Origin of the sequence: Shewanella sp., assembly GCF_047975355.1 — a bacterium.
Taxonomy (GTDB): domain Bacteria; phylum Pseudomonadota; class Gammaproteobacteria; order Enterobacterales; family Shewanellaceae; genus Shewanella.
The window spans coordinates 1-52,564 of record NZ_JBKEDJ010000033.1; the positions used below are offsets into that span (position 1 = coordinate 1).

Annotated in this window: 56 protein-coding genes, 1 tRNA gene, 1 rRNA gene, 1 pseudogene and 1 riboswitch; of the genes and pseudogenes, 27 read left to right on the top strand and 32 right to left on the bottom strand. The window is 48.7% G+C overall.

Annotated features, from left to right (window positions below; translation table 11 throughout):
- Together ACK5NH_RS10860 and ACK5NH_RS10865 are read right to left on the bottom strand one after the other, a co-directional pair.
- The coding region (locus ACK5NH_RS10860) for a type I restriction-modification system subunit M N-terminal domain-containing protein (RefSeq protein WP_416920026.1) at positions 1-190 on the bottom strand (190 nt) is incomplete at its 3' end.
- Between the two features lie 132 nt (positions 191-322).
- Positions 323-841, bottom strand: a pseudogene (locus ACK5NH_RS10865) (monodechloroaminopyrrolnitrin synthase PrnB family protein); the annotation flags it as partial.
- A 288-nt stretch (positions 842-1,129) separates the two neighbouring features.
- On the opposite strand from ACK5NH_RS10865, the gene ACK5NH_RS10870 reads away from it, so the two are divergent.
- Positions 1,130-2,473: an anaerobic C4-dicarboxylate transporter gene (locus ACK5NH_RS10870; RefSeq protein WP_011621099.1), complete on the top strand. Its 1,344-nt coding sequence runs from the start codon at positions 1,130-1,132 to the stop codon at positions 2,471-2,473.
- 78 nt (positions 2,474-2,551) lie between these two features.
- On the opposite strand, the gene ACK5NH_RS10875 is transcribed toward ACK5NH_RS10870, so the two are convergent.
- Positions 2,552-3,163: a TetR/AcrR family transcriptional regulator gene (locus tag ACK5NH_RS10875; protein ID WP_249553111.1), complete on the bottom strand. Its 612-nt coding sequence runs from the start codon at positions 3,161-3,163 to the stop codon at positions 2,552-2,554.
- A gap of 153 nt (positions 3,164-3,316) precedes the next feature.
- Here ACK5NH_RS10875 and ACK5NH_RS10880 point away from each other — a divergent pair, with 153 nt between their 5' ends.
- The 4 genes from ACK5NH_RS10880 to ACK5NH_RS10895 all read left to right on the top strand — a co-directional run bounded on the left by ACK5NH_RS10880 (position 3,317) and on the right by ACK5NH_RS10895 (position 6,398).
- Positions 3,317-4,387: an MBL fold metallo-hydrolase gene (locus ACK5NH_RS10880; RefSeq protein ID WP_416920029.1), complete on the top strand. Its 1,071-nt coding sequence runs from the start codon at positions 3,317-3,319 to the stop codon at positions 4,385-4,387.
- Positions 4,388-4,576: 189 nt separating this feature from the next.
- Positions 4,577-5,266, top strand: a complete 690-nt coding sequence (locus ACK5NH_RS10885; RefSeq protein ID WP_416920031.1) for a CHAP domain-containing protein — start codon at positions 4,577-4,579, stop codon at positions 5,264-5,266.
- 16 nt (positions 5,267-5,282) lie between these two features.
- Positions 5,283-5,864, top strand: coding sequence for a hypothetical protein (locus tag ACK5NH_RS10890; RefSeq protein ID WP_416920033.1), 582 nt, complete (start codon positions 5,283-5,285; stop codon positions 5,862-5,864).
- 21 nt (positions 5,865-5,885) lie between these two features.
- Positions 5,886-6,398 (top strand): M23 family metallopeptidase, encoded by a 513-nt coding sequence (locus ACK5NH_RS10895; protein WP_416920035.1) that lies wholly within the window; start codon positions 5,886-5,888, stop codon positions 6,396-6,398.
- A gap of 12 nt (positions 6,399-6,410) precedes the next feature.
- Here the strand turns inward: ACK5NH_RS10895 and ACK5NH_RS10900 are convergent, their stop codons facing one another.
- Positions 6,411-6,602, bottom strand: a complete 192-nt coding sequence (locus ACK5NH_RS10900; RefSeq protein ID WP_416920120.1) for a DUF2986 domain-containing protein — start codon at positions 6,600-6,602, stop codon at positions 6,411-6,413.
- Between the two features lie 302 nt (positions 6,603-6,904).
- On the opposite strand from ACK5NH_RS10900, the gene ACK5NH_RS10905 reads away from it, so the two are divergent.
- Complete coding sequence (locus tag ACK5NH_RS10905; protein WP_416920037.1) at positions 6,905-9,076, top strand: TonB-dependent receptor; 2,172 nt, start codon at positions 6,905-6,907, stop codon at positions 9,074-9,076.
- Between the two features lie 71 nt (positions 9,077-9,147).
- On the opposite strand, the gene ACK5NH_RS10910 is transcribed toward ACK5NH_RS10905, so the two are convergent.
- The 5 genes from ACK5NH_RS10910 to ACK5NH_RS10930 form a co-directional block, all read right to left on the bottom strand.
- Positions 9,148-9,315, bottom strand: a complete 168-nt coding sequence (locus ACK5NH_RS10910; protein WP_011621091.1) for a YqaE/Pmp3 family membrane protein — start codon at positions 9,313-9,315, stop codon at positions 9,148-9,150.
- A 119-nt stretch (positions 9,316-9,434) separates the two neighbouring features.
- The gene (locus ACK5NH_RS10915; RefSeq protein ID WP_416920039.1) at positions 9,435-10,124 is read right to left on the bottom strand and encodes a TIGR01621 family pseudouridine synthase; all 690 of its coding nucleotides are present in this window, start codon (positions 10,122-10,124) and stop codon (positions 9,435-9,437) included.
- Between the two features lie 32 nt (positions 10,125-10,156).
- Complete coding sequence (locus tag ACK5NH_RS10920; RefSeq protein WP_086903949.1) at positions 10,157-11,413, bottom strand: sensor histidine kinase; 1,257 nt, start codon at positions 11,411-11,413, stop codon at positions 10,157-10,159.
- 49 nt (positions 11,414-11,462) lie between these two features.
- Positions 11,463-12,140, bottom strand: a complete 678-nt coding sequence (locus tag ACK5NH_RS10925; RefSeq protein ID WP_416920042.1) for a response regulator transcription factor — start codon at positions 12,138-12,140, stop codon at positions 11,463-11,465.
- A 48-nt stretch (positions 12,141-12,188) separates the two neighbouring features.
- Positions 12,189-12,710 carry a PepSY domain-containing protein gene (locus tag ACK5NH_RS10930; RefSeq protein ID WP_416920044.1) on the bottom strand — a complete coding sequence of 174 codons (522 nt, stop codon included), beginning with the start codon at positions 12,708-12,710 and terminating at the stop codon, positions 12,189-12,191.
- A 389-nt stretch (positions 12,711-13,099) separates the two neighbouring features.
- Here ACK5NH_RS10930 and ACK5NH_RS10935 point away from each other — a divergent pair, with 389 nt between their 5' ends.
- Positions 13,100-13,261, top strand: coding sequence for a hypothetical protein (locus tag ACK5NH_RS10935; protein WP_416920046.1), 162 nt, complete (start codon positions 13,100-13,102; stop codon positions 13,259-13,261).
- 1 nt (position 13,262) lies between these two features.
- On the opposite strand, the gene ACK5NH_RS10940 is transcribed toward ACK5NH_RS10935, so the two are convergent.
- The 7 genes from ACK5NH_RS10940 to moaA form a co-directional block, all read right to left on the bottom strand.
- Positions 13,263-14,366, bottom strand: coding sequence for an ABC transporter ATP-binding protein (locus tag ACK5NH_RS10940; RefSeq protein WP_416920048.1), 1,104 nt, complete (start codon positions 14,364-14,366; stop codon positions 13,263-13,265).
- The gene (modB, locus tag ACK5NH_RS10945; protein ID WP_011621084.1) at positions 14,347-15,027 is read right to left on the bottom strand and encodes a molybdate ABC transporter permease subunit; all 681 of its coding nucleotides are present in this window, start codon (positions 15,025-15,027) and stop codon (positions 14,347-14,349) included. Before modB ends, ACK5NH_RS10940 begins: the two co-directional genes overlap by 20 nt.
- Positions 15,028-15,035: 8 nt before the next feature.
- Entirely contained in the window at positions 15,036-15,827 is a 792-nt protein-coding gene (modA, locus tag ACK5NH_RS10950) for a molybdate ABC transporter substrate-binding protein (RefSeq protein WP_416920051.1), read from the bottom strand.
- A 31-nt stretch (positions 15,828-15,858) separates the two neighbouring features.
- The gene (moaE, locus tag ACK5NH_RS10955) at positions 15,859-16,326 is read right to left on the bottom strand and encodes a molybdopterin synthase catalytic subunit MoaE (protein ID WP_416920053.1); all 468 of its coding nucleotides are present in this window, start codon (positions 16,324-16,326) and stop codon (positions 15,859-15,861) included.
- 1 nt (position 16,327) lies between these two features.
- The gene (gene moaD, locus ACK5NH_RS10960; RefSeq protein ID WP_416920055.1) at positions 16,328-16,579 is read right to left on the bottom strand and encodes a molybdopterin synthase sulfur carrier subunit; all 252 of its coding nucleotides are present in this window, start codon (positions 16,577-16,579) and stop codon (positions 16,328-16,330) included.
- A 19-nt stretch (positions 16,580-16,598) separates the two neighbouring features.
- Positions 16,599-17,078 (bottom strand): cyclic pyranopterin monophosphate synthase MoaC, encoded by a 480-nt coding sequence (moaC, locus tag ACK5NH_RS10965; RefSeq protein WP_011074083.1) that lies wholly within the window; start codon positions 17,076-17,078, stop codon positions 16,599-16,601.
- Between the two features lie 111 nt (positions 17,079-17,189).
- A complete protein-coding gene (gene moaA, locus ACK5NH_RS10970; protein ID WP_416920058.1) occupies positions 17,190-18,170 on the bottom strand; it encodes a GTP 3',8-cyclase MoaA in 981 nt (326 codons plus the stop codon).
- Positions 18,158-18,291: riboswitch (molybdenum cofactor riboswitch) on the bottom strand. (Overlaps the previous gene by 13 nt.)
- Before the next feature lie 252 nt (positions 18,292-18,543).
- Between moaA and ACK5NH_RS10975 the strand changes: the two genes are divergently transcribed.
- The gene (locus ACK5NH_RS10975; RefSeq protein WP_416920060.1) at positions 18,544-20,193 is read left to right on the top strand and encodes an electron transfer flavoprotein-ubiquinone oxidoreductase; all 1,650 of its coding nucleotides are present in this window, start codon (positions 18,544-18,546) and stop codon (positions 20,191-20,193) included.
- A 302-nt stretch (positions 20,194-20,495) separates the two neighbouring features.
- Positions 20,496-22,412, top strand: coding sequence for a methyl-accepting chemotaxis protein (locus ACK5NH_RS10980; protein WP_416920062.1), 1,917 nt, complete (start codon positions 20,496-20,498; stop codon positions 22,410-22,412).
- 82 nt (positions 22,413-22,494) lie between these two features.
- Here the strand turns inward: ACK5NH_RS10980 and ACK5NH_RS10985 are convergent, their stop codons facing one another.
- From ACK5NH_RS10985 to ACK5NH_RS11000, 4 genes are all read right to left on the bottom strand, one after another.
- Positions 22,495-22,851, bottom strand: a complete 357-nt coding sequence (locus ACK5NH_RS10985; RefSeq protein ID WP_011621077.1) for a DUF4870 domain-containing protein — start codon at positions 22,849-22,851, stop codon at positions 22,495-22,497.
- Between the two features lie 36 nt (positions 22,852-22,887).
- On the bottom strand, positions 22,888-23,583 hold the full coding sequence (locus ACK5NH_RS10990) for an MOSC domain-containing protein (protein ID WP_416920064.1): 696 nt from the start codon (positions 23,581-23,583) through the stop codon (positions 22,888-22,890).
- A 122-nt stretch (positions 23,584-23,705) separates the two neighbouring features.
- On the bottom strand, positions 23,706-25,163 hold the full coding sequence (locus ACK5NH_RS10995; protein WP_416920066.1) for a diguanylate cyclase: 1,458 nt from the start codon (positions 25,161-25,163) through the stop codon (positions 23,706-23,708).
- Between the two features lie 292 nt (positions 25,164-25,455).
- Complete coding sequence (locus ACK5NH_RS11000; protein WP_416920068.1) at positions 25,456-26,295, bottom strand: PfkB family carbohydrate kinase; 840 nt, start codon at positions 26,293-26,295, stop codon at positions 25,456-25,458.
- 371 nt (positions 26,296-26,666) lie between these two features.
- On the opposite strand from ACK5NH_RS11000, the gene ACK5NH_RS11005 reads away from it, so the two are divergent.
- On the top strand, positions 26,667-26,858 hold the full coding sequence (locus ACK5NH_RS11005) for a hypothetical protein (protein WP_416920070.1): 192 nt from the start codon (positions 26,667-26,669) through the stop codon (positions 26,856-26,858).
- Positions 26,859-26,866: 8 nt separating this feature from the next.
- Here the strand turns inward: ACK5NH_RS11005 and ACK5NH_RS11010 are convergent, their stop codons facing one another.
- The gene (locus tag ACK5NH_RS11010) at positions 26,867-27,262 is read right to left on the bottom strand and encodes a hypothetical protein (RefSeq protein WP_041417035.1); all 396 of its coding nucleotides are present in this window, start codon (positions 27,260-27,262) and stop codon (positions 26,867-26,869) included.
- Positions 27,263-27,602: 340 nt separating this feature from the next.
- On the opposite strand from ACK5NH_RS11010, the gene ovoA reads away from it, so the two are divergent.
- The 7 genes from ovoA to glnG all read left to right on the top strand — a co-directional run bounded on the left by ovoA (position 27,603) and on the right by glnG (position 35,724).
- Complete coding sequence (gene ovoA / locus ACK5NH_RS11015; protein WP_416920072.1) at positions 27,603-29,702, top strand: 5-histidylcysteine sulfoxide synthase; 2,100 nt, start codon at positions 27,603-27,605, stop codon at positions 29,700-29,702.
- A 261-nt stretch (positions 29,703-29,963) separates the two neighbouring features.
- Positions 29,964-30,275 carry a pyrimidine/purine nucleoside phosphorylase gene (locus ACK5NH_RS11020; protein ID WP_416920122.1) on the top strand — a complete coding sequence of 104 codons (312 nt, stop codon included), beginning with the start codon at positions 29,964-29,966 and terminating at the stop codon, positions 30,273-30,275.
- Positions 30,276-30,392: 117 nt separating this feature from the next.
- On the top strand, positions 30,393-30,989 hold the full coding sequence (locus ACK5NH_RS11025; protein ID WP_416920074.1) for a TetR/AcrR family transcriptional regulator: 597 nt from the start codon (positions 30,393-30,395) through the stop codon (positions 30,987-30,989).
- 149 nt (positions 30,990-31,138) lie between these two features.
- A complete protein-coding gene (locus ACK5NH_RS11030) occupies positions 31,139-32,296 on the top strand; it encodes an iron-containing alcohol dehydrogenase (protein WP_416920076.1) in 1,158 nt (385 codons plus the stop codon).
- 273 nt (positions 32,297-32,569) lie between these two features.
- Positions 32,570-33,103 (top strand): DUF4124 domain-containing protein, encoded by a 534-nt coding sequence (locus tag ACK5NH_RS11035; RefSeq protein WP_416920078.1) that lies wholly within the window; start codon positions 32,570-32,572, stop codon positions 33,101-33,103.
- Positions 33,104-33,224: 121 nt separating this feature from the next.
- Positions 33,225-34,271, top strand: a complete 1,047-nt coding sequence (glnL, locus tag ACK5NH_RS11040; RefSeq protein ID WP_416920080.1) for a nitrogen regulation protein NR(II) — start codon at positions 33,225-33,227, stop codon at positions 34,269-34,271.
- Between the two features lie 37 nt (positions 34,272-34,308).
- The gene (glnG, locus tag ACK5NH_RS11045) at positions 34,309-35,724 is read left to right on the top strand and encodes a nitrogen regulation protein NR(I) (protein WP_416920082.1); all 1,416 of its coding nucleotides are present in this window, start codon (positions 34,309-34,311) and stop codon (positions 35,722-35,724) included.
- Positions 35,725-35,792: 68 nt separating this feature from the next.
- Here the strand turns inward: glnG and ACK5NH_RS11050 are convergent, their stop codons facing one another.
- The 4 genes from ACK5NH_RS11050 to ACK5NH_RS11065 form a co-directional block, all read right to left on the bottom strand.
- Positions 35,793-36,350 (bottom strand): porin family protein, encoded by a 558-nt coding sequence (locus tag ACK5NH_RS11050; protein WP_416920084.1) that lies wholly within the window; start codon positions 36,348-36,350, stop codon positions 35,793-35,795.
- A gap of 187 nt (positions 36,351-36,537) precedes the next feature.
- Entirely contained in the window at positions 36,538-36,948 is a 411-nt protein-coding gene (locus ACK5NH_RS11055) for a hypothetical protein (protein ID WP_416920086.1), read from the bottom strand.
- 45 nt (positions 36,949-36,993) lie between these two features.
- Complete coding sequence (locus tag ACK5NH_RS11060) at positions 36,994-37,887, bottom strand: cation diffusion facilitator family transporter (protein ID WP_416920088.1); 894 nt, start codon at positions 37,885-37,887, stop codon at positions 36,994-36,996.
- 50 nt (positions 37,888-37,937) lie between these two features.
- Positions 37,938-38,426, bottom strand: a complete 489-nt coding sequence (locus ACK5NH_RS11065) for a Spy/CpxP family protein refolding chaperone (protein ID WP_416920090.1) — start codon at positions 38,424-38,426, stop codon at positions 37,938-37,940.
- Between the two features lie 348 nt (positions 38,427-38,774).
- Between ACK5NH_RS11065 and ACK5NH_RS11070 the strand changes: the two genes are divergently transcribed.
- Both ACK5NH_RS11070 and ACK5NH_RS11075 read left to right on the top strand, forming a co-directional pair.
- Positions 38,775-39,461: a response regulator gene (locus ACK5NH_RS11070; RefSeq protein WP_416920092.1), complete on the top strand. Its 687-nt coding sequence runs from the start codon at positions 38,775-38,777 to the stop codon at positions 39,459-39,461.
- Positions 39,462-39,475: 14 nt separating this feature from the next.
- Positions 39,476-40,825: an ATP-binding protein gene (locus tag ACK5NH_RS11075; protein WP_416920094.1), complete on the top strand. Its 1,350-nt coding sequence runs from the start codon at positions 39,476-39,478 to the stop codon at positions 40,823-40,825.
- Between the two features lie 58 nt (positions 40,826-40,883).
- Here the strand turns inward: ACK5NH_RS11075 and ACK5NH_RS11080 are convergent, their stop codons facing one another.
- Positions 40,884-42,743, bottom strand: coding sequence for a sigma-54-dependent Fis family transcriptional regulator (locus ACK5NH_RS11080; protein ID WP_416920096.1), 1,860 nt, complete (start codon positions 42,741-42,743; stop codon positions 40,884-40,886).
- A gap of 369 nt (positions 42,744-43,112) precedes the next feature.
- On the opposite strand from ACK5NH_RS11080, the gene ACK5NH_RS11085 reads away from it, so the two are divergent.
- A complete protein-coding gene (locus tag ACK5NH_RS11085; RefSeq protein ID WP_011621057.1) occupies positions 43,113-44,633 on the top strand; it encodes an aldehyde dehydrogenase family protein in 1,521 nt (506 codons plus the stop codon).
- Between the two features lie 69 nt (positions 44,634-44,702).
- On the opposite strand, the gene ACK5NH_RS11090 is transcribed toward ACK5NH_RS11085, so the two are convergent.
- Positions 44,703-45,464, bottom strand: coding sequence for an SDR family NAD(P)-dependent oxidoreductase (locus ACK5NH_RS11090; RefSeq protein WP_011627507.1), 762 nt, complete (start codon positions 45,462-45,464; stop codon positions 44,703-44,705).
- Between the two features lie 137 nt (positions 45,465-45,601).
- Between ACK5NH_RS11090 and ACK5NH_RS11095 the strand changes: the two genes are divergently transcribed.
- On the top strand, positions 45,602-46,519 hold the full coding sequence (locus ACK5NH_RS11095) for a LysR family transcriptional regulator (RefSeq protein ID WP_416920099.1): 918 nt from the start codon (positions 45,602-45,604) through the stop codon (positions 46,517-46,519).
- On the opposite strand, the gene ACK5NH_RS11100 is transcribed toward ACK5NH_RS11095, so the two are convergent.
- Together ACK5NH_RS11100 and ACK5NH_RS11105 are read right to left on the bottom strand one after the other, a co-directional pair.
- Positions 46,516-47,004 (bottom strand): hypothetical protein, encoded by a 489-nt coding sequence (locus ACK5NH_RS11100; protein ID WP_416920101.1) that lies wholly within the window; start codon positions 47,002-47,004, stop codon positions 46,516-46,518. The genes ACK5NH_RS11095 and ACK5NH_RS11100 overlap by 4 nt on opposite strands.
- Before the next feature lie 28 nt (positions 47,005-47,032).
- On the bottom strand, positions 47,033-47,455 hold the full coding sequence (locus ACK5NH_RS11105) for a DUF2809 domain-containing protein (protein WP_416920103.1): 423 nt from the start codon (positions 47,453-47,455) through the stop codon (positions 47,033-47,035).
- A gap of 206 nt (positions 47,456-47,661) precedes the next feature.
- On the opposite strand from ACK5NH_RS11105, the gene ACK5NH_RS11110 reads away from it, so the two are divergent.
- Genes ACK5NH_RS11110 through ACK5NH_RS11135 form a run of 6 tightly spaced genes read left to right on the top strand, consistent with a single transcriptional unit; the run spans position 47,662 to position 51,577 of the window.
- Entirely contained in the window at positions 47,662-48,258 is a 597-nt protein-coding gene (locus ACK5NH_RS11110) for a cytochrome b/b6 domain-containing protein (protein WP_416920106.1), read from the top strand.
- A gap of 33 nt (positions 48,259-48,291) precedes the next feature.
- Complete coding sequence (locus ACK5NH_RS11115; RefSeq protein WP_416920108.1) at positions 48,292-48,726, top strand: DUF1924 domain-containing protein; 435 nt, start codon at positions 48,292-48,294, stop codon at positions 48,724-48,726.
- Positions 48,727-48,773: 47 nt separating this feature from the next.
- Positions 48,774-49,337: a diacylglycerol kinase gene (locus ACK5NH_RS11120; protein ID WP_416920110.1), complete on the top strand. Its 564-nt coding sequence runs from the start codon at positions 48,774-48,776 to the stop codon at positions 49,335-49,337.
- A complete protein-coding gene (locus tag ACK5NH_RS11125) occupies positions 49,330-49,596 on the top strand; it encodes a PepSY domain-containing protein (RefSeq protein ID WP_416920112.1) in 267 nt (88 codons plus the stop codon). Before ACK5NH_RS11120 ends, ACK5NH_RS11125 begins: the two co-directional genes overlap by 8 nt.
- Positions 49,596-50,258 carry a winged helix-turn-helix domain-containing protein gene (locus ACK5NH_RS11130; protein ID WP_416920114.1) on the top strand — a complete coding sequence of 221 codons (663 nt, stop codon included), beginning with the start codon at positions 49,596-49,598 and terminating at the stop codon, positions 50,256-50,258. Before ACK5NH_RS11125 ends, ACK5NH_RS11130 begins: the two co-directional genes overlap by 1 nt.
- Before the next feature lie 2 nt (positions 50,259-50,260).
- Positions 50,261-51,577, top strand: a complete 1,317-nt coding sequence (locus ACK5NH_RS11135) for a sensor histidine kinase (RefSeq protein ID WP_416920116.1) — start codon at positions 50,261-50,263, stop codon at positions 51,575-51,577.
- A 33-nt stretch (positions 51,578-51,610) separates the two neighbouring features.
- Here the strand turns inward: ACK5NH_RS11135 and ACK5NH_RS11140 are convergent, their stop codons facing one another.
- The 3 genes from ACK5NH_RS11140 to rrf form a co-directional block, all read right to left on the bottom strand.
- The gene (locus tag ACK5NH_RS11140) at positions 51,611-52,123 is read right to left on the bottom strand and encodes a DUF1993 domain-containing protein (protein ID WP_416920118.1); all 513 of its coding nucleotides are present in this window, start codon (positions 52,121-52,123) and stop codon (positions 51,611-51,613) included.
- A gap of 214 nt (positions 52,124-52,337) precedes the next feature.
- A tRNA-Asp gene (locus tag ACK5NH_RS11145) sits at positions 52,338-52,414 on the bottom strand.
- Between the two features lie 36 nt (positions 52,415-52,450).
- Positions 52,451-52,564: ribosomal RNA gene (gene rrf / locus ACK5NH_RS11150) — 5S ribosomal RNA — on the bottom strand; the annotation flags it as partial.

The following is a 52,564-nucleotide window of genomic DNA, read 5'->3' on the forward strand; positions in this document are numbered from 1 at the left end:
CCTTGAAAGCGTCATGCGCTTCTCTCACCGCCTCGCGGGTCGGCTCCAGCGCACACTCCAGGCGGCGCAGCAAGGTAAACGGCAAAATAATCTTGCCAAAGTCCGTATGCTTGAAGTCCCCCCACAGGTCTTCCGCGTTCTTCCAAATAAAGTCAGCCTGTGAAGCTGCCGATCCCTTAAATTCGTTCATTCTGGACTCCAACCATCTTTTGCACAGAACGGTACTGTAATCAATCTGCGAATGTCAACCAGATTTTGCACAAAAGGGGATGGATTTCAACTCTTGGCTAAATTTGCGATCCTACCTCAGAATGCAAATAGCCATTTTTAATAAGGCATCAGCGGCACGTTTATAGGCCAAAATACCTTTTGTGTTGTAATCCACAAACAGCTTCTCATCGGGCAGATCGGTAAAGCGTTTGTAGATACCATTATGGGCACGATTATGGGTGGTTAAGTGGGCAGTGGCAAAGCGTGGCGTCACACCGATGGAGGCACCGATATGCATAGCGAGCGCCGAAGCTTCGACCAATGGTGAAGTGGTTTCCCGCGTCGGCTCAGTTATTTCATGGCGACGGCAGGCAGCCATATACAGGCCCACATTCCCCAGCAGATCAAAGGCACTGTCGAACCCTTCATCGGTATTGCCTTCATCGAGCAGCGCCTTAATCAGTTCGCGCCCTTCACTTTCCAATGTTTGCTTAAGCTCGGTGCCGATATCCAGCACATTGGCACGGTCGCTCTGCTGGTAATAAAGCTGTTCGAGCTGGGAGTTGAGTTCCACAAAGCGACTGCGGATCCACTCATCGAAGGCTTCGGTGTTATAGGTGGCAGGTTTCACTTGGACATCCTTGGAGATTGTTATTGTTATGGTTATTTTTACCGGAGCAAGTACTGTTAGACGCACTTTTACTTGGCGATAGGCGTCTTTAGCGTATCCGAGTTAACAAGAATGCAACTTCTGCTCGCGCGTTTCTAGCGCTAGCTCAAATTTATGAAAAATCCAATGCCACTTTTTATTTACACCTTGCGCCAGCGCAAGTTCTCAAATCCATTCCCCTCGCACAATAGCGCCAAATACAGCTCGTTCTAATGCAATTGTGCGGCAGGTTCCGCAGGGGTGAATCAAATGATTTTAATGGAATTTATCGTCGTCCTCGGCTGCTTGCTGCTTGGTACCCGTTATGGTGGTATGGGACTCGGGTTGATAAGTGGTATTGGCTTATTTTTACTGACCTTTGTGTTTGGTCTCGCCCCTGGACAACCGCCAGTACAGGTGATGCTCACCATTCTTGCGGTGATCGGCTGCGCTTCAGTACTGCAAACCGCAGGTGGTTTAAATGTGATGATGCAGTTTGCCGAGCGTTTACTGCGCCGCCATCCACAATACATCACCATTCTGGCGCCGCTCACCACTTGGACCTTAACCTTTTTATGTGGAACCGGCCACGTGGTTTACACCATGTTCCCGATCATCTCCGATATCGCCCTGAAGAAAAACATTCGTCCAGAGCGCCCGATGGCGGTGGCCTCAGTCGCCTCACAAATGGCGATTTGCGCCTCTCCGGTATCGGTCGCCGTGGTCTCTATGGTATCGATTTTGGCGGCGCAGCATGGCGTTGGTCATGCCTATAGCATGCTAGAAATTTTAATGGTGTCAGTACCAGCCTCCCTTTGCGGCGTGTTAGTGGCGGCACTCTGGAGCCTGCGTCGTGGTAAAGATTTAGATAAGGACGAAGAGTTTCAGGCGCGAATTAAAGATCCCGAACAAAGGGCCTTTATCTACGACAAGAGCGAGACTCTTCTGGATCAAACCTTTCCTAAGGAAGCCTATTGGGCAACAGGGATTTTCTTTACCGCTATCGCCGCCGTGGTGTTACTCGGCTCCTTTAGCGAACTACGCCCAGTGTTTGAGGTGAAGGGCAAGCTGGCGCCGCTATCGATGAACTTAGTGATCCAAATGATGATGTTGATCGCTGGCGCTTTTATCTTAATGAGCTGCAAGGTCAAACCCACAGAAATTGCCAATGGCCCAGTGTTTAAGGCCGGCATGGTTGCGATTTTCTCAGTATTTGGCGTGGCTTGGATGAGTGATACTTACTTTATCAGCCATATGGATGTGCTGAAGGAAAACCTCTCCCATGTGGTGCAAAACCAACCTTGGACCTATGCCTTAGTGCTGTTTTTAATCTCAAAACTGGTCAACAGCCAAGCGGCGGCGCTCACGGCTATCGCGCCCATGGGCTTGGCCTTAGGCGTCGATCCTAAGTTATTGATTGCCTTTTTACCTGCGAGCTATGGTTACTTTGTGCTACCCACTTATCCAAGCGATTTGGCCTGTATCGGCTTCGACCGAACAGGGACCACTAAAATTGGTAAGTTCATTATTAACCACAGCTTTATTATTCCAGGATTGATAGGCGTGGGCACAGCATCGACCGTCGGTTATCTGCTGGCAACCACCTTACTGTAAGTACAGTTTGAAGCGATAAAACACATAAGGCCGATAACGTGAGAACGTTATCGGCCTTATGCTTGAAATAAATGAAAGCTAAGCGCGATACATGGCGAGAAACATACGGATATTGGCATCGATAATATCTTGTTGATACTCGTCATGGCTTTTCATATGGAACAACTTAGGCCAAAAGGCGAATGCCTTAAACATGCCCCAAAACTGAGTGGCCGCCAGTGGGATATTATCGATTTTCAACGCCTTATGGGCTACAGCTCCGGCAAGCCACGCCTCTAATCCACCCTCTTGCTTGGCTAATCGTTCCATGGCTTCGGTCGCTTGGATGGGTGAACGAATAAACTCAGCCATCACCACCCTTGCCACGCGCAGGAAATCCGGTTGCTGATACAGCTCCCAGCAGCGGCGCGCGATGTGTTGCAATTGAGACTCAAGGCTCTGCTCGGGATTAAATGCCAAGGTGGCCGCTTCTTTGGTGCGTGCCCACAGGTCACTTGTTGTCGCCTCGAATAACACTTCTTTGCTGGGGAAATGATTGTAAACGGTGCGCTTGGAGACATTGGCACGCTGGGCAATTCTATCCATGCTGGCGCCGGCAAAACCATTGACCATAAATTCTTCCTGTGACGCGTCGAGGATCGCCAAACGCTTCAGTTGGGAATGTGTCAGTTTCACTGCTTTTTCTGCCATTGCGGTACACCATCAAAATATTTGTTGAGATTTTACACTATTGAGTTTACTTTTGCACAGTCATGAGTAAACTACACTGTGTAGTTTACTTTTGTTAAGTTTACAATGCGACTCAAAATCACCTTGGCCCTACTGCTACTCGGGAGCGTTATTATGACCTTAGATCCCAATATCATTGAAACTAGCCCATCAGAGGGTCAACGCTTTCGTAATGAAGCGCCAAATGCTCACAGTGGTGAAGGTAATTTACCAGCCATTTTATGGCGTTATGTCACTGAACGTATTCCCGATAAGAGTCCAAGCCAGCCGCTACCGATTCAGCCCATGCGGCTGCCTGCCACGGCTGATGACACACCTATGCTGTATAAAATCAGCCACTCGACCGTACTGTTACAGCTAAATGGTCAGTATTGGTTAACCGATCCCGTGTTTTCGAAGCGTGCCTCACCCAGCCAATGGTTTGGCCCAAAACGTTTCCATACTCTGCCCATTGAGCTCGAAAACATTCCAGCGCTCGCAGGGATTATCTTGTCCCACGATCATTATGACCACTTAGACAAACAGAGCGTGTTGGCACTCGCCGCGCGCACTCAAAAATTTATTGTGCCACTGGGTGTCGACAAGCATCTTATTGGTTGGGGCATTCCTAAGGAAAAAATTGTTGCCCTCAACTGGTGGCAAGCAACCGAGCATCAAGGTGTGCGCTTTACCGCCACTCCAGCGCAACATTTCTCGGGCCGTGGACTTAGGGATAAAAATCAAACCCTGTGGGCCTCTTGGGCCATTCAACCCCCTGAATTAAACATCTTTTTCAGTGGTGACTCTGGCTATTTTAATGGCTTTAAAAAGATTGGCGATAAACTGGGCCCCTTCGACCTCACCTTAGTCGAAACTGGCGCCTATGATGAGATGTGGGCCGATATCCATATGCAACCTGAGCAATCGCTACGGGCGCATTTAGATCTTCAAGGTCAATACCTTATCCCAATCCACAACAGCAGTTTCGACTTAGCGCTGCACAGTTGGTATGAGCCCTTAGAACGGATTGCTGCGGCGGCGAAGGCCTATGCCGTTCCCCTGCTGACCCCTGAGTTTGGTCAAGGGATTAACCTCAATGAGTTAGCTCACAGCCCTGCGCTCAATCAAGGGTGGTGGAAGTCATACTTACCTAAGGACAGGCCCGAGTTTGAAGTGGTTCCAGTCAAACTCGCCTCCAACAAATAATCATAGCCGATGCCTCCTTAGCGGTGCTTAACCATTGCGCCGCTAAGGATCTCCACACCTAGAGCCCAACGAAAGTATTAAGCTCCCAGCAAACCGCCAGTACGCCTAGACGTTTTTAGCGACAACAGCATACAATCCGACCTTGTATCCTGCTGAATCAATTTATCTTTTGAGAATGTCGTACTAAAGATGGTGAAAGGTTTTCGTTTATTGATACTCACTGTGAGCCTAGTCTGTGGCTTTGGCTATCTCGGCTACCACGGGCTGACTCGTTATAACTTAAATACGGACTACCAAGTGGGTGATGTGCTCGACTCACTCAATGGCGTCGAGATTTATTATAACGGCGGCGTCAACACTAATGAGGGGCGAAACCTCTCCCTCGACGGCTATAACCTGGGTATCAAATACCAATGTGTAGAGTTCGTTAAACGTTACTTTTACCTGCGTTATCAGCACAAAATGCCCGACAGTTTCGGTCACGCCAAAGACTTCTTCAATGACCTTTTGCCCGATGCGAGCTGGAATGAAAAACGCGCCCTACGGCAATATACCAATGGCAGCCAAAGCAAACCTATGGCCGATGATTTACTGGTATTCGCGCCATGGATGTTTAATCCCTACGGCCATGTCGCGATTGTCGCCAACGTCACTGAGACCAGTATCGAAATTGCCCAGCAGAACCCCGGCCCTTTTGCGCCGTCACGGGAGGTTTTCCCCTTAGTGCAACGTGAAGGTCTGTGGTATATCGATGCCCCTCGCACCAAGGGTTGGCTACGCTGGGAAGCCCCCGCAACCATGATTGTTGAGGAAAGCGTGGAGGGGAGTGCGGCTGATAATCTGCAAATTAATGAGCCAATTACCACCCCAAAGCTATAAATATGGGAGAAGTCATATGGGAATACTCGACTGGCTAAAACGACAACTACGTCCTAAGGCGAATACGAATTCGCAGGCAACGGATCTCCAAGCGATTTTCAGCGAGTCACTAGCCCCTAGTCTGTCTTTGCCCAGCCATCAAGATTATCCCATTGTCGCCATCGCGACTCAGCCTTCCTTATCAGCCTATCAAGTCCATTGCTTGTTGAACAACCAAGATAAGCAACGACTCGATGCCTTACTGAAAGGTTCTGGATTCGAGCTAGCAGTCAGTTACGATGCGCCCTTGAGTGGCATTTTGCATCACCCCCATAGACAGACCAAAGTATTCCTACATCAATATGCTGATTTTGCAGGAATATGCGTACTACTGCTCACCAATGATGCCGAACTCTTATCGCAACTTGTCTCCTTTAAAGCCGCGCCACCTGCGCCTTGGGAAAGCTTTCCCGATGTCGATCCTGATACACTCGGCAGTCTGCAGGGGAATATTGAGTTTTGGTGCGATGCGTTTTGGCGGCCCTATTGGTTATCACTTGGTGAAACCGAGCGCGGACAATATCCAGACAATTGGTGTGAATTCAGTGAGTTTCACTAACAGATTTGTACAGAGGTCAACATGAAGCTGAAATATAGCGCGCTCGCCATCCTATTGTTTGTCCTCGTCGGATGCCTAGTGCCAGAACAGCCCGTCATCCCGGTAAAAGGTGCCAGCAATAAGGACTGGAATAGCCAAACCTTCTGGTATGAACCTTGGGGAAGCTCGGGCACCCACAAAGGGATTGATATTTTTGCCGCGACCAATACGCCCGTGATCGCCCCAACGCCGCTATTACTCCTATATAAAGGGGAGTTTTTTAAAGGCGGCAAGGTGATCGTTGGACTCGGCCCGAAATGGCAAATCCACTATTTTGCCCACCTCGATAGCATTAACACATCGGCAGGTTTATTTGCGGGGCGCGGGGATGTGCTCGGCACCGTCGGCACCACGGGGAACGCCCAAGGCAAACCACCCCATTTGCACTACTCCATTGTCAGCCTATTGCCTAGACCTTGGTTGATAGACACTTCAACCCAAGGATATAAGAAGGCCTTTTACTTAAATCCAATCGACTATTTAGACCCTAAGTAAAGGGTTAGTCGGTTAAGCATTCTCGTTAGCGACGAGCTCTGCCGATTGTTCAACGGGCTGCGCAATCTCGGTTTCTGCCGCAATTGCCTGCGCCGCTCGCTCGGCTTTAGAAATATATTTAGGCTTATTGCTGCTATGTAACTTGGCATTGGCTTTTTTCGCCTTTTGCTTAAGCGTTTGATTAATTTTCTTTTTACGGTTCATATAGTCACCAAGGCGAGAAAAGGTCGCCATTATAATCTTCCTTCGACTCGGCAACAAATCAGGGACGAAGTCGCTATACAAACCCTCAATCGAAATACACCTATTTGTTAGCCGAATCACAACTCCTAGAAAATGCCATGTTTCCCATGCATTTTATTTACAACTTAACTAGACAATCCTAATTCAGTTCCTTAAAATCCGCAGCAATAGAAATCGTTATCATTTGCAATGTTGTTTAACGGAATAGTCTGATGCCAAGGATATCGGTGTAGCAAATTCACTCGCCCTTAGCAGGAAGTTATATGACGTTCAAAACCTCGTTTGTTGCCCTCGCCGTATTTGCAGCCCTCACCCAGTCCGCTGCCGCCCAAGAAGCCCCAGATACGGGAACCAATAAGAATAAAGACATCGAAAAAATCACAGTCACCGCGAGCCGCATGGATAAATCGCCAAGCTCAATTCCCAATACAGTGACCATTATCGACCGTGTGCAACTCGAAGAACAGTTCCGTACCACTAAAGATCTGTCGACCATTATCGGTAACTTAGCGCCTAGCTTTTCACCCAGCCGTCAGAAGATGAGCAACACGGGTGAAACCCTGCGTGGCCGTCCACCCTTAATCATGATCGATGGCGTGCCCCAATCCAACCCGCTGCGTAGCGGTGGCCGTTCAGGGCAAACAATCGACCCTGCGATGATAGAACGTATTGAAATTATTCACGGCGCCAATGCAATGCATGGCTTAGGCGCGCAGGGCGGTATCATCAACTACATCACCAAAAAACCAACGGGTGATAACCAGCACGTAGTGAGCTTCGATGTCACGGTTCCTGACTCGCTCAAGTCTGATGGTGTGAGTTTTGGTGCCAGCTATGCGTTTTCGGGCGAGTCCGATCTGATCGATATGCTAGGCTCTGTAAGCTACCGTAATAACGGCGTTTACTACGATGCCAACCACGATGTGATTGGTGTGGACACGACGCAAGGCGAGTCCATGGACAGCCAGAGCAAAGACTTCTTTATCAAACTCGGCCACAACTTTGCTGAGTCGCGTTTAGAGTTGATGGTTAACCATTACAACATGGAGAACAATGGCGATTGGATGCCGGTGAAAGGCGATATCACGACTGGTAAACCCACGGGCGCAATCGAAGAAAAACAACCTTGGGAAGCGGCCAACAACCAAGTCACTACAACGAGTCTCACCTACACCCATGAGAATATTGCCGATCAACAGCTGAGTATCCAGTTGTTTAATCAGGATTTCGAGGCAGTATATGGCGGCGGCTGTAACAAAACCTTCTATGATCCTGCATTGGCAAACAACAGTAATCTAGTGCAATGCGAAGGCCCTAAAGGTGAGAGCTGGTACTATGAGCAATCGCGTAACTCTTCGGTCAAATGGGGCTTAAAGACCTCGTTGATTGCTAAAAACATTGCCGATACCGGTATCGATGCCGCCTATGGTATCGACCTGTTCCGCGATACCACAGAGCAGGATTTAGTACAGACAGGTCTGTCATGGGTTCCCGAAAGTACCTACGACAACTTCGCCCCCTATTTACAGTTAGATTATGATTTAATTACCGATCTTACCCTATCGACCGGCGTACGCTACGAACACGCTAAGCTCAATGTCGATGACTACAAGACGCTCTACGGCGCGGGTAACAAACAAATCGAAGGGGGCGAAGCGAGTTTCGACGAGACCCTATTCAATATCGGTGTATCATACAAAATCACTCCAGATATTCGTGTTTACACTAGTTACAACCAAGGCTTTGGTATGCCGGATATCGGCCGTATCCTGCGCGACGGTAATAGCTTCCCAGGCGCCAACCCTAGCATTAGCGACTCTCTATCCCTTGCACCGATTGTGACGGATAACGTGGAGTTTGGCGCCGATTATCAAGGGGATTTCTTAAGTGCTAAGATTGCCTACTACCGTTCTGCCACTGATTACGGTGCGCGTTTAGCGTTAAACAGCGACGGCTTCTACGATGTAAAACGTGAGAAGAGCGTGATTGACGGTATCGAAGCCAATATCACCGCCTATTTGACCAGCAACGACGATCTGGGTATGAATCTAGCGATTCAGCGCGGTGAATACGATTCGAATGATGATAACAACACAGATACGGATCTCGATGGTGCTAACATTTCACCGAATCGTATCAACCTGTTCTGGACCCATAATTTCGATAACGACATGTCGACGCGCGTACAAGCGAACTACTTTATGGACCGAGACTTCGAAGATGCCACAGGTGAGAAATATGCCGAGTTTGATGGCTACACTACTGTCGATGCGTCATTCTCTATGCCGCTCTACACTGGCACCTTAACCTTAGGCGTGCAAAACCTGTTTAATAAGGATTATTTCAACTACTACTCACAAACCATGGGTACAAATGATCGTTATTTCAAAGGCATGGGCCGCACTGCTACTATCGGCTATACAGTAGCGTTCTAATTAGTACGCTAAATTTACCGTATAAAAAAGCGCAACCTAGGTTGCGCTTTTTTATTGGATTATTGGAATCACTAATCTTTAGTGACCACCCAGAGGGCGTGTAATAAACCGGGAAGCCAGAAAAATAAACACAGTACAATGTTAATTAATAGGTCTTTGCCTGCCCCCGCCTTTAAAAATACGGCAACGGGTGGCAAGAGGATCGCAATAATGACTAAGAGTAATTTGTTGGTATCCATAACGAGCTTGCTCCTATACAAGGAAAATCATCACACTGCTAACTTCGCAGGAAGACTACGGATTTGCAAATATTTTATCCCGCAACACACGCATTCAATACTAACAAAGCGCAACAAAACTAATCCTTAGAAGGCCAGTCGAGCGAGTCTGGCTCACGCCACGCAGCCAATGCCGCGGTTACCGCCTCCTCTGCAAACGCCTCACCCTGCTGTGGCATATCGAGATACGCATAATCCTGCCAGTGACCATCCTCATGTTGATAGCGAAAATGCAGACAATAGGCGTGCAGATAACAGCGGTCGGCAACATCGGAGCCATAGAGGGCATCGCCTAAAATCGGCACCCCAAGGCTGGCGAGTGCGACCCGTAACTGATGGGTTTTCCCCGAATGGGGTTTGAGTAAATAAAGCCTAAGCCCTTCGCAAACACTGGTGGAGAAGAATTGGGTTATTGCAGGATTTTCTTTGGTTCTAAGCAACTTAAACATGCTGCGGCGAGATTTGGCCATATCACCAATCACCCAGCCTTGCTTCTTCTTCGGCTTGCCTTTAGCGAGCGCAAGATAGTATTTCTGCACTCGATGGGCGCTAAAAAGCTCAGTCAACTGCCGAGCCGCCGCCGGATGTTTGGCTAACAGTAACAGTCCTGAGGTCGGCGTATCGAGCCGATGCACGGCAAAGAGTTTAATCCCTAAATCCTGCTCAAGCTGTGCAACCACACCTGCCGTTCCATCTTGGCTGTGGAAATGCACATTCGGCGATTTAGAAATAACAAGAAAATCAGCCTCATCGGCTATGATTCGGTACATGGGGTTCTCAACACTGTCACGCGGATATCGGCCTAAAACTGAATGGTCACCACTAGGCCAGGGTGATTATCCGAAAGAGTAATTTGCGCATTGTGCCGCGACATAATCGCTTTGACCATAGATAATCCTAAACCCGTGCCCTGTAAATGGCGGCTTGGGTCGAGACGCACTAATCGCTCAAACACCCTTTCCTTGCTGTCATCGGGGATCCCTGGGCCGTTATCGCAAATCTTAATTTGGGCGCCGGATTGAATAATATCGATGCGAGCGCCTTGGCCTGAGTACTTCATCGCATTGTCGACCAAGTTATATAAGGCTTGGAACAACAAGTACTTGTCCCCATAAATCTTATGATCCGATAGGAGCGACAGACTCAAGGTTTGCTCATTCGACTCGGCGACCGCGTCGGCCATATCCAACAAATCGGTACATAGCTGCGCCAAACTCAGCTCCTGCAAGTCTAAGGTTTGCTGCCCTTCCTCGATGCGTGTCAAGGATAGCATGGCATCGAAGGTCGCAAGACAGTGGTCGAGCTCTTCGGTCAAAATCGCGCAACCTTCGCTGATTTCATCGGGGGATTTGGCCGCCAACTCCTCAAGACCAATGCGAATATGGGATAGAGGCGTGCGCAAGTCGTGGGCAATATTATCTGTCACCCCGCGCACCGCCATCAGGTTATTCTCAAGAATATCCAGCACGTTATTAAACTGCAGCGCCAACATATCGAATTCGTCCTGACGCCAACTGAGCGGCAGACGGGTGTCGTAATGCCCCCGCTCAATCTGTTCACTCAAGCGGTTGTACTGCACTAGGCGGCGCAAAATCGCCTTAGAAAACAAATAGCCCAGCGCCAAGGTTAACACTATGGTCAACATCACGGCCGTGGCAGCCGCACTGATAAATTTATCAATCAATGTGGCTAAGTTATCGGTACGGGTGGCGATCAGCACAGGGCCATAACGGGTCATCACTAGGCCACCGGTGAGGATATGCAGCTTATCAGGGCCACCGGTTAAAATCGGGAAATCCCGGGTTTGCGGCAGCATGGGCATGCCTTCTGGCATAAAGCTTAATGCACCAACCATGTCATAACTATTGCGCCAGGCAATAAGCGCCGTCTGCGGATCGGCGGCACGAATTTGTGCCGCAAAACTACGACGGTCGACAGTAAGAGCAAGCTGCTGATAGCGTTGGGTTTCTGACTCAAGATACTGAGTCACTTGGTACTGCTGTTCGATAATCAGTTGCCGATAAAGGGCAAACAGCAAAGCGCCTATGATCACAGTCACTAAGGTCGAGAAGATAATAGTGATGCGCCAAGCGCTGCTTTGATAAGGCTTAATGCCTTTGGCGTAAGCGATAACCCGCTCCCCTTACGGTTTCAATCAATTCACCGTGGCCTAACTCTTCAAACTTGCGACGTAATTTTGCAATATGCACGTCGATCACATTGGTACGGGGATCGAAGTGATAATCCCACACAGCTTCGAATAATAGCGTGCGGCTAATAACCTGATTGGCGTGTTCCATCAGATACTTAAGTAGTTGGAACTCTTTGGGTTGTAACATCAAGTCGTGTCCATCTAAGGTCACGTTGCGGGTGAGAAGCTCCATTTTTAATCCGCCGACGACCAGATCTGTGGTAATGGGCACGGATTGCCCCCGTTGCATTAGTTTTTCGGCACGCACTAGCAGCTCCGAAAAGGCAAAAGGTTTAGTCATGTAATCATCGCCACCCGCGCGTAGTCCTTTAACCCTTTCATCCACATGGGCGAGCGCCGACAGGATAAGCACTGGGGTTTGGTTACCAGTAGCCCTGAGGGCGGCCAGCAGTTTCAAACCATCGAGTTGGGGCAGCATACGGTCGAGAATCATGAGATCGTACTGACCACTGGTGGCCTGCAGCAGTCCTTGATGACCGTCACTGGCGGTCTCAATATTATGCCCCTGCTCAAGAAATCCTTTAACGATGTAATCGATCGTTGTCGCATCATCTTCAACTAAAAGTATTTTCATCTGTATGCTGCGCTCCCCAGTCTTCACTTAGCGGTAATACTCAGTGTGCTAATCCCACTTAAGTAAAGGTAACTGCCGTAAATTTTCAATATCGAATGCCAATTTATACTTGCCAGTATCGTTCAGCAACTTTAACTCTAAGTAACTGATACCTAAGTCATGATCTAATTTAGCATCGGTCAAAAATGCCTTATGGTCCTTAGTCGCCATCCCAATAATGCCGGAGAAGGTTTGATGCTTAGTACTGATAAGCCGTGCAGCTTCCACTTCGCCAACATCGTCGGAGGTGACCTTGCCCGCTTTTTGTTTCAATAACTTACCATCTCGCGCCCGATATTCGAAACGGGTAATTGCATTCGCCAGCGGATTAATCAACTCAAACTGGTAGACCAATTCGCCTTCCTGCATTTCCATTCCAAACTCGGCGATAACGCCAGGAAAATCCTTCTCAATTTGCTGCATCACGCTTAACGGCGGCTGATACTCACCGCTCGAAAGCATCGAATACATGCTCTGGGCTGCGGTAGCAATCCCAGATACCAACATGAATCCTAGCAACCATAGTCTCATGGCTCCTCCATAAAAATCGGCTAAGTTTGTATCTTATGAGACAATCAGTTAGATGTCGATGGCGTGCCCAAGCTACCATAATCTCAATCACTGTTTGCCTGTGACGGCGACTAGTTCATCACCTATGTAGATTGCCCAATCCGATAGATTCTGGCTTAGCAAACACTGACGAATGTATTCAGTTTACCTAATAGCAACTGAAACACCGATGGAAACAAGATTAAGCTTTGATCATCTAAGATGATTTTGATGTGTAATATCTCAAGTGAAAACTCAAAATGATTAAATTTTAGCGGGGTTTTAGTGCACTAGTGCCATCAAAAGTAGGATTGGCAATTCAATCCTCTTGCTCTAGAGTCAGCTAAACGCCCATTTTAATAGGAGTGCATATGAAACCAATTACACGCTGGATTAGCTTAAGTTTGTTACTAATAGCAGCATTAAGCGCTTACGCCTATGGCAGCGCCACCAGTGCGATTACGTTCATATTATTTGGTATGCTACTGGAAGGAACATTTTGGATAGGATTACTAGGTAAAAAACGTCATTAACTTATTCTAAAATATGAATTTGTTCAGATTTGAGCGCGACCGTGGTTTGCATGCCCTTAGTTAAGCCAAGCTTTTGTGCAAGATGGAGCGATACTTCCGTATTAAGCTGTAACTTAGTCCCTGTTGCATAACAGACGACGCGCACTGACTCGCCCATCACCAGTAAAGAGTCAATAGTCACATCTAACTTATTAAAACTACGGCATAAACGCCCATTCGTAATAGCGTTAAATCGAATACCTTGATTGGCGATAACCCAGCGGACTTTACTGCCGACACTGCGGTCTTTACCAAAATCACTGGCGATTAACTGCTCACCAAATTTGAGCCAAGTGATGTCTTTAGTGCGGTCTTGGAACACGACTTCGCCATCGAAAATATTCCTTATCCCCATCTGCCGCGCAACGGCCTCGTTACGTGGACGGGATAACACCTCAAAAGGCGCTCCCTGCTGTAACATCTGGCCTTGGCTAATCAAGATCATCGAATCGGCCAGCAGCAGCGCTTCGTTTAAATCATGGGTCACCATGATCACGGGGCAAAGCAGTTGTTCCTTTAGGCGAGCAAGCTCGAGGTATAAACGCTCGCGAGTTTCTCTATCCACCGCCGAAAATGGTTCATCGAGCAACAACACCGACGGCTCACGGGCAAGGGCGCGAGCAAGCGCGACCCGTTGGCGCTGGCCACCAGAGAGATGCATAGGCAGCCTATCGGGTAGCCCATGGAGATTGACCCGCTCTAACCAGTCCTTCGCCCTAGCAATCCGCTCCGATTTGGGAATATGGTCAAGCCCGGCGATGACGTTTTCGAGTGCAGTGAGATTGGGAAATAGACCAAAATGCTGGGGCATATAGCCAATATGACGCTGCTGCGGCGTAAGCGCGGTGCGACTTTTGTTGTCGAACCATGGCGTCTCACCAAACACAATACTGCCTGCATCGGGATGATTAAGCCCTGCGATCATCCGCAGTAGCGTCGTCTTACCGCCACCCGAAGGCCCCACAACTGCCAGCACCTCACCCGCCTTACAACTAAACTCGGCGCTCAGTTTAATATGCTTATGGTTTTGGATCTGGCAATGCAGATCAGCGATGATTTGCGCCACGCTGACCTCCTAAACGCCGCGATAAACTGGTGGTGAGCGCCAATGCCGTAATCGCAAATAACAGCAGCACCAGTGACATAGTGCCAGCAGCGCCAAAATCGAAGGCCTGAACACTGTCGTAGATAGAAATTGAGATAGTTTTAGTTTCGCCGGCAATATTCCCGCCCATCATCAGCACTACCCCAAACTCACCGAGCACATGGGAGAAACACAGTACTAGGGCAGTCAACACTCCAGGCCATACCATAGGCAATTCAATTTTAAGCAGAATTTTAAGTTTGCTCATGCCGCAACAGGCAGCAGCATCGCGCACATCATGGGGTACCGCTTCAAAGGCACGCTGTATCGGTTGCAACGCAAAGGGAATATTAACCAGCACGGACGCAAGGACTAAACCCGAGAAATGAAATACTAACTGCTGCCCGGTTAAGCGCTCTAACCACTGCCCTAACCAGCTTTGGCTGCCAAGTCCCACCAGCAGGTAATAACCAATCACAGTCGGCGGCAAGACTAAGGGCACCATGATGAGAGCCTCAACCCAGGACTTACCCACAAATTGACGATAAGCCAAGGCACGACCAGCCAAAATCGCCAGAGGGATCAGCACCAATACAGTGATGCTACTGAGCTTGACCGATAACCAAAGTGCCTGCCAATCCATTTAAGGCCTTACTGTGCGGGTAGACCAAACCCGTATTGCAAGAATACGGCTCTGGCGGCATCAGATTGAAGATATTGGTAAAAACGCTCTGCAGTTGCTCCCGCTTTTGGCATCAATGCCATGCGTTGATTGAGCGGGCCGTGCAGCTCTTCGGGTAAGGAAATCGCCTGACCTAAGGCCTTAAACTGTGGCGCTAAGGCAAGAGATAAGGGAATAATGCCGCCTTGAGTAGAGCCACTCACGGCAAATTGCGCCGCTTGGGAGGCATTCTCGCCAAGAATTAATTTAGTTTGTAGACCGTCCCACAGGCCTAGTTTTTGCAAAAGTTCGCGGGCGCGCTCCCCATAGGGCGCATGTTCAGGGTTGGCAATCGCAAAGCGCTCCAGCTTGCCCGCGGCGAGCAAGCTTTTTACACCATTCAGCTCGGCATCTAAGGTTAAGGGGGACTTATTTGGAGCCACTAAGGCTAGGCGACCAACAGCGTATTGCACACCGGCATCGCGGGTAAAGCCTGCTTTTTGCAGCTCATGGATATAACGCTCATCGGCACTGAGCAACATCTCAAATGGCGCGCCATGTTGAATTTGCGCCACAAAATTACCCGATGAACCATAGGAGACGCGCACCTTAAGCCCAGTTTCAGCGCTGAAGTTTTTAACAATATCATCGAGGGCAAATTTGATATTGGCGGCGGCCGCAATCGCAGGCACAGTCTCGGCGCGGCTGATAAAAGGCATCAATACCATACTGAAAGACAACAATAAGCCAAATACTTTGCCTAACTGGCTCAAACTGCGCATAAACTCATCCTATAATCGCCTTTTACAGTCACTAGCTTTTGTGTTGCCACAATTGCGCAGCCTGCTCATCGGCATCCTTGGCCTCGACCCAATTCTTACCCTTATCCCCTGCTTCTAATTTCCAGAAAGGGGCTTTGGTTTTCAGAAAGTCGATTAAGAATTCGCAGGCCGCAAAGGCCGCCTTGCGATGGGCACTGGTGACGCCGATAAACACAATTTGCTCACCCAACGCCATCGTACCGACACGGTGGATAACAGTGACCTTATTGAGCGGCCAACGCTCACGCGCCTCGACAACGATCTGCTCGAGCACACGCTCCGTCATACCGGGATAGTGTTCTAAGGTCAGGTCAGTCACCACTGAACCATCGTTAAAGTCACGCACTTTGCCAACAAAAGTGACAACGGCACCATCACTGTTGTCTTGGGCTAATTGGTGGTACTCGTCGGCCACATTAAAATCGACGGTCTGCACCCGCACATTCGGCAGTAAACGCATATCAACCTCCTGTCACTGGAGGGAAGAAGGCCACTTCATCACCATCGTTCACTCGGGTATCCCACTGACTGATGGTTTGATTCACTGCCACCAGCAATTTATCTGAGACTAACACTTTGGCCCATTTATCATCGGTGGCCGCGAGTGTTGCGCGTAATCCTTCTGCGGTTTGTGTCTGTTCGCTCGCTTCAATACTCAGTTGTGCAGTCCCTAAAAGCTCACGAACCTGCGCAAAAAACAACACGTTAATCATATTCTTATCTCGCTTTACGTTATTCAGCTTTAAAGTGTCCCGACTTACCACCGCGTTTTTCGAGCAAGCGTACCTGTGAGATCACCATATCTTTCTGCACGGCTTTGCACATGTCGTAAATCGTCAATGCCGCTACCGAGGCCGCCGTAAGCGCCTCCATTTCGACCCCGGTTTTGCCGGATAATTTACATAGGCTAGTGATGCGTACGCGATTGTGCTCAGGCTGGGCCTCGAGCTCGACTTCGACCTTGGTGAGCATTAATGGATGGCACAATGGAATTAAATCTGAGGTCTTTTTTGCCGCTTGGATCCCCGCGATGCGGGCGGTGGCAAACACATCACCCTTATGGTGACTGCCGCTCATAATCATCTCGAGGGTCGTGCTCGCCATCTCGATAAAGGCTTCGGCACGGGCCTCACGCTCGGTCACGGCTTTTTCGGTCACATCGACCATATGGGCATTGCCGTCGGCGTTAATATGGGTAAATACATTGCTCATTGAAGCGATCCTTTAAATGGTGCCAAATTCAAGCATAGAGAAGTTAAGGGCCATCGCGAAATCTAACTTAATGAAAGATAACGCGATTAGCAGACTAAAACCTAAGTTAGATTAACCGCCAATCGAAGCCAGATGCTGCGTCACACCGGTAATGCCCTGATGCAGGTAATGGGTTTCTTTCTTCTGTACCAGTTGACCGTGTAACCGCTCGATTAATTCCGTTTGCTGACTCGGGTGTTGCAGTAGATCACGCAAATCGATGCCAGACTCGGTAAAGAGGCACAAGTGCAACTTACCCTTGGCCGAGACCCGCAAGCGATTACAGCTCGCGCAGAAGTTAGTGGCGTAGGGCATGATCAGCCCAATACGGCCCTTAAAGTCACTGTGGCTGAAGTTTTGCGCCGGACCATCGTCGGCGCGGGGCGTATCCAACTGCCAGCCCTCAGCTTGCAGCTGCGCTTTAATATCGGCACCCGCCAAATGATGGGCCTGGAAATACTCGCGGCCAAGGCCAGTTTCCATCAGCTCAATAAAACGCAGATCGATGGGCGTATGTTTAATCCAATTCAAAAAGCGCGGTAAATCTTTATCGTTCATACCCTTGAGCAATACCGCGTTGACCTTCACCCGCTCAAAGCCTGCGGATAACGCGGCATCGATACCACGCATCACCTCGTCGAACTTATTCTCGCCAGTGATCTGGTAAAACATCTTAGGATCTAAGCTATCAACCGACACATTGATGCGGCGCAGTCCCGCATCGAACCACTCTTGGGCATGCTTCTCGAGCCTATACCCATTAGTGGTAGTGGCTACGGTGTGAATTCGCGGATTGTCGGCGACCACTCGAATGATATCGGTAAAATCTTTACGCAGCGTAGGTTCGCCGCCAGTAATACGGATTTTTTGAGTGCCAACCAGGCTAAATGCGGACACAAGATTTTCTATCTCACTGAGAGATAAAAACTGTTGCCTGCCATTCGGATGATAACCGTCTGGAAGGCAATAACTGCATTTGAAGTTACAAACGTCAGTGACTGACATTCGTAAGTAATGAAATTTACGACCAAAATTGTCTTGTAATTGAGACATGATCACCTTTCCAAGTGTGGGAGGCGAGTGCATTTCTTTACTCACCCCAGTGGCCTTATTGCCACGGCTACACCCCCATATCTGTCGACTTAGGTAGGCAAGCTCGGAGAACCGTCATTCGTGATTATAAGCCGAAAGTATTGCCTAGCTATACCCCCAAACAGGTATTTCTTGATCCGCTTCAAGTGAGCGTGAACAATCTGTGACAGCGCTCACCCAAAGATTTGTCATTATTTAGGCTAAACAGCCTGTTTAGCCCCTGTGCCCTGGGGTGATTTTGAGGTAAGGTGGACAACAGCAATAAAACGCCCGTTTACAAACAAACTACAACACCCGGTAAAAATCGGGGATATGCGAAGGAAGAGGTGAACTGATGGAACGCGAATCAATGGAATTCGATGTTGTTATCGTCGGCGCAGGCCCAGCTGGCTTGGCGACTGCGTGTCGATTAATGCAGATATCACAGAGTTCAGGCAAAGAGATTACCGTCTGCGTGGTAGAAAAAGGCTCTGAAGTGGGCGCACACATTCTATCGGGTGCCGTATTCGAACCTAGAGTACTAGATGAGTTATTCAGCGACTGGCGCGATTCAGGCGCTCCCGTTACCACAGCCGTAACCCACGATGAAATCTATCTACTCAACTCCGCCACCGACAGCAAGCTGATGCCCAATGCGTTTGTGCCTAAAACCATGCACAACGAAGGCAACTACATTGTCAGCGTAGGTAACCTCTGCCGTTGGCTCGCGACCCGCGCAGAAGCGCTCGGCGTAGAAATCTTCCCCGGCTTTGCCGCCAGCGAATTACTCTTTAATGAAGATAACAGCGTGAAGGGTATCCTGATCGGCGATATGGGCGTCGGTGCCGACGGCCAACCGAAAGACAGCTTTATGCCCGGCATGGAATTACACGCCAAATATACCGTGCTCTCAGAAGGTTGCCGTGGTCACTTAGGCAAACAGCTGATCGCGAAATACCACTTAGATAATGGCAAGACACCACAGCATTACGGCCTAGGCTTTAAAGAAATCTGGAAAGTCCCCGCCGAACAACACGAGCAAGGTAAAGTGGTGCACACAGGTGGTTGGCCATTAACTGATGGCGCATCGGGTGGCGGCTTCCTCTACCATATGGAAGACAACCAAATTGCAGTGGGGTTGATTATCGACCTCAACTACAAGAACCCACACTTAAGCCCGTTCGATGAGTTCCAACGTTATAAAACTCACCCAGTCATCGCCAAATACTTAACCGGTGGCGAGCGCCTGACCTATGGTGCGCGCGCAATCACTAAGGGCGGCCTGAACTCACTGCCGAAGATGAGTTTCCCCGGCGGTCTGTTGATTGGTTGCGATGCGGGGACCTTAAACTTTGCCAAGATCAAAGGCACCCACACCGCCATGAAGAGCGGTATTGTAGCGGCAGAAACCTTAGCCAAAGCGATGCTGGCCGAGGTCGAAGGCGGTAAAGATCTGGATTGTTTCCAAACCCATCTGGAAGAAAGCTGGTTACACGAAGAGCTGTTTAAGTCACGTAACTTTGGCCCAGCGATGCACAAGTTTGGCACCTTCCTCGGCGGCGCATTTAACTACATAGATCAAAACTGGTTCGGCGGTAAGTTCCCTATCACCCTGCGTGATGAGCACCCAGATTACGCACAAATGGCCCCTGTGAGCGCCTACAACAAGATTGATTATCCAAAGCCCGATGGCAAACTCAGCTTCGACAAGCTCTCTTCAGTCTATCTGTCGAGCACTTATCATGAGGAGGATCAGCCCAGCCATCTGCGCTTAAAAGACAATAGCATCCCGCTCGGGATAAACCTGACGCAATTTAACGAACCCGCCCAGCGCTACTGCCCTGCCGGCGTGTACGAAATCGTTGAAGAAGCAGGCCAGCCTAAGTTTATTATCAATGCGCAAAACTGCATCCACTGCAAAACCTGCGACATTAAAGACCCTAGCCAAAACATTACTTGGGTAACGCCCGAGGGTGGCGGTGGGCCAAACTACCCGAATATGTAATCTCAATGGATAAGGCGCTCAATGAGCGCCTTATTTTTGCTTGCCTTAACGCCACACTTTGGCCACAATTGCGCCATAAAAATCACATGCTCCAAATTAGCAACTCATTTCCATCTATACTCTACATAACAAGATCTACCGCAAGAGCAACAGGTTAGGCCCAATAAATGTCTTGGACGCTGTTTTATTCGGCATTCGACCTCAACTAAGGTTAACTTTTAACATTTCTGTCCGATACTTGTTATTGGCTAGAAAACGTCGACCGATATTTCTAAACGTCTAACACAGGCATATTGATATTTATGATATTGAATAACCTAACTATTAAGCAGAAAATTCTGCTGACAGTGACATTTGCTGTGCTGCTGTCGACCATACTCGTGGGCGTGCTCAGCCAACGTAGTGCAAAAAACGTGGTACAGCAGCGTATGCTCGGGTCGGAAATGCCCAGCCTAATGATGCAGATCCGCAACAAGATTGAGCTAGATATTTCAAGCTTAATGAATGCCGCCGAACAACTCGCCAGTAGCCGCATGTTACTGCAATGGCTTGAAAACGGTCGGCCGCAGGAGCAAGAACCCCAAGTGGTTGCCCAATTAAAGGACATCACCCGCCAATATCATTTGGCCCAAGCCTCCTACGCCGATAGACAAACCGCTGCCTACTACACTCAGGATGGTTTTTTGCGTGTACTCACCCCTGCACAAGACGGTTGGTTTTTTGGTTATCGTGACAGCGGCCAAGAGCGAATGCTTAATGTCTTTACCGAAGCCAATGGCGAGGTAAAACTCTTTATCAACTATCAGCAACCTAATGGCCGTGGACTCGTTGGCCTCGCCAAATCCCTCGACGATATGGTTCGTCTACTGGGTTCCTTTAAGATTGAAGAAACTGGTTTTGTTTACTTAGTCGATGCCAAAGGCGAGATAAAGCTGCATCCCGACGCCAGCCAAATTGGCAAGAGCAGCCTCAAGAGCTTGTACTCGGGCGCCAATATCGGCTCATTGCTTAATCGTAGCGATTTCAATCTGATCGATACCCAAATCCAAGGTGAGAACACCTTCGTAGCCAGCAGCTATATTCCTTCCATGGATTGGTACTTAGTGGCACAAGTGCCCGAAGCCGAAGTATTCGCCCTGCTGACGGATGCCGCCTACCAGATCTTAATTTGGACCTTAATCATTGCCGCTGGCTTTATCATGCTGGCGATTGTGGTGGCAGGTTCGGTGAGCCGCCCTATCGCACAAGTGGCGGCAATGTTCCGTGATATCGGCGAAGGTGAAGGCGATTTGCGCCAGCGTTTGCCCGTAAAGGGCGAAGATGAAATTGCCCAGTTGGCGCAAGGGTTTAATAGTTTTATCAGCAAAATCCAGGATTCAGTTATCGAGGTGGCGCAGACCAGCGAACAGCTCGGTTTCTCGGCTAAGGATGTGTCTAATCAGGCGCAACAAACCCTTGAAGACAGCCATGAGCAGAAAGATCGCACTATAATGGTGGTAACCGCCATCAATGAGATGGGCGCCACTGTGAATGAAATCGCCAGCAATGCCGCCCAAGCCGCAGTGGCAGCGAAAGATGCCGATACCGAATCCAACAGCGGTCAAGTAGTCGTGACGCGCGCCCGTGACACAATCAATCAACTCTCCCACGATGTGGAACAAGTCGGCGAAGTAATTGAGTCCCTCGCGACTCATACCAAATCTATCGGCGGCATTCTCGATGTGATCCGCGCGATTTCGGAGCAAACCAACCTGTTAGCACTAAACGCCGCCATTGAAGCCGCGCGTGCTGGTGAAGCAGGACGAGGCTTTGCCGTGGTCGCGGATGAAGTACGCAATCTGGCATCGCGCACTGCAGCATCGACCAATGAAGTCCAAGGCATGATCGACAAGTTGCAATCCGAGGCCAGCCGAGCGGTGAATGCCATGGCCCAGAGCCGCGCGCGCTCTCACGAAGGTGTAGCCGCCGTTGATGAGGCCAGCCAATCTCTGGTGGGTATTAGCGACCGTATTGGCCTGATTAGTGATATGAATATTCAGGTTGCAGCGGCAACGGAAGAGCAATCGACCGTAGTGGAAGACATTAACCGCAACGTGACCGAAATTAACGAGATCACCCAGCGCACCGCCAGCACAGCGCAAGCCGCGGCACAAGCGAGCTTAGCGCTAAACCAACTCGCCCACCGCTTAGACACCTTAGTAGCGAAATTTAAGGTGTAAGCCCAAGATGGGTTGAAACCAAACAAAAACGCCTTAGCGAGTCTCTCCCTAAGGCGTTTTTATTGAATCGCTTTAAAAGCAATTAGTTATCGGAAAGAAACTTAATCGTCAGCGGATAACGATACACTTGCCCTTCGCTCGCCTTAATGATCCCAAGAATGGTGCAAACTAAGTCGAGAATACCGAGGATAATCAAAAAGATAAACCCAATGCCCACAAAGGCTAACAGTCCGCTGATAATCACATAGATCAACAGGCTTAACTTAAAGTTCAAGCAACTACGGCCGCATTGGTCGACAAAAGCTGACTCTTCACGTTTCATCAACCACATAATCAGTGGTCCGAGAATCGAGCCTAATGGAACTAAATAACCGATTAAACTGGAGGCATACACCAGTAAGCCAAAATCTCTTTCACTCTTAGTCACTGACTCTATCATTACACATTCCCTGTATTATCGTTTGAAAAATAAAGTTTATTTACCTTTTGGCCCGTACAAGCGCATCTGCCAATCTTCGACTTGCTTTGTCGCTAAGCGCCGCTGCAGGCTATTCACCCAGCTTTGTGCCAAACCTTCACAGGAGGCGAGTCTATCATAGGCCTTATCATCGTATTCGGGTGAGAAGTACAACGCCATCGCCTCGGCAACGCTGATATGGGTTTTACGCTCAACTAATTCAATATTATCGGTTAATTGGATAATGCCTGGTGTTAACACTCTATAAAACCAACCGCATAGCTGACTCTGCTGCATCGCAAGGGCAAAGTCCCTATGGCCAAATTGTAGGTTCAATTTAAAGCAAGGTGAGCGCGGCTGAGTCACCTGCACTGTCACAGCGCCGATTTGCAGAATATCGCCGATATTGACCTCGGTTTCATTCAGGCCAACTGTGCTAATGTTTTCGCCCATGCTCGGCGCATCTTCGAGTTGAGTGATTAAATCCCAACGACGGTACTGACCATAATGCTCACGGGGAAAATGATGCAGCACCCGATCAAGCCCACCATGGTGCTTAGGGTCGGCCTGACCATCGCCTTCAACATGGTCGACATTAACCACTAACTGCTGCGCGGATTTTTTACCGTCGATACCAGTAGCAACACCGTCAATCTTTTGCAGATCCGCCCCTAAATACAAACCCGATAATCTATTTACCAACAAGGTCGACATTTGTTACTCCCTACCTATCGCTATCCGTTGCCTATCTATAGCCTGAACAATTCCAGCGACTCAAGACCATGCTCTTGATTCAAGACTATACCTTTTGCAGGCTTTGCCATCTTAACAACATACTATTGATTGAGAACTACTTGATTGCGCCCCGCTTCCTTCGCCTGATACAGGGCGAGATCCGCTCGCTTGATCAAATCTTCCGCTGGTTCAAGTTTTTGATATTCGGCAACCCCAATACTTACTGTGATAGCAATATGCACGCCATTCACTTTTAACTCGCGCTGGAAAATTAACTCCCGGAAATGCTCAGCTAATTCAGCAGCATGACTCAGATCCATCTCAGGGAATAACACTAAGAACTCCTCGCCGCCCCAACGACAAAGTATATCCTGCTCTTTTAATTGACTACGCAATAGGTTGGTGACGGTTTTTAACACTAAATCGCCAATGCTATAACCATAGCTATCATTCACTTTTTTAAAGTGGTCTATATCAACCAGCAGAATCGAAATAGGTGTTTGCGATAGTTTGGCTTTATCTAATGCCTGATGGAAATACTCTTCAAACACCTGACGATTTGCAGCGCCAGTAAGTTTGTCGGTGGAAGCCATGATCTCAAGCTTGCGCTGATAACGACCTAAGGTCATGTTTGAAATCAGTAAAATCCCAATTGTCACCAGTAAACTTAAGGCTAAGTTACCCCAGAAGGTATTCAGCAGTTCTTGCTCCTGCGGTGCATCTTCTTGTTCAACGATAAGATACCACTTGAACTCGGGGACTAAGCGGCTGTTTAGATAGACGGTTTTACCATTGCGCTGATAGCTGAAGGCCGCGCTCGGGCTCGTTAAAATCCGCGTGGCGAGCTGCTCGAGTCCGGCGCTAGTTTGTAATGAGTCAGCGCCATCATATTCATCCCCATGGAGAGTGACATTGCCCTGTCTATCGGTGAAGAACACTCGACGATTGTAACGTTTTTGGTAGAGCTCGATCAGAGCCTTGACCTTTTCAACCGCAAGGCCGACACCGGTGACGCCAATAAAATTACCTTTAAAATCAAAAACCTTATAGTTAACAAATACAGTTGTCTTGGTACGATCCGCCGTATCGGCATCGATATTAATCTCGTAATGTTCTGACTCGGGTAAAGAGCGAACGCGAAAATACCAGGCATCGTTTGGGTCTCGATCTTGAATCTTCTTTAAAACCCCCGAAGAGTGGTAGTAATTACGGCTCTGCTCCGAAACAAAAAAGCTGGTGACTGTGTCGTATTTATCTTGGATTTCTTTAAGATAACGGACCAGTTTTTCGGGTTCTTGTTCGCGGTTTAACATCCAGTCACGCACAAAGGTATCCTGCGCCATAAGTGAGGATATAAAGATGGGGCGAAGCAGATCCTGTTGAATTTCTGAATAAATATTATCGCTGGTTAGAGGTAAAGTATTGCTCTCAATCTGCTGACTCAAGGAGTCATGGGCCACTTTATAGCTAATGCCACTGGTGACTAAAAAGGCCACCAGCAACAGCACTGACAGCAACCAAATAAACTTCTTTTTATCATTCCAAACGTGATTGCCCATTTCCAACTCCAACAACGGCAGGCTTATTATTTTATTTCAACGAGATGCGTTGTCTGAATGTTAACGTAATCCCTCGCTGACCGCACAATATTTCCACAATATGAACGTTCGATAACGGAATAACATTATTCGAGCTAAAAAAATGCCCCGTTGGGGAAACGGGGCAAACATGCGAACCAACAAAATGGGAGAAAAGCACAACAAAACGTTAAGGGATAAAAGCTATTTGTCACTGAACACACTCTAGCAAGGCTAGATGACAGAAAGATGACTCCCATTCGCATCCCGCAGCTTATGCTTCTAAATAGTGTTTTAAGGCATCGCCTGGGATAGAGCTGTCCGTGGCCACAGCAAATGCCGCCCAAATCGCACCTTCGGCCATGGCTTCGGTAATAGTTCTACCCGCGCATAATCCATGGATAAGCCCTGCCGCATAGGCATCCCCCGCACCAGTGGTGTCGACAACCTCGGCTGGCACTGCGGGCACATGTTGAACATCATTTGGGGTATACACCTTTGCGCCGCGCACACCGTCGGTCACCACAAAATAGCGTAGTGATTCACCACCGATGCTCACACCATAATCCCATGAGGCGACATCACAGCGGCCTTGCATATCACTCACAGAGGCAAGCAATACGTGGCAGGGTCGAGGCCTGTCATCCTTAGCCAGTTGCGCGATCACAAGACAATGATCCAGCGCGGTTTTCGCCCAACTGACAGTGCCCTCCGCCGAGGTGTTAAAATACAGCGCATCCCAATGCTGCCATTTGGGCGGCACTGCTAACTCGAAAATAGGCCGCTGCGGACGAATGATGGTACGCTCACCATCGGGTGTCATCACCAGCAGCATTTCACAGGTATTTCCCGCACGGCGCTGCACTAAGCGACAATCGAGGCCCTGAGTACTCGCCTCAGCGATAACCCAATCGCCCATTTCATCCCGACCAACTTGGCTCACGAGTGCAACCCTATGGCCAGCCCACACCAGCCCAAGCCCAGTATTGGCACCACCACCACCGAGCCTTTGTCCGCCATCTTGATAGTGAAAGCGACCGCCCGTTTTCAATGGTTTATCAAGGATCAACACTCGGTCACAGTTAAGATTGGCCACCAGCAAAATATTTGCCATGACAGGACTCCATAATGAGAGAAAAACCGCGCAGAACTTAGGCGAGCGCTCGGTTAAAAGAGCCCTCAATCTAGACCAAAACCCAAGGTGACACAATCTCATCTGTTAAGGTGTTGAACCATATCACGGCAGCAAAAACAGGCTGTTGCTGTAAGACTTTGCCCATAGTCGAACTCAGCTAAGCAACGTATATAGCCCTATAAGTTTAAAATATTTCTTTGCAAGACAATGATAAATAATAAAAATATTTTAAAACGTGCATTTTATAAACAATTCTTCATAAAAATGTCATCAAACATCGCCCCATACTAGATTAGGAAAAGGTTAAACTGGCGACTCAAGGATGAAAGACGAAAGGAATTCGTATGCTAATGGATTGGCTACATCAAGGTATCAATGGGCAAGAGCAATTACGCCGCTATCGACAATGCGTAGAAGAGTTTAATGCGTTGGAGTTTCATGACGCCTATGTAGCCAAGATTCAGAATGAATATCAGTTACTAAAAGCGTTGTTTGAGGAGCAGCCGGTTCAGTCTTATGAGCCTGACTGCTCAGAAAAATAGAAGTGCGGTTAGTCGACCGCCTTAAAGGGAGAAAGCGAGGTAAACTTTACATCCAGCTGCCAATCTTGGATCACCATCTCTGATGGTTGCCAACTGTCGTCAACCCACTCATAAATCAGCCCAGGATCCTCCTCCGCATTGACCAACAAACGACGGCCATCTTTTAGAACAATAGTATAATCAAGCCCCTGCGCATCCACACTCTCAATATCCCCCAATACTTTGTGTTGAATACTTGAAATTGCTCCCGTCGCTTTCACTGCGTCAGTTTTTTTGGCTCCGCTGTAAAATCTCAGTGCCTCATTGGTAGCGGGTTTATGAAATACAAACTCTTCAGTCACGCCCACAACGATCGACGGATCAAGCTCATACCAAGCGGGTATCCATAATGCGTTCATTGCCATCCCGTTATATCCTGCATAATAATTTTACGGACGAGAACATTCTGCCTTAACCTTGGCAGATAAAATACTGGTCAGGGATAAAATAATTTTAACCTTCTGAAGACAATTCCCCTAAAGCGCCAACCCACACAGCTGCAATAAAAATGAAATGTTTACGGTCATATGCTCTACTTCGAGTTAATGATTGGAGCCCTGCTGACTTTCTGTTAGCTTGAGAAAAACAGCTCAATAACTGCCACATTTTGTTGATAAAGTGATCCAATAAACCCGCGCCACGTATTGAGCCTGATAACCCATAGCCACCTCGATGGCATCTGCTTGCCCTATGGAGAAATCGAATATGCCAGTTTTGCAAACACCCAAACTTACGGGTGAAAATGAGGCGCTGAAACGTCAAGAGCTTAAGCAATACTTCAACCAAACTTGGGCACTCTATGAATCCCTATTCGAGCTGTTAAAACACGACGAAGCCTATTATGTAAAAGCCGAACCACTCCGCCACCCATTGATTTTTTACTTTGGTCACACCGCCACCTTCTACATCAATAAACTCAAGCTGGGTAAGTATCTCGATGAGCGAGTGAATGATCACTTTGAGTCGATGTTTGCCATCGGTGTGGACGAAATGTCTTGGGACGATCTCGACGACACCCACTATCAATGGCCAAGTGTCGCAGAGGTGAAAAATTACCGAGATAGCGTTAATCAAGCCGTCAATCAATTGATTGATACCATACCACTAGCACTCCCCATCAGCCAAGATAGTCCCGCTTGGGTTATCTTGATGGGCATTGAGCACGAGCGTATTCATCTAGAGACCTCTTCCGCTATTATTCGTCAGTTGCCACTCGAGGATGTGTGTGCCAATGCTCACTGGCCAGAATGTCAAGATGTCGGTAGCGCCGAACCAAATCAGTTGCTTGCCGTCGTGGGCAAAAAAATCACCTTAGGTAAAAAAGAGCAAGATCAAACCTATGGCTGGGATAACGAATACGGCAACAAGAACTTTAAGGTCGCTGATTTTAAAGCCTCGAAGTACTTGGTGAGTAATCAAGAATATCTAAGTTTTGTCGAAGCAGGGGGCTATCAAACCCAAGACTATTGGAATGAGGAAGGCCAAGCTTGGCTGGCGTATACCCAAGCCCAAATGCCACGCTTTTGGCGTCGCCGCGATAACAAATGGTGGCAACGTAACCTCACCAACGAAATCCCCTTACCGCTTAATTGGCCCGTTGAAGTCAATCAACTCGAAGCCAAGGCCTTTTGTAATTGGAAGACGCGTCAGAGCCAGAGCAATATTCGCCTGCTCACCGAAGCCGAGTGGTATATCTTGCGGGAAAAGGTACCAAGCGATGCCCCCGATTGGCATGAAGTCCCCGGCAATATCTCGCTGGCTTATTACGCCTCCTCCTGTCCGGTAAATCGCTTTAAACACAATGATTTTTATGACATTGTCGGCAATGTCTGGCAATGGACCGAAACCGCTATCGACGGTTTTAATGGTTTTGCCGTACATCCCCTCTACGATGATTTTTCGACTCCCACCTTCGACGGTAAACACAACCTGATTAAAGGCGGCTCTTGGATATCAACCGGCAATGAAGCCATAGCCGCCTCGCGCTACGCATTCAGACGCCACTTTTACCAACATGCAGGATTCCGCTATGTCGAGTCGTTGCAAAATCCAGAACAGATGGTCGAGGTCAATGTGTACGAAACTGATGAACTGATTTCCCAGTATTTAGAATTCCACTATGGCGCCGAGTACTTTGGTGTGCCGAATTTTTGCGTAAATGGGGTGCAACAGGCACTCAACGAGATCCAACTCGAGCACACCACCAAAGCCTTAGATATAGGTTGCTCAGTCGGACGCGCCAGTTTTGAGTTAGCCAAAGTGTTCGACCACGTGGATGGCATCGACTTTTCGGCGCGCTTTATCCAGCAGGCTTACGCCCTGACCGAACAAGGCGAAAAACGCTACACCATTCGCACCGAGGGAGACTTACAGGAATTCAAGAGCGCTAGCCTTGCTAAACTGGGATACCTTGGCGAAGCCAAAAAAGTCAATTTTATCCAAGGGGATGCCTGTAATCTCAAGCCTCTCTACACCGGATACGATTTAGTCTATGCCTCAAATCTCATCGACAGATTGAACGACCCTCAACATTTCCTCACCAGTATTGGGCAACGCATCAACCAAGGAGGATATCTGGTTATCGCCTCGCCCTATACTTGGCTCGAAGACTACACGCCAAAGGAGAAATGGCTTGGGGGGATTAAAGTCAAAGGGGAGAACTTCACAACTTTAGATGGGTTAACCGAAACCTTGATAGGCCAATTTGAACTGGTCGCGGTGAAAGAAATCCCCTTCGTTATCCGCGAAACTAAGCGCAAGTTTCAGCATTCGATTTCAGAGATGACGATCTGGCGTAAACGTTAACGTTTTCCGAGTGAATAGGCGTCTTAAAAAATCCGCCAGATAATCCTTTCTGGCGGAGATATAACAAACAGCGTTGCACAGTCCTACATCAACAGCGATAAGACAATGAAAAAGCACATATCGTCTGCGATTAAATACCCCCTCACATCACGCGAGAGTAATTCTGATTGCATCAGCCTGCTCAACCCTTAATATATTTGAATTGAAAATCACACAAAATGAATATAAATTCATAAATCATTTACTATTTGGGAGCACATGATGGAGTTAATTGAGCAAGTCTCGGTCGCGAAAAAAGCCAATATTTACTTTGAGGGCAAAGTTGCCAGCCGCAGCGTATTCTTCAGTGATGGCACCAAGCAAACCCTAGGTGTTGTCCTCCCAGGAGAATATGAGTTTTCCACCTCACAGGGTGAAATCATGCAAGTCACCAGTGGCAGTTTCGAGGTATTACTGCCAAATAGCGCAACTTGGCAAACCTTTAGCGAAGGTAGCCAATTCAAACTCGCGGCCAACGTCAGCTTCAAAATCCGTAACAGTGCGGTTGCAGAGTATTGCTGTAGCTATCTGTAACACGCTAGCAAGGGGAATGCTTTACCGACTTAGGCATTCCCTTATCGATTGATCCCAATTATTGATGCAAATTACATCACTAGACGACTGGTCTATTATGCTTTATGCTCTTACCCCATGAAAACAGAAACCCAATCTACTCGTCAGCATATTCTCGATGTCGGTTACTCACTGATCGTTAAGCAAGGCTTTTCGTGCCTAGGATTAGCCCAATTACTCAAGGCTGCCCAAGTACCTAAAGGTTCGTTTTACCATTACTTTAAATCTAAAGAACAATTCGGTGAGGCGCTGTTAACGGGTTATTTTGAGCAATACCAAGTAGAGCTTGATAGCTTATTTGCCAACCCGCAACTCTCCGGCTTTGAGCGCCAAATGCAATACTGGCAAAGATGGTTGCATGTACAGCAGGACGGTTGTGTCGATCAAAAATGCTTAGTCGTTAAATTAAGTGCAGAGGTTGCCGACCTCTCAGAGGCCATGCGCCTTGTACTTCTAAAGGGGTCAGCTGGCATCATTGAACGCTTAACCCAGTGCATTCAGGCAGGGATTGTAGATAACTCCATCTGTGAACAGGACGCTCAAGCAACGGCAGAACTTTTGTATCACATGTGGATCGGCGCCAGCCTGATGAATAAACTCGGCCACAGTCACGCAGCCTTAGAACGCGCCCTAGTCACGACCGAAGCCATTTTAAAGACCAAAACCATGCGTTAATACCAGCGACTCTGGCACTCCAATTAACCAGCAACCCGTTAATTGGTAATGAAATATCGCCTCATCGGCTTGATTTATCATTTAGTAGCCAACCAATCTAGACGACTGGTCTACTAAAAATATTTTCCAACCATAGGACAAATAGCAGTATGTTCAATTTCGCCTACTACAACCCAACCCGAATCCATTTTGGTAAAAACACCATAGCTGAAATCGATACTTTAGTACCAAGCAATGCCAGAGTCATGGTGTTATTTGGCGGCAGCAGCGCCAGAAGAACTGGCACCTTAGCCGAAGTAAAACATGCGCTTGGAGATCGTTTCGTGGTCGAGTTCGAAGGGATCGAACCTAACCCAACCTATGAAACCCTTATGCTTGCTGTTGCACAAGTACGTGAATTAAACATCGACTTTTTGCTCGCCGTCGGTGGCGGTTCGGTAATTGATGGCACTAAATTTGTTGCCGCTGCTGCGGTATTTGAAGGCGAGCCTTGGGACATCTTAACCAGTTGGGGCGCAAAGGTGACCAAAGCCATGCCATTTGGCTCTGTATTAACTTTGCCAGCGACGGGTTCAGAGATGAACAACGCCAGCGTCGTGACCCGTAAATCATTGAAGGCCAAACTGCCGTTCCGTAACGACTTGGTTTATCCTCAATTCTCAATTCTCGATCCAACAAAAACCTTCACTCTGCCAGAAAGACAAGTAGCAAACGGCGTAGTCGATGCGTTTGTGCATATCACTGAGCAATACCTCACCTATCCGGTCAACGCTGCAGTACAGGACAGATTCGCCGAAGGTTTACTGCAGATTTTGATTGAATTAGGCCCACAGGCACTAACACAGCCAGAAGATTACGATATTCGCGCGAATTTGATGTGGGTCGCGACCATGGCACTCAATGGCACCATAGCGACAGGTGTGCCGCACGACTGGGCGACGCATATGATCGGCCATGAACTCACAGCCCTATATGATATTGACCATGCCCGCACCTTAGCTATTGTATTACCCGCATTATTGCGCTGCACTAAAGCAGCTAAGCGCGAAAAGCTACTGCAATTTGCAGACAGAGTGTGGCATATCAACACTGGCTCAGAAGACGAATGCATTGAGGCCGCGATTGCGAAAACCCAAGCCTTCTTCGAAGCCATGGGCATTCCAACCCACTTATCTGCCTACGATTTAGGTAAAGAAGCGGTCGATGCCGTCGTCACCCAGCTTGAGGAACATGGCATGGTAGCCTTAGGCGAGCGTGGCAATATCGATCCTGCCATGAGCCGTAATATTTTAACGCTGGCGCTATAAGCTTTCGCCACAGCCGTCAATGCACCATAAGGGTGCATTGACACTCCCCCAAAAGAGGCAAGCTCAACCATGCCTTCATATAACCGCTTCTCTCTTGTTCATCCCACAACAGATTTGCAGCCATACTCGCACTCGCCATTGCATTAGAGGCATAAAACGAATCCACTATTCATACAGGACAAAACCTCAATTGAAATGTATAAACACCATGATTTTTGGTGAAAAAACGACTAATCTTGAAGGACTTCATCTTAAAGGTAAAAGGATTTTCACATGCGTGCATTAACTCTTATCTGCTTATTGCTGCTCAGCCTGCTTGCTCAGGCAACAGTGTACAAATGGGTCGATAAAGATGGAAAAGTCCATTACTCAGATGAGCCACATCCCAACGCCGAGGTTGTTGAGTTAAAAGAAAAAACACTCAATCAAATTGCCCTCCCTCCGGTCAACAATGACTCTAATGACTCGCAAGTCATTCAACAAATTCAGTACCAAGTCATCATTACCTCCCCAGTAGAAGAGGAAACCGTCAGGGACAATAACGGAGACTTTCAAGTTACAGCCACTGTTACCCCAGAAATCAAAAGCCAATATCTAATGGCCTTAAAACTCGACGGTCAAATGGTTGGCCAGCCTCAAGTGGGTGGCATCTTTCAACTGACTAACATCGACCGAGGTGAACATACCATTGTTGTCGATGCCATGACTCAAAACGGCAAAGTCTTTGCATCTAGCTCTCCACGAAAGATATTTCTTCATCAAGCGGCGATGAATCCAGTCCCGAAAAAGCAACCAAAATCTAATTAAACTATTTAATAACAATTGATTAGGTTGTTTTTACTCAATTTAGCCGTTTGATGAAGCCAAGTTGCAGCCCGCACCAAATCGGTGCAACATAATGGTGCAATCCTATTTTCAGGAACGGTAGATGGATAAAGAAACGCTGCTTAATCATTTAGTCACCGCGGTACTTGTCATCGATAAGGATCTTAAGCCTTGTTATGCCAACGCCGCTGCAGAGCAGCTATTGGGCGTCGGCAGCCACAGGCTCGTGGAGCAAGCACTACCGGAGCATTATCAAGCCCTCGGTGTCGAGGCACAGATCCTCAGCGATGCCGTAAAAGCCGGACAAGGCCTCACGGTCAACACTGCCACCTTAGTAACCTTAGATGCCCAGCATCATACCGTCGATTTGACGCTTATCCCGCTAGAGGATGAAGCGCAACTGAGTCTGCTCGAACTTAGACAAGTCGATCAACAACGCCGGATCCACCAGCAACTCAGCCAAGATGCTCAACAACAGGCGGCACAATTCCTAGTGCGTAACTTAGCCCATGAGATCAAAAATCCCTTAGGTGGTCTTCGAGGCGCGGCGCAGTTGCTCTCGCGGGAATTAGACGATCCTGCACAAAAGGAATTTACCAACCTTATCATCGAACAAGCCGACCGCCTGCGCAGCTTAGTGGACAGACTGCTCGGCCCGCAGCGACCGACTCAGCATAGCCTACACAACATTCATCAAGTGGTGCAGAAGGTCTATAAACTGGTGGAAATGGCCCTGCCCGCCAATATTCAACTTAAGCGCGACTACGATCCTTCGATCCCCGATATCGAAATGGATCCTGACCAAATGCAGCAAGCGGTATTGAATATATTGCAGAATGCAGTGCAAGCCCTTGAGCACTCCGGTGGCGAAATCCTGATCCGCACCCGCACGCAACATCAGGTCACTATAGGTTCGCAGCGCCACAAGCTCGTGCTGACCCTGTCCATTATCGACAATGGCCCAGGTATACCACCAGAGCTGATGGACACGCTGTTTTATCCCATGGTCACCAGTCGTGAGCAAGGTTCGGGACTGGGCCTATCGATTGCCCATAACATTGCCAGATTACACTCGGGCAGAATCGATTGTGTATCTAGCCCAGGGCATACCGAATTTATCATTTCGTTACCGATTTTAAGCGCCAAATAATCAAGACAAACCAACACATACCGTATGAGGAAGCAAAATGCGAATGAGTGAACAAGTGTGGATCCTCGACGATGACAGTTCAATACGTTGGGTGCTCGAAAAAGCGCTCCAAGGCGCTAAACTCAGCACCGCCAGCTTTGCCGCGGCAGAATCCCTCTGGCAAGCATTAGAGATTTCCCAGCCACGGGTCATAGTCTCAGATATTCGTATGCCGGGAACCGATGGCCTAACCCTGTTAGAAAGGCTGCAAATCCACTATCCGCATATTCCAGTCATCATAATGACAGCGCATTCGGATTTAGACAGTGCCGTCAGCGCCTATCAGGCGGGGGCATTTGAGTATTTACCTAAACCCTTCGATATTGATGAAGCGATTTCCCTCGTTGAGCGCGCCCTGACCCATGCGACCGAGCAAAGTCCTACACCCGCGGCGCAGGAGACGCAAGTCAAAACCCCCGAAATCATCGGTGAAGCGCCCGCCATGCAGGAGGTATTTCGCGCCATCGGCAGGCTGTCACGTTCTTCAATTAGCGTGCTAATTAATGGTCAATCAGGCACAGGTAAAGAGCTGGTCGCAGGCGCTTTACACAAGCACAGCCCACGCAAGGATAAACCCTTTATCGCCTTGAACATGGCGGCAATTCCCAAAGACTTAATCGAATCAGAACTCTTCGGCCATGAAAAAGGCGCCTTTACCGGCGCAGCTAATGTGCGCCAAGGACGTTTCGAGCAAGCCAACGGCGGTACGCTATTTTTAGATGAAATCGGCGATATGCCGCTCGATGTGCAAACTCGCTTATTGCGAGTGCTCGCCGATGGACAATTTTATCGAGTCGGTGGCCATAGTGCCGTCCAAGTAGATGTGCGCATTATTGCTGCCACTCACCAAGATCTGGAGCAGCTAGTGCTAAAAGGCGGCTTTAGGGAGGACCTATTCCACCGACTCAATGTTATCCGTATCCATCTGCCGCCGCTGTCACAACGCCGTGAGGATATTCCACAGTTGGCAACCCACTTTTTGGCCTCTGCCGCTAAAGAGATCGGTGTCGAAGCTAAAATCCTCACCAAAGAGACAGCCGCCAAGTTGTCGCAACTGCCTTGGCCAGGGAACGTCAGACAGCTCGAGAACACCTGCCGCTGGCTGACTGTGATGGCCTCGGGGCAAGAAATCCTGCCCCAGGATTTACCGCCAGAGTTACTTAAGGAGCCCGCCAACATCAATCCAATGGCAAAAGGCAGCCAAGATTGGCAATCAGCACTCACAGAGTGGATTGACCAAAAATTGTCTGAGGGAAATAGCGATTTATTAACCGAAGTCCAGCCAGCCTTTGAGCGTATTTTGCTAGAAACCGCATTACGCCATACCCAAGGGCATAAACAAGAAGCGGCAAAACGTTTAGGCTGGGGACGAAATACCTTAACGCGAAAACTCAAAGAATTGTCTATGGATTAACCATCCATTTAAAATCAAAAAAGGGATATGACTATCCCTTTTTTATTATTTAAACACTGTCTACATAATTAGAACTGGTAATGCATACCAATAGCCAGTTGCTTCATATCAGTGTCGATATCTTTCACATTTAAATAGTTGTGGTCGGCATCTAAATCACCAGTAGTGATATCATAACTGAAGCGAATATTTAAGCGCTCAGTCACAGCGGCATTTATACCTACACCGTAAGTCCAACCAAAGCCAGTGAAGTCTTCATCGAAACCAAAACCGTCAACATTCACAGCCATAGATGCAACACCTACTTTTGCATAAGCTGAAAACATATCATTAATTTGCAGCGTAAACTTAGGCGTGAAGGTTAATGCGCCCGCAGTGATATCCACATCGCTGTCGCCTAAATCGGCAGTCGCAAAGAAATTGGCTTCTAAACCAAACCACTCATTGAAATTGTAACCACCGTAAACACCGAAACCTGTGCCAGTTTCTGAATCATCAAAAGCGTCCACAGTTACACGGTTTAGTGCGCCACCCACATAAAAACCAGTAGTATCGGCTGCAGCTGAAGCTTGGCCTGCCACTAATGCAGATAATAAAGAGATCGCAACTAAAGATAGTTTTTTCATTATATTTCCCTAATGAGTTAACTTGAGTAGTAAACGCTGCGGATATTACAACAAACCAATAATAAGAGTGACAGTTTGTAAAAACTAAATGCGCTCTATACAGGAAGTATTCAGCTTTAAATAAAGCGAAAATATGTGAATAGATACTTAAGCATTAAGTTTAATAAGCAACATTCAATACTAAGAATTAACTGACTACTCGCAATAAATTCATAATAGCGAAATAACACCAACGAATAAGGGAACGACGTTTTCGTTCATCGAGGCATTCAATAATCATGACTTTCCCCGATTGTGCACAAATCACACGACTGCGCCACATAAGCAATGGCCAAATATGCAGTCGGTAGTCCCGCTGCGCAATATTGAATTGAATGGTTCTCGGCCAATAATATAAAGGTTGACGCAGGATAAGTTCACTCCAAGCGCCTATTGGAGGATTGGCTAGACTGTGGTCAGTAAGATTTGAGTCAAGCCCCCCGCTCGTAGTGGGGGCGTGCTCGGCGATCAGCTCAAAGCGGGTCGATAATCTATGATAACGACAGATGAGCCGAGTATTGTCGGCTAAGGGGTGAACCTGTTGCTGCATCCATGACATAACCAATCCTTTGGTTTTTATAACAAACTCAATTGACCGCGGTGATTAACTCGCGGGGCTAGGCTCCACCTGAACAGGATCTTGGTGAATAATCACCTCTGCATCTTCAAAGGCAGCCTTAACCCTCAGCCCGGTGGTATCGGCAATGCTGTGGGCTTCGTTCAGACTCAAGTTACCATCCAACTCTAAATGGAATTGAATAAAGATAGTCTTACCCGCCTGGCGGGTGCGTAAATCATGTATCCCTTGCACTCTAGGATCTTCTTTAGCAATTTGTTTGATTCGCTGGCGGGTATCCTCATCCAATTCTCTATCTAACAAGGCTTGAATCGAACGGTAACCCAAATCAAAGGCTTGCTGGCCAATGTAGCAAGCGATAAGCACGGCAAAGAGTCCATCGGCCCACCACCAGCCATATTGGGACAAAACAAGCGCCAACAGAACCGCCGCATTGAGGAATAAATCCGACTTATAGTGCAACGAATCGGCTTCGACCACGGTGCTATTGGTTGCCGCCAGTGCCCGCTTTTGCAACATCACTAAGGCTAATGTCAGCACTATTGCGACGACAGATACCACAACGCCTAAGGTGGCATGTTCAACGGGGGTTGGATTGAGTAAGCGTTCTCCGCCATAAAACAGCAGTAAAAATGCCGAGCCCATAATAAAGGCCGATTGCGCCAGCGAGGCTAACGGCTCGGCTTTACCGTGGCCGTATCTGTGATCATGGTCGGCGGGGACAATGGCATAACGAATGGCAATAAAATTGATGATTGAGGCAAGCGCATCGGCAAAGGAATCCGTTAAGGATGCCAACATACTGGCCGAGCCTGAATACAACCAAGCTAACAGTTTGATAATAATAAGGGTCAAAGCGGTAGCCACGGAAGCGCGACTGGCCAGTTTGACCCAAAAGTCGTATTGGGAAGTTTGAGTCATAGGGGTCGATATCGGGAAGCTATGACCCTATTGTATATCAGCTTACTAACTTAACTGCGAGGTTCTTTACCAGCTTGTGCTTCAAATCGCGCTTTAAATTTCGCTTGTTGTTCAGGCGTTAGCAGCTTGTAGATTTGATTCTGCATCTTCATACGTTCAATCGCTTGGGCTTGGCGTTTTTCCTGCTGGGCAGTGATCAAGGCCTTAGCTTGTGCCTCATCGAAGTTTGCAGCAGTGATTAGGGCATGCATTTCGGTACGGAGTGCTAAACGTTCTTCCTTAGTTGGTCTGTCATCGCTGCGGGCGGCGCGGTGCTCGGCAAACAATTTCTTAATGTCGGCCTTTTGTGCATCGGTTAAATCCAAACCTTCGAACATTCTGTGCATACCGTCATGGCCCATACGGTCGCCGTGTTTATGGAACTCACCACGCGGATGATCGCAGCCTTGGCCTGGTTCGGCGCTGACTGTCGTCGCAAATACTGCTGAGCTTGCTAAGATGGCAAATAGGCCAGCTTTTAAAGGAGATAGTGTTTTCATCATGTTAACCTCAATAGTTCAACTTATGTTGTATACAGTGACGACCCTTTTAAAAGCCGAATCACTTTCGACGATCACAGTCTAAAGCCTCATATGTAAGTGAGGGCGTGACCTGAGTAAATCAGTGTAAATTTGCGATAAGAACTATACCCAAACAATCTTAAGATATTGAAATTCGTATATTGAGATAGCTTAGGCATACAGATTCTCTATTCTTTACTTTGGCTTACATTGCTACACAGCAATTGACATCAAAAGAGGTATACTCAGGCAAAATGCTAAAAGCGTCTGCGGTTTAGTGCACAGCTTTGCGTCTTTCGCACCCGTTCACCCAGATTAAGGAACACTATGAGTCGGATATTATTAATCGATGATGATCTTGGTTTATCAGAACTTCTCGGACAATTACTCGAACTCGAAGGGTTTAAACTCACGCTGGCCTACGATGGCAAGCAAGGCCTAGATCTGGCCCTGGCGGGTGATTACGATCTGATCTTGCTCGATGTGATGTTACCTAAGCTAAACGGCTTTGAAGTGCTGCGCGCCCTGCGTCAACACAAACAAACGCCAGTGCTGATGCTGACCGCCAGAGGGGATGAAATTGACCGTGTGGTTGGCCTTGAGATCGGTGCCGATGACTATTTGCCTAAACCTTTTAACGACAGAGAACTGATCGCCCGCATTCGCGCCATCATTCGCCGCTCACACTTAACTGCCCAAGAAATCCATGCCACTCCGGCGCAGGAGTTTGGTGATTTACGTTTAGATCCCTCTCGCCAAGAGGCCTATTGCAATGAGCAGCTTATTATCCTTACGGGAACTGAGTTTACCCTGCTGCACACACTGGCTCTCCATGCGGGCGAGTTAATGAATAAAGAAGAGCTCAATGAAATCGTACTCGGCAAAAAATTGATGCCCTTCGACCGCAGTCTGGATATGCACCTTTCGAATCTACGCAAAAAACTCCCCGAGCGTAGCGATGGCAGACCTAGGGTGAAAACTATCCGTGGCAAAGGCTATATCTGGTTACCATAACGGCGGGAATAACTGTGCCTAATCGTTTATTTATCAAATTACTGCTCGGATTTTGGATCTGTAGCTCGCTCATTATCGCATTAGTCGGCTTGCTACCTTTGCTGCAGCAAAATCACGACCGCGCGCCTATTCCGCCCCATATGCAAAAAATGCTCGCGACCGTAGCCCAGCGAATTCAAGCCAACCCTGAACTGATAAAGTCCGATTTTATGCGCCGCTGGGAAAGACACAGGGATATGGAGGGCAAACCCCTTAGACTCTATCTGGCCAACAGCCAAGGCCAAGTGATTAACACCACTCGAGTGAGCCGTGGTGTACGCAGTTTTATGCTGATGGCCGATGAGGAAAAACAGCCTATTAGTCACCAGTTTAAGGATGAATTGGTCTTCGGCCCTCACCAATTTACTCTTCAGGGTGAAACCTATTACCTCTACGGTCGCCTGCCCGATATTCACCCTCGCCCCTGGTTCTTCTTCTTTATTGAAAACAAGCTGCTGACCCTGAGCTTAGCCATAGTGCTCTCGGGATTACTGTGCGCCATTCTCGCATGGCATTTAGGTAAGCCATTAAGCTCACTAAAGAAAAGTGCCGATGCCCTCGCCGAAGGCGACCTCAGTAACCGTGTCGATAAGGCAACCACTCAACGTAACGATGAAATCGGTCAACTCGCCACCGCGTTTAATAGCATGGCGGACTCGATTGAAGCTATGGTGAAGAATCAGCAACGTTTGATGGGGGATATTTCCCACGAACTGCGCACCCCACTGACCCGTCTACAATTGTCACTGGCATTGGCCCGCAAAAAAGGCCAACAGACCACTGAAACCGACCGTATCGCCTACGAGGCCGAGCAATTAGAAAAATTGATCGCAGAGCTGCTGGAGTTATCGCGGGTCAAACTCAGCACCAATGAAACTAAAGTGCGCCTCGGATTAGCCGAGTCCCTCAGCCAAGTGCTAGATGACGCCGAGTTTGAGGCCGATCAACAGGGTAAAAAGATCACAATCGATATCGATGAAGCCATCGAGCTCAGCCATTATCCTAAATCCCTGTCCCGTGCGATAGAAAACCTACTGCGCAACGCCATTCGTTATGCCCAGAGCGATATTCATCTGCGCGCGAGCCAAGCCAACGGTCAAGTACAGATCACCATTAAAGACGATGGCCCAGGGATAGACCCTGCTGAGCTTGAGGCGATTTTCAAACCCTTCTATCGCCCCGATTCGGCAAGGCAGCGAGAAAGCGGTGGCTGGGGTCTAGGACTCGCCATTACCGAAGCCGCCATTAGCGCCCATAAAGGTAAAATCAGGGCCGAGAATCGCCAGCCCCACGGCCTCGAAGTCAATATCAGTTTGCCAACCTAAAAACATAAGCCCCGCAAACTCAGTTTGCGGGGCTTATATCATCAACAGTCAACTGCCGTTAATCCTTAATCCCTAGCTGTTTTAACTTGCGATACAAGGCATTACGGCTAATCCCCAAACGCTTGGCGCATTGGCTCACATTGCCATCGCAGGCACGGTAAGCCTGCAACACATTCAAATTAATGGTTCCGTGGAGCGAGTCGATGGTGATGGAGCTAGACTCAACCAGCTCGTGCGGATGCGCCGTAGCTTCTGCTTCGACAACTTCAGTTAAAGTTTGGGGCTCACACGCCAGATTCATTAGCTTTTGAGCAAGGTAATCGGGGAGATGATCTATCTCGAGTACAGCCTCACCTTCGGCCATCAAACAAGCCACCTGCATTAGGTTATCCAGCTCCCTTAGGTTGCCGGGCCAATCGTAACGCATTAGCTGCGCCAACAACTCAGTACACAAGGTTTGCACGCTGCTGCGGTGACGGCGGTGCAACTTATGGATGATGCGCTCAATATCCTGCCGCTCACGCAGCGCAGGCAGCCGCACCTGCAATCCATTCAGGCGATAAAACAAATCCTGACGGAACAATCCCTGTGCCACCAGCGACTCTAAATCCATATGTGTAGCGGCGATGATCTGAATATCGACCTTAAAGCTTTGATTACTGCCGACGGGAACCACCTCGCGCTCCTGCAATACCCGGAGTAAACGGCTCTGCGCCGCCAGTGGCATCTCGCCAATTTCATCGAGGAACAAAAATCCGCCGTGTGCCTGGCGGATCTTACCGATAAAACCAGTTCGATTGGCGCCAGTAAAAGCCCCCGCCTGATAACCAAATAACTCAGACTCAACTAACTCAGCAGGCAAGGCGGCGCAGTTCACCGCCACCAAGGGCTGCGCGCGGCGGGTACTCTGGGCGTGGAGCTTTTTCACAAATTGCTCCTTACCGACACCCGTTTCACCAAGCACAAGTAGGGGGATCTGCTTAGTAATCACCTTATTCGCCTGCTGCCAGGCACGCTCAAGTAATGGGTCGCGAAACCTGACGCCTAATTGGTTCAAGGGTTTATCTTGAAGGGTTCTGGTACTTTTCGTCTGTGTCAGTGCCAATGCCTGAGTCTGCACATGCAGCGCCGAATCGCGGTGAAAGCCCCCCGCTCGCGCCCAATTGTCGCCGAGGTGTTGCTCTAAACTGTCACCCAACTTGGCTTGGCTCAGCAGTTGTTTAGCCATGGGGTTGCAAGCCACGATCCGCCCATCACTGCTAGCGATAACTATGCCTTGCCAACCGGAATTTAATAGACTCGCCTGCGCCGCGAAATCGATTCGATAATGACTATCGGGCAGATGACACAGCAGCGCCGTTTCGACCTGCTGCGCCAGACTCGACACTAGCATCAAGGTTTGCTGCGAATGCCGTTGCTGCTCACTGGTAATATCGAGCACTCCGAGCATCTCACCTTGGTGCGAAAAAATCGGGCAAGCGGTGCAACTCATAAAACGGTTTTGGCGGATAAAATGCTGCTCGCCGACCACTGACACCGCCTGCTTGGCCGTGAGCGCCGTGCCTATTGCATTGGTGCCCTTATACTTTTCGAGCCAGTTGACCCCAATATCGAGCGCCACATCAGCCAGCTTGCTGGAATAGCGGCTCACGCCCCAATGTTTAAGCACATAACCATCGGCATCGGAGAGCAATAATCGACTATTGGAGTGCGCCATCAGTTGATTAAATAGCGGCAAGGCATGGGATTGTACTAATTCGATGAGCTGCTGATATTGTTCATGTTTATGTTTGAGCTCCGAACGCGTGAGCCGAAGATCCTCACCGGCACGAAACTCTGACAAGCCAGCACCTAAGCTGCGCTGCCATGAATCAGTTAACCATGCCTGTGTGGTTGGAAAATGCGGTTTTACTGTCATAGCCAAGCTCCCCGAGCGCTGCTCCATTTCGGCACACTCACGGTGTGTCGTTGGATGACAAAATGACCACAGGGCACCTTTCCTTCCGTGAGTGCCCCTATTATTTTGGATCTGCAAAATTAGCTTTTCATCATACTGTTAGCTCAACAAGTGTACAACTCCTGCCAGTTTGGCACTGTCCTTGCGATGTCTGTTTATACGCAGCGCTCAAGTGTTGCGTAAGAGAACAGCAACTTAATCAATAGCTTTGTCAGTCAACTCGATTGGCAAAGGATAAAAATAACAACAGTGCTTAAACCCATTTCAACAAGACCCATTGCTGAGACGCTGCACAATTTGCGTTTTCGGTAATCACAGAAGGAAAACACTATGATCTATGCTCAACCCGGAACCGCTGGTGCCATCGTTAACTTTAAAGAAAAATACGCCAACTTTATCGGTGGCAAATGGGTCGCCCCAGTCAACGGCGAATACTTCGATAATCGCTCCCCCGTCAATGGTCAAAACTTCTGTAAAATTCCCCGCTCCGACTACCGCGATATCGAACTGGCGCTCGATGCTGCCCACGCCGCTAAAGATGCTTGGGGCAAAACCTCAGTCACCGAGCGTGCGAATTTACTGCTGCGTATCGCCGATCGCGTTGAGCAAAATCTTGAATACTTAGCCGTTGCCGAAACCTGGGAAAACGGTAAAGCGGTGCGTGAAACCCTCAACGCCGACTTACCTCTGTTTGTCGACCATTTCCGTTACTTCGCTGGCTGCATTCGAGCCCAGGAAGGTAGCGCCGCCGATATCGATGGCAACACCGTCAGCTACCACTTCCCAGAGCCATTGGGTGTCGTCGGGCAAATCATTCCGTGGAACTTCCCACTGTTGATGGCGGCATGGAAAATCGCCCCCGCACTCGCCGCGGGCAACTGCGTGGTACTCAAACCCGCCGAGCAAACGCCCGTATCTATCCTTGTGCTGCTTGAACTGATTGAAGATCTGCTGCCGCCCGGCATCCTCAACGTCGTCAACGGTTTTGGCGCCGAAGCGGGTCAAGCCCTCGCCACCAGCAAACGCATCGCTAAACTGGCCTTTACTGGCTCCACCGAAGTCGGTTACCACATCTTAAAATGTGCCGCCGAATCGCTGATCCCATCGACAGTCGAACTCGGCGGTAAATCGCCTAACCTGTATTTCGCCGATGTGATGGACCACGAAGACGAGTATTTAGATAAAGCCGTCGAAGGCATGTTGTTAGCCTTCTTCAACCAAGGTGAAGTCTGTACTTGCCCATCAAGGGTGCTGATCCAAGAGTCGATTTACGATCGCTTTATCGAAAAAGTGCTCGCCCGTGCGCAAACCATCAAGCAAGGCAACCCGCTGGATACCGCCACCCAAGTGGGCGCACAGGCCTCCCAAGAACAGTTCGATAAGATCTTAAGCTATCTCGCGATTGGTAAAGATGAAGGCGCGCAGGTGCTCTTAGGCGGCTCGCTCTGCCAGCTCGAAGGCGAGCAAAGCAAAGGCTATTACATCAGCCCAACGATCATGAAAGGCCATAATAAGATGCGGATTTTCCAAGAGGAAATCTTCGGTCCGGTTATTTCGGTCACCACCTTCAAGGATGAGGCCGAAGCCTTGGCAATTGCCAACGATACCGAATACGGCCTTGGTGCGGGTGTATGGACTCGGGACATGAACCGCGCCCAGCGTCTAGGTCGCGGCATTCAAGCGGGTCGCGTTTGGATTAACTGCTACCACGCCTATCCGGCCCACGCGGCCTTTGGCGGTTATAAGAAGTCGGGCATCGGCCGTGAAACCCACAAGATGATGCTCAATCACTATCAAAACACCAAAAACCTATTGGTGAGTTACGATATCAATCCGCTCGGGTTCTTCTAACCGAGCTGAAACCTTACCTTGATAACAAGAAAGGGCCATTGGCCCTTTCTTTATTTTTATCGAGTTGAACTATAAGAACATACCGCCAGAAGCCTCGATACGTTGTGCGTTTATCCACGCCGCAGCGGGTGACAACAAGACACTGATTGCACCGCCAATATCCTCGGGTAATCCCACCCGTCCCAACGCCGTTTGCTGCGCTAAAAACTCATTCATCTGTCGGTTATCCCGAACGGCACCGCCACCAAAATCCGTTTCGATTGCACCGGGAGCCAGCACATTAACGCGAATGCCGCGTGGACCAAGCTCTTTCGCCCAGTATTTGGTCATGGTTTCGACCGCGCCTTTCATGGTGGCGTAGGCACCAAATCCCGGAACAGCAAAGCGCGTTAACCCCGTAGAGACATTGATGATACTGCCATTATCGGCAAGCAGAGGCAGCAATGCCTGAGTTAAGAAGAAAGGCCCTTTGACATGGATATTCATCAAGGTATCGAACTGCTCCATACTGGTTTCAGCCATGGGCACATGAATACCAATCCCAGCATTATTAACTAGATAGTTAAAACTATCCCGTTGCCAAGTCTGTTCGAGTGCGGTTTTAACGCGTTGAGAAAAATCGCTAAAGGACTGGCTATCACCCACATCTAACGGTAACGCAACAGCCTTGCGTCCGTGCCATTCAATTTCCGCAACCACCTCGGCGGCCGCTGCAGCATTACTTTGGTAAGTTAGAATAATATCAACACCTTGTGCAGCTAAGGTCAGGGCCGCATTTTTACCTAAGCCACGGCTTGCACCGGTGATCAGCGCGATGGGAGTTGTGTTCATTGTGTATCCTCTTCATTCATCTATGTTAATGCCGCCGCACAGCATGGCGATTCCACTGCACACAGCTTATTACTTGCACAAAGAGGGATAAACACACTATAAATGGCAAGACTGTTAGCTATTAGAGAACAATTGCGATGCAAGATAGACTACAAGCCATGCAAATTTTTATGCGGGTGGCTGAATTAGAGAGTTTTACTCAAGCCAGTATCAGCCTAGGTCTGTCGAAAACCCATGTGTCGAATGTGGTAGCTCAGTTCGAAACCGCGTTAGGCGCACGTTTACTACAACGAACCACTCGCACGGTGCGTCTCACTCAAGATGGCATAAGTTGTTATGAGCGCTGTAAAAACTTGCTCACCGACTATCAAGAACTAGAAAGCCTTTTCCAGCTGCAGGCGGCGCAAGTTTCCGGTCGCTTAAGAGTCGATATGTCCACGGGGATTGCGCGTAACTTAGTGCTTCCCCATCTTCCTGACTTTATTGAGCAATATCCCCAAATTGAGTTGGAGCTGAGCAGTACCGACCGCAAGGTCGATATCGTCGCCGAAGGTTTTGACTGCGTGATCCGCGTAGGCAGCGTGCAGCAAGAAGGCGTTATCGCTAAAAAAATTGGCCACTTTAAGATGCTGAACTGCGCTAGCCCAAGCTACATCGCAAACTACGGCAAACCATCGAGTTTAGAAGATCTTAGCCAAGGGCATAAGCTCATCCACTACGTTGGCCAGTTGGGCGGTAGCGATTCAGGATTTGAGTATCTAAGCCAAGATAATCACGAACTATGCGCCCTAGCCTTACCTAAGCTAATCACTGTCAATAATGCCGATGCCTACAGCGCGGCCTGTCTGGCTGGTTTAGGGATTATTCAAGCGCCGAATATTGGGGTGGCAAAATATCTCCAAACTGGCGAACTGATAGAGATCTTGCCAGATTACCCAGCGCCCTCAATGCCAGTGAGCTTGCTCTATCCCCATAGACGCCATCTTTCTAAACGCCTTCAGGTATTTATGGCTTGGTTAACCGAGTTGCTGACGCCTTTTTTAGTATCGCGTTAACGGCCAGCCTCGATATTCGCTAACCGCTGCGACAATTCTGCCAACGAGCTTGCCGTGCGGGGATCGCTCTCAGGCTCGACCACGGGGTTAAATTCGAGACGTGGTCCGCCGAACCTACCTAAACGGCTTGGCAGAATATGCAAATCCCAGACTAACTGATCGTAGTAATGCAGCCGCAGGCCATTATCCGCAACTGGCCAATGGGCATAGAGTAAAAACGAATGATAGCTCTGCGAGAGGCTGCGACTCGCCACTAATTTAAAGGATGCATCGAGCAGGCTGCACTCGGTCGATTCTTCAAAGGGGCAATCGTAGGAGGTCAGCAGTAAATAGCCTTGGGTGCCATTGGGCAAAGTGCAGCAGTACTGGGCCTCAAGCTGCCTTCCCGCAATCTTAGCGCCAGTAGCTTGTTGATTGAAATACAAAGGCTGAGTGAGCGCCTCGGTATCGGACACTCGCAGTGTGAAGGCTGTTATCGGCTGCATGTTGTATCCTCCCTGTGCCTTGAAATCGCTAATTTCGCTTCCAATACAAGCCCATCAATATCAGGTATCCCACAAAATACGCTAGCAAGTCGAGTGGGTCGAAATGGCTACCAATCACGATTCGCGCCAAGCGATTGCCGCCCAGCCCCAGCTTGTCCACTAAGCCCCAATACTGACCAAATTCGATACCGAAGGCAAACAGCAGCACAGCCAGTGCCAACCATGGCGTGTGCCAAAACCGATTGATTGACTCCCCTTTTGCATTCACCACGGGCACTAGTGTTCGCGCCATGCAAAACAACAGGATCACCACTAACACGTCACCGACAAAACCGCGTATAAACCCCGGAGGCGCAAAACGCGCGATCAACACTTCGATGATAAACAGCAACACCGCATAAATTAAAAAAGATTTTCGATCGGGCCGACGGCTAAAAAGATGGACTGGCATAAACGGTTAATCCCTTACATCTCGAAGATGAAGCGGAAAAATCTAGCTGAATACCAATATCTTAACAAGCTTAGTTCGATGGATTTCTCACTTATTTACTCAGTTCGCTCATCAGAACACCAGACAAGTTCACTCCGCAAAATTTAAGCGCCGTTTAAGTTTGGCTTTAGTAGCCTGCAAGTACACCACCTAAGGAGCAACAGATCATGTCCTCAAATATGCAGCAAAACATCAAAGTCTGGGATCCCTTGATCCGTATCTTTCACTGGTCATTGGTGGGCTTTTTTACCTTAGCCTACCTCACCGAAGGTGAAGACGAATGGATGAATATTCACAGTTACGCTGGCTACAGCATCTTAACCCTGCTGGTATTTCGCCTGTTATGGGGCGTGATTGGCACTCACCATGCGCGTTTTATCAACTTTGTTACCCGTCCGAGTATCGCATGGGCTTACCTGAAGGAACTCTTCACGGGCAAGGCTAAGAATTACATCGGCCACAATCCCGCAGGCGCACTCATGATAGTCGCCCTGCTCCTCAGTATAGGGTTCACGGGCTTCTCTGGCATGGCACTTTATGCCACCGATGGCCAAGGTCCACTGGCCACAAGCTTTTTCGCCACTTGGCCCGAGGGAACACTGAAGGAAGTGCATGAGTTTTTCGCCAACTTCAGCCTGTTTCTTATCGTCACCCATGTCGGCGGCGTGATCGTCAGCAGCCTGCTGCACAAAGAAAACCTCGTCAAAGCCATGCTGACAGGTAAAAAGCAGCGCCCGCTGATCCAACAAGATGAACATCAATAACCACCACAATCCGACCATTCAAAGGAGTTAGAGATGAACAACAACCTGAATAAAAGCCTGATGGGATTGACACTCACTGTGGTACTGCTCAGCAGTGTTAATGCCAGCACCGCCAATACCAAGGTCGCCAGCTTGCCACTCAGCGCCGAGCGAATCGGCTTACAACTGCAACAATATCAAGCACAAGGCGCAGGCCCCTTTAGTGCCGCGGCAGGACAAGCACTGTGGCTACAGCAGAGTGAGGATCGCAGCTGTGCCAGTTGCCACACCGTCAAAGTGACAGACCCAGGTATGCATCAAAACACCCGAAAGCCCATCGAGGCCATGGCGCCGTCGCTCACCAGTAACCGTTTAACCGATGCTGCCAAGATTGAGAAATGGTTTACCCGCAACTGTAACTGGACCTTTAAACGCGAGTGCACGCCTCAAGAAAAAGGCGACGTACTGCTGTGGCTGAGTTTGCAATAACGGCTTTATTAACATCCATTTTAATCAGTAAAACCTAAGGAAATACCATGACTAAACAAGCCCATCCCCTAAGTTGGATTGTCGGAACCACACTCACCGCCCTCGCCCTTGCGATAGGCGCCGTAGGGCTTAGCTTAACCTTTACCAGCACAGGTTATGCCGACGATGGTCGCGAGCTGAATCAAGCCATTCCACAAAATGCAGAGTACTCGGCAGAATGCGGCAGCTGCCATATGGCGTATCCCGCAAATTTACTGCCCGCCGACAAGTGGCAGGCAATTACCAGCAACCTAAGCAACCACTTTGGTGATGACGCCAGTCTGTCGCCTGAAGCAACGGCTAGAATTGAGCAATATCTCGTTCGACATGCTACGCAAAATGGTAAGGTGATGAAAAATAGCAAACCTTTGATTGCCGGAATGGGGCCGCAAAAAATTACCGAGCAGGCATTTTTTATCCGTAAGCACGATGAGATCCCAAGACGCATGGTGCAAGATAACCCTAAGGTCGGCTCATTCAGCCAATGTAGCAATTGCCACAACCTCGCAGAGAAGGGCATATTCGATGAAGATACCGTTAATATTCCTGGCTTTGGCCGCTGGGATGATTAACAGCCCAAGCTGTCTAGCCCATGATGAAGACCTCTCCAACAAAGTGGTCGAATGGGTGAAGGAGGGTAAAGTATTACCCTTCGACACCATAATGCAACGCTATGAGTCGCGCCTTAAGGGACGCCTGCTCGACCTCGAGGTCGAGCAAAAACACGGGCGCATCATCTATGAACTCGAAGTCCTGCGTGACGATGGTATCGTCTATGAGATTAAGATAGATGCCAAAACGGGTGAATGGCTTAAGGAAAAGGTCGACTAATGCGCTTACTCTTGGTTGAAGATGATTCCGACTTAGTGGCTCGCCTCATCCCCGCCCTTAACAAGGCGGGCTACACGGTTGAACATGCCAATAACGGCATCGATGGCGCCTTTCTTGGTGAGGAAGAAGCCTTCGAAGCGGTGATCCTCGATTTAGGCTTGCCCGGTAAGCCGGGCTTAAGCGTACTGAGCCAATGGCGCCAAAAGGGTCTGCTGATGCCAGTGTTAATTCTTACGGCTCGCGATGCTTGGCACGAACGCGTCGATGGCCTTAAGGCCGGCGCCGATGATTATCTCGGCAAACCTTTCCATGTTGAGGAGCTGCTAGCCAGATTAGAAGCGCTGATCCGCCGCCACTTTGGCCGCGCCGATAATCTGCTGCAACATGCAGGCGTCTCCCTCGATGTGGATAAACAAGCGGTGACCAATGCCGAAGGAGAAGTTATCGAGCTCACTAAAATTGAGTATCGCCTGCTGCATTATTTAATGGCCAACCCAACTAAGATTGTGTCCAAATCCGAGTTAAGTGAGCGCATTTACGAAGAGGAACAAATCAAAGACAGCAATGTGATTGAAGTGTACGTCAACCGACTCCGCCAACGCCTTGGCAAAGATTATATCGAGACGCGGCGCGGCCAAGGCTATCGACTCAAGGATGCATAAGCGTGTATTCACTCAAGGCTTATCTCACCCGCAACCTGCTTATCACCCTCACCTGCGCCATGGCGCTATTGCTGTATTTACTATTTCAAGGCATCCAAATCTTAACCCAAGACTTTGTTGCCTCGCGCCTGCAACATGATGCCGATAGCCTGATCTCCGCCCTAGAACCGCAAGCCGACGGCACTTGGTCACTAAGTGCAGACCGACTCCCCAATGTCTATCACAGGGTCAACTCGGGCCACTACTTTGCAATTAACATTGGTGAACAGTTATTACGTTCACGCTCGCTGTTTGATCATGTCGTTTCACTCCCCAGTCTCAAGGTTGGAGAGCAGCAACTGGTTACTCAATACGTGGGACAGGAACACTGGCTGATGTTCAGCCAGACCATAGTGAAAAATGGGCAAACCATTACCCTGTGGGTAACGGAAGACATTAGCTCACTCGAGCAAACCCAACTACGCTTTTTAGGCTTTGCGACGGTTGTGGTGCTACTGACCATTATGATCCTGCTATTTGCGCAGCGTTTGTTGCTCAAGCGCGGCTTTAAATCGCTTGAGCAAATGCCAGACGCTATCAGACAAATGCGACTACATGGGCAAGAAATCGATACCCAGCACACGCCAACAGAGATTAGCCCTTTGATTGAGGAAATCGAGCGCCTAATCAACCAACTGGGGCAAAGGGTACAACGCTCACGCAATGCCTTGGGCAATCTTGCCCACGAAATGAAACGCCCTCTGCAAGGGCTACAATCCTATCTCGATAGCCTAGCGCCAGAGCAAAGATGCGAAGGCAGCAAGGTACTCACGGATCTACACCATATTATTGAGCGAGAGCTTAAGCGCACTAAAATCGTCGGGCTTTCAACCCCTGGGCGATTCACCGTGCTCAATGACGATCTGCCGCCACTTATCCAAGTGATGCAACGCATCTATCCAGAACGTCAAATCCGTTGTCAGTTTGATAAAACACTGGTCATGCCCTTCGATCGGGACGACTTACTGGAACTGCTTGGCAATCTGCTCGACAACGCCTGTAAACATGCGCACCAACACATACAGCTTTATATTAAGCAGGACAATGCCAGTAATCAGGCGTATCAAATTGTGGTCAGCGACGATGGCGAAGGCGTATCCGATAGCGATTTAGCGCTGATTACGGAGCGAGGGATTCGGCTCGATGAGAGTATTCAAGGCCATGGCTTAGGCCTGTCGATTTGCAAAGATATTGTCGAGAGCTATCAGGGAGAACTTAGCTTTACGCATTCAACACTTGGCGGGTTAAAGGTTAGCGTGATATTACCTCAGCCGCATTAAACGCACAGCAGAACGTCTACTGTGCGCAGGGCATTACGACTTGTAAGGCATAGGGCCAAGATAATCTTTCTTACCCACATCCACACCGTTATGGCGCAGAATCGCATAGGCCGTCGTCACATGGAAATATAAGTTCGGGATAGCGTGTTCAATCGCAAACTCATAACCCGTTAAATACTTGCCTTCCCAACGCGGTTGGGAGACATGGATTGTCGCCGCATCGGCAAAATCCGCCTCAGTAAATTGGTTTAAGTACTCGATAACAGAAGCAATACGCGCCTGCAGCTCAGGCAGAGTTGTTTCAGTATCATCATGCTTAGGCACAGTCTCTAAATTCCCTGTCAGACGCGCGACCCCAATCTTAGCGGTATCACAGGCAATCTGGATCTGACGGATCAGATTAAATTGATCGGGTGCTAGGCGGGAATTCAATAATACCGCCATATCCACCTTCTTCAAGTTGGCAAAAATCTCACCCTTCTCCAGAATAAGACTCAAGTTTTTCAGCATTTTGCTAAATTGAACAGCCGTTAAATCATAAAGCATGACATAAACTCCTGTGATAAACGCCACTAGATTGCAGCACTTCAGAATATCTTGGGGCAAAAGAGGCGATTTCAACAAGACAAGATAAAGATTTATTTCATTTTTAGCTAAATCATCAGCGCTAATGGATATAAAACAGGACAGGAAAGTAAATGTTTAAGCAGCCTAAACGAAAAAAGCCTCTGCATTGCTGCAGAGGCTTATCTCTTAATGTTGGCGGAGCGGACGGGACTCGAACCCGCGACCCCCGGCGTGACAGGCCGGTATTCTAACCAACTGAACTACCGCTCCTTTAACTTAACGTTCGCACATTAAGCTAAATTAGGCGCTTGGCGATGACCTACTCTCACATGGGGAGACCCCACACTACCATCGGCGCGATTGCGTTTCACTTCTGAGTTCGGGATGGGATCAGGTGGGACCACAATGCTATTGTCACCA

Excerpts from the sequence above, each read along its gene's own strand:
- ACK5NH_RS10870 (WP_011621099.1), top strand. The coding sequence starts at position 1,130 with ATGATTTTAATGGAATTTATCGTCGTCCTCGGCTGCTTGCTGCTTGGT.
- ACK5NH_RS10875 (WP_249553111.1), bottom strand. The coding sequence starts at position 3,163 with ATGGCAGAAAAAGCAGTGAAACTGACACATTCCCAACTGAAGCGTTTG.
- ACK5NH_RS10880 (WP_416920029.1), top strand. The coding sequence starts at position 3,317 with ATGACCTTAGATCCCAATATCATTGAAACTAGCCCATCAGAGGGTCAA.
- ACK5NH_RS10885 (WP_416920031.1), top strand. The coding sequence starts at position 4,577 with ATGGTGAAAGGTTTTCGTTTATTGATACTCACTGTGAGCCTAGTCTGT.
- ACK5NH_RS10890 (WP_416920033.1), top strand. The coding sequence starts at position 5,283 with ATGGGAATACTCGACTGGCTAAAACGACAACTACGTCCTAAGGCGAAT.
- ACK5NH_RS10895 (WP_416920035.1), top strand. The coding sequence starts at position 5,886 with ATGAAGCTGAAATATAGCGCGCTCGCCATCCTATTGTTTGTCCTCGTC.
- ACK5NH_RS10900 (WP_416920120.1), bottom strand. The coding sequence starts at position 6,602 with ATGAACCGTAAAAAGAAAATTAATCAAACGCTTAAGCAAAAGGCGAAA.
- ACK5NH_RS10905 (WP_416920037.1), top strand. The coding sequence starts at position 6,905 with ATGACGTTCAAAACCTCGTTTGTTGCCCTCGCCGTATTTGCAGCCCTC.
- ACK5NH_RS10910 (WP_011621091.1), bottom strand. The coding sequence starts at position 9,315 with ATGGATACCAACAAATTACTCTTAGTCATTATTGCGATCCTCTTGCCA.
- ACK5NH_RS10915 (WP_416920039.1), bottom strand. The coding sequence starts at position 10,124 with ATGTACCGAATCATAGCCGATGAGGCTGATTTTCTTGTTATTTCTAAA.
- ACK5NH_RS10925 (WP_416920042.1), bottom strand. The coding sequence starts at position 12,140 with ATGAAAATACTTTTAGTTGAAGATGATGCGACAACGATCGATTACATC.
- ACK5NH_RS10930 (WP_416920044.1), bottom strand. The coding sequence starts at position 12,710 with ATGAGACTATGGTTGCTAGGATTCATGTTGGTATCTGGGATTGCTACC.
- ACK5NH_RS10935 (WP_416920046.1), top strand. The coding sequence starts at position 13,100 with ATGAAACCAATTACACGCTGGATTAGCTTAAGTTTGTTACTAATAGCA.
- modB (WP_011621084.1), bottom strand. The coding sequence starts at position 15,027 with ATGGATTGGCAGGCACTTTGGTTATCGGTCAAGCTCAGTAGCATCACT.
- modA (WP_416920051.1), bottom strand. The coding sequence starts at position 15,827 with ATGCGCAGTTTGAGCCAGTTAGGCAAAGTATTTGGCTTATTGTTGTCT.
- moaE (WP_416920053.1), bottom strand. The coding sequence starts at position 16,326 with ATGCGTTTACTGCCGAATGTGCGGGTGCAGACCGTCGATTTTAATGTG.
- moaD (WP_416920055.1), bottom strand. The coding sequence starts at position 16,579 with ATGATTAACGTGTTGTTTTTTGCGCAGGTTCGTGAGCTTTTAGGGACT.
- moaC (WP_011074083.1), bottom strand. The coding sequence starts at position 17,078 with ATGAGCAATGTATTTACCCATATTAACGCCGACGGCAATGCCCATATG.
- moaA (WP_416920058.1), bottom strand. The coding sequence starts at position 18,170 with ATGTCTCAATTACAAGACAATTTTGGTCGTAAATTTCATTACTTACGA.
- ACK5NH_RS10975 (WP_416920060.1), top strand. The coding sequence starts at position 18,544 with ATGGAACGCGAATCAATGGAATTCGATGTTGTTATCGTCGGCGCAGGC.
- ACK5NH_RS10980 (WP_416920062.1), top strand. The coding sequence starts at position 20,496 with ATGATATTGAATAACCTAACTATTAAGCAGAAAATTCTGCTGACAGTG.
- ACK5NH_RS10985 (WP_011621077.1), bottom strand. The coding sequence starts at position 22,851 with ATGATAGAGTCAGTGACTAAGAGTGAAAGAGATTTTGGCTTACTGGTG.
- ACK5NH_RS10990 (WP_416920064.1), bottom strand. The coding sequence starts at position 23,583 with ATGTCGACCTTGTTGGTAAATAGATTATCGGGTTTGTATTTAGGGGCG.
- ACK5NH_RS10995 (WP_416920066.1), bottom strand. The coding sequence starts at position 25,163 with ATGGGCAATCACGTTTGGAATGATAAAAAGAAGTTTATTTGGTTGCTG.
- ACK5NH_RS11000 (WP_416920068.1), bottom strand. The coding sequence starts at position 26,295 with ATGGCAAATATTTTGCTGGTGGCCAATCTTAACTGTGACCGAGTGTTG.
- ACK5NH_RS11005 (WP_416920070.1), top strand. The coding sequence starts at position 26,667 with ATGGATTGGCTACATCAAGGTATCAATGGGCAAGAGCAATTACGCCGC.
- ACK5NH_RS11010 (WP_041417035.1), bottom strand. The coding sequence starts at position 27,262 with ATGGCAATGAACGCATTATGGATACCCGCTTGGTATGAGCTTGATCCG.
- ovoA (WP_416920072.1), top strand. The coding sequence starts at position 27,603 with ATGCCAGTTTTGCAAACACCCAAACTTACGGGTGAAAATGAGGCGCTG.
- ACK5NH_RS11020 (WP_416920122.1), top strand. The coding sequence starts at position 29,964 with ATGGAGTTAATTGAGCAAGTCTCGGTCGCGAAAAAAGCCAATATTTAC.
- ACK5NH_RS11025 (WP_416920074.1), top strand. The coding sequence starts at position 30,393 with ATGAAAACAGAAACCCAATCTACTCGTCAGCATATTCTCGATGTCGGT.
- ACK5NH_RS11030 (WP_416920076.1), top strand. The coding sequence starts at position 31,139 with ATGTTCAATTTCGCCTACTACAACCCAACCCGAATCCATTTTGGTAAA.
- ACK5NH_RS11035 (WP_416920078.1), top strand. The coding sequence starts at position 32,570 with ATGCGTGCATTAACTCTTATCTGCTTATTGCTGCTCAGCCTGCTTGCT.
- glnL (WP_416920080.1), top strand. The coding sequence starts at position 33,225 with ATGGATAAAGAAACGCTGCTTAATCATTTAGTCACCGCGGTACTTGTC.
- glnG (WP_416920082.1), top strand. The coding sequence starts at position 34,309 with ATGCGAATGAGTGAACAAGTGTGGATCCTCGACGATGACAGTTCAATA.
- ACK5NH_RS11050 (WP_416920084.1), bottom strand. The coding sequence starts at position 36,350 with ATGAAAAAACTATCTTTAGTTGCGATCTCTTTATTATCTGCATTAGTG.
- ACK5NH_RS11055 (WP_416920086.1), bottom strand. The coding sequence starts at position 36,948 with ATGTCATGGATGCAGCAACAGGTTCACCCCTTAGCCGACAATACTCGG.
- ACK5NH_RS11060 (WP_416920088.1), bottom strand. The coding sequence starts at position 37,887 with ATGACTCAAACTTCCCAATACGACTTTTGGGTCAAACTGGCCAGTCGC.
- ACK5NH_RS11065 (WP_416920090.1), bottom strand. The coding sequence starts at position 38,426 with ATGAAAACACTATCTCCTTTAAAAGCTGGCCTATTTGCCATCTTAGCA.
- ACK5NH_RS11070 (WP_416920092.1), top strand. The coding sequence starts at position 38,775 with ATGAGTCGGATATTATTAATCGATGATGATCTTGGTTTATCAGAACTT.
- ACK5NH_RS11080 (WP_416920096.1), bottom strand. The coding sequence starts at position 42,743 with ATGACAGTAAAACCGCATTTTCCAACCACACAGGCATGGTTAACTGAT.
- ACK5NH_RS11085 (WP_011621057.1), top strand. The coding sequence starts at position 43,113 with ATGATCTATGCTCAACCCGGAACCGCTGGTGCCATCGTTAACTTTAAA.
- ACK5NH_RS11090 (WP_011627507.1), bottom strand. The coding sequence starts at position 45,464 with ATGAACACAACTCCCATCGCGCTGATCACCGGTGCAAGCCGTGGCTTA.
- ACK5NH_RS11095 (WP_416920099.1), top strand. The coding sequence starts at position 45,602 with ATGCAAGATAGACTACAAGCCATGCAAATTTTTATGCGGGTGGCTGAA.
- ACK5NH_RS11100 (WP_416920101.1), bottom strand. The coding sequence starts at position 47,004 with ATGCAGCCGATAACAGCCTTCACACTGCGAGTGTCCGATACCGAGGCG.
- ACK5NH_RS11105 (WP_416920103.1), bottom strand. The coding sequence starts at position 47,455 with ATGCCAGTCCATCTTTTTAGCCGTCGGCCCGATCGAAAATCTTTTTTA.
- ACK5NH_RS11110 (WP_416920106.1), top strand. The coding sequence starts at position 47,662 with ATGTCCTCAAATATGCAGCAAAACATCAAAGTCTGGGATCCCTTGATC.
- ACK5NH_RS11115 (WP_416920108.1), top strand. The coding sequence starts at position 48,292 with ATGAACAACAACCTGAATAAAAGCCTGATGGGATTGACACTCACTGTG.
- ACK5NH_RS11120 (WP_416920110.1), top strand. The coding sequence starts at position 48,774 with ATGACTAAACAAGCCCATCCCCTAAGTTGGATTGTCGGAACCACACTC.
- ACK5NH_RS11125 (WP_416920112.1), top strand. The coding sequence starts at position 49,330 with ATGATTAACAGCCCAAGCTGTCTAGCCCATGATGAAGACCTCTCCAAC.
- ACK5NH_RS11130 (WP_416920114.1), top strand. The coding sequence starts at position 49,596 with ATGCGCTTACTCTTGGTTGAAGATGATTCCGACTTAGTGGCTCGCCTC.
- ACK5NH_RS11140 (WP_416920118.1), bottom strand. The coding sequence starts at position 52,123 with ATGCTTTATGATTTAACGGCTGTTCAATTTAGCAAAATGCTGAAAAAC.